General features: G+C 57.2%; 56 protein-coding genes and 3 tRNA genes (1 of these 59 only partly in view). 34 read left to right on the top strand and 25 right to left on the bottom strand.

Translation table 11 applies throughout. The features are described from left to right. The 6 genes in view from SA339_13480 to SA339_13455 are tightly spaced (at most 10 nt apart) and all read left to right on the top strand, a layout consistent with a single transcriptional unit that may run on beyond the window. Nucleotides 1–198: the final stretch of a proton-conducting transporter membrane subunit gene (locus SA339_13480; GenBank protein MDW5564220.1), read on the top strand. It extends 1,671 nt beyond the left edge of the window; only the last 198 of its 1,869 coding nucleotides appear in the window; the start codon falls outside the window, past its left edge; it ends in the stop codon at nucleotides 196–198. Further along, on the top strand, nucleotides 198–1,067 hold the full coding sequence (locus tag SA339_13475) for an NADH-quinone oxidoreductase subunit H (protein MDW5564219.1): 870 nt from the start codon (nucleotides 198–200) through the stop codon (nucleotides 1,065–1,067). The genes SA339_13480 and SA339_13475 overlap by 1 nt, the downstream gene beginning before the upstream one ends. Then, nucleotides 1,067–1,498, top strand: coding sequence for an NADH-quinone oxidoreductase subunit NuoB (nuoB, locus tag SA339_13470; GenBank protein MDW5564218.1), 432 nt, complete (start codon nucleotides 1,067–1,069; stop codon nucleotides 1,496–1,498). The genes SA339_13475 and nuoB overlap by 1 nt, the downstream gene beginning before the upstream one ends. Then, on the top strand, nucleotides 1,495–1,833 hold the full coding sequence (locus tag SA339_13465) for an NADH-quinone oxidoreductase subunit C (GenBank protein ID MDW5564217.1): 339 nt from the start codon (nucleotides 1,495–1,497) through the stop codon (nucleotides 1,831–1,833). The genes nuoB and SA339_13465 overlap by 4 nt, the downstream gene beginning before the upstream one ends. 1 nt (nucleotide 1,834) lies before the next feature. Beyond that, nucleotides 1,835–2,902 carry a nickel-dependent hydrogenase large subunit gene (locus tag SA339_13460; protein ID MDW5564216.1) on the top strand — a complete coding sequence of 356 codons (1,068 nt, stop codon included), beginning with the start codon at nucleotides 1,835–1,837 and terminating at the stop codon, nucleotides 2,900–2,902. A 10-nt stretch (nucleotides 2,903–2,912) separates the two neighbouring features. Beyond that, nucleotides 2,913–3,257 carry a 4Fe-4S binding protein gene (locus SA339_13455; protein ID MDW5564215.1) on the top strand — a complete coding sequence of 115 codons (345 nt, stop codon included), beginning with the start codon at nucleotides 2,913–2,915 and terminating at the stop codon, nucleotides 3,255–3,257. Between the two features lie 296 nt (nucleotides 3,258–3,553). Here the strand turns inward: SA339_13455 and SA339_13450 are convergent, their stop codons facing one another. After that, entirely contained in the window at nucleotides 3,554–3,907 is a 354-nt protein-coding gene (locus tag SA339_13450; GenBank protein MDW5564214.1) for a DUF3795 domain-containing protein, read from the bottom strand. Between the two features lie 375 nt (nucleotides 3,908–4,282). After that, nucleotides 4,283–6,910, bottom strand: coding sequence for a PAS domain S-box protein (locus SA339_13445; protein ID MDW5564213.1), 2,628 nt, complete (start codon nucleotides 6,908–6,910; stop codon nucleotides 4,283–4,285). 628 nt (nucleotides 6,911–7,538) lie between these two features. Here SA339_13445 and SA339_13440 point away from each other — a divergent pair. Then, nucleotides 7,539–9,494: a NosD domain-containing protein gene (locus tag SA339_13440; protein MDW5564212.1), complete on the top strand. Its 1,956-nt coding sequence runs from the start codon at nucleotides 7,539–7,541 to the stop codon at nucleotides 9,492–9,494. An 808-nt stretch (nucleotides 9,495–10,302) separates the two neighbouring features. Here the strand turns inward: SA339_13440 and SA339_13435 are convergent. Beyond that, nucleotides 10,303–11,097 carry an ABC transporter permease gene (locus SA339_13435; protein ID MDW5564211.1) on the bottom strand — a complete coding sequence of 265 codons (795 nt, stop codon included), beginning with the start codon at nucleotides 11,095–11,097 and terminating at the stop codon, nucleotides 10,303–10,305. Continuing rightward, nucleotides 11,097–12,068 (bottom strand): ABC transporter ATP-binding protein, encoded by a 972-nt coding sequence (locus tag SA339_13430; GenBank protein MDW5564210.1) that lies wholly within the window; start codon nucleotides 12,066–12,068, stop codon nucleotides 11,097–11,099. The genes SA339_13435 and SA339_13430 overlap by 1 nt, the downstream gene beginning before the upstream one ends. A 91-nt stretch (nucleotides 12,069–12,159) precedes the next feature. Between SA339_13430 and SA339_13425 the strand changes: the two genes are divergently transcribed. From SA339_13425 to SA339_13415, 3 genes are all read left to right on the top strand, one after another. Next, a complete protein-coding gene (locus SA339_13425) occupies nucleotides 12,160–12,870 on the top strand; it encodes a TetR/AcrR family transcriptional regulator C-terminal domain-containing protein (GenBank protein ID MDW5564209.1) in 711 nt (236 codons plus the stop codon). A 227-nt stretch (nucleotides 12,871–13,097) separates the two neighbouring features. Beyond that, nucleotides 13,098–13,499 (top strand): hypothetical protein, encoded by a 402-nt coding sequence (locus SA339_13420; protein ID MDW5564208.1) that lies wholly within the window; start codon nucleotides 13,098–13,100, stop codon nucleotides 13,497–13,499. Nucleotides 13,500–13,526: 27 nt separating this feature from the next. Next, a complete protein-coding gene (locus tag SA339_13415; GenBank protein MDW5564207.1) occupies nucleotides 13,527–14,336 on the top strand; it encodes a site-specific integrase in 810 nt (269 codons plus the stop codon). Here the strand turns inward: SA339_13415 and SA339_13410 are convergent. Next, nucleotides 14,318–14,390: transfer RNA gene (locus tag SA339_13410), tRNA-Ala, on the bottom strand. The genes SA339_13415 and SA339_13410 overlap by 19 nt on opposite strands. Before the next feature lie 528 nt (nucleotides 14,391–14,918). Here SA339_13410 and SA339_13405 point away from each other — a divergent pair. The 3 genes from SA339_13405 to SA339_13395 all read left to right on the top strand — a co-directional run bounded on the left by SA339_13405 (nucleotide 14,919) and on the right by SA339_13395 (nucleotide 17,013). Beyond that, entirely contained in the window at nucleotides 14,919–16,103 is a 1,185-nt protein-coding gene (locus SA339_13405) for a DUF362 domain-containing protein (GenBank protein ID MDW5564206.1), read from the top strand. Nucleotides 16,104–16,136: 33 nt separating this feature from the next. Then, on the top strand, nucleotides 16,137–16,454 hold the full coding sequence (locus SA339_13400) for a protease inhibitor I42 family protein (protein MDW5564205.1): 318 nt from the start codon (nucleotides 16,137–16,139) through the stop codon (nucleotides 16,452–16,454). Nucleotides 16,455–16,557: 103 nt separating this feature from the next. Then, nucleotides 16,558–17,013, top strand: coding sequence for a hypothetical protein (locus SA339_13395; GenBank protein ID MDW5564204.1), 456 nt, complete (start codon nucleotides 16,558–16,560; stop codon nucleotides 17,011–17,013). 31 nt (nucleotides 17,014–17,044) lie between these two features. On the opposite strand, the gene SA339_13390 is transcribed toward SA339_13395, so the two are convergent. After that, nucleotides 17,045–17,542 carry a flavodoxin domain-containing protein gene (locus SA339_13390; protein ID MDW5564203.1) on the bottom strand — a complete coding sequence of 166 codons (498 nt, stop codon included), beginning with the start codon at nucleotides 17,540–17,542 and terminating at the stop codon, nucleotides 17,045–17,047. A gap of 148 nt (nucleotides 17,543–17,690) precedes the next feature. Here SA339_13390 and SA339_13385 point away from each other — a divergent pair, with 148 nt between their 5' ends. Next, entirely contained in the window at nucleotides 17,691–18,533 is an 843-nt protein-coding gene (locus tag SA339_13385; protein ID MDW5564202.1) for an MBL fold metallo-hydrolase, read from the top strand. Nucleotide 18,534: 1 nt separating this feature from the next. Here the strand turns inward: SA339_13385 and purB are convergent, their stop codons facing one another. Further along, nucleotides 18,535–19,896, bottom strand: coding sequence for an adenylosuccinate lyase (purB, locus tag SA339_13380; GenBank protein MDW5564201.1), 1,362 nt, complete (start codon nucleotides 19,894–19,896; stop codon nucleotides 18,535–18,537). A 57-nt stretch (nucleotides 19,897–19,953) separates the two neighbouring features. Beyond that, nucleotides 19,954–20,934, bottom strand: a complete 981-nt coding sequence (locus SA339_13375; GenBank protein MDW5564200.1) for a winged helix-turn-helix transcriptional regulator — start codon at nucleotides 20,932–20,934, stop codon at nucleotides 19,954–19,956. A 425-nt stretch (nucleotides 20,935–21,359) separates the two neighbouring features. Between SA339_13375 and gvpD the strand changes: the two genes are divergently transcribed. The 5 genes from gvpD to SA339_13350 all read left to right on the top strand — a co-directional run bounded on the left by gvpD (nucleotide 21,360) and on the right by SA339_13350 (nucleotide 26,096). Next, nucleotides 21,360–22,973 (top strand): gas vesicle protein GvpD P-loop domain-containing protein, encoded by a 1,614-nt coding sequence (gene gvpD, locus SA339_13370; GenBank protein MDW5564199.1) that lies wholly within the window; start codon nucleotides 21,360–21,362, stop codon nucleotides 22,971–22,973. Between the two features lie 271 nt (nucleotides 22,974–23,244). Then, on the top strand, nucleotides 23,245–23,610 hold the full coding sequence (locus tag SA339_13365) for a winged helix-turn-helix domain-containing protein (GenBank protein MDW5564198.1): 366 nt from the start codon (nucleotides 23,245–23,247) through the stop codon (nucleotides 23,608–23,610). A gap of 148 nt (nucleotides 23,611–23,758) precedes the next feature. Beyond that, nucleotides 23,759–24,187 (top strand): winged helix-turn-helix domain-containing protein, encoded by a 429-nt coding sequence (locus SA339_13360; protein ID MDW5564197.1) that lies wholly within the window; start codon nucleotides 23,759–23,761, stop codon nucleotides 24,185–24,187. 113 nt (nucleotides 24,188–24,300) lie between these two features. Beyond that, nucleotides 24,301–25,170 carry a phosphoserine phosphatase gene (locus SA339_13355; protein MDW5564196.1) on the top strand — a complete coding sequence of 290 codons (870 nt, stop codon included), beginning with the start codon at nucleotides 24,301–24,303 and terminating at the stop codon, nucleotides 25,168–25,170. A 227-nt stretch (nucleotides 25,171–25,397) separates the two neighbouring features. Further along, nucleotides 25,398–26,096 (top strand): MBL fold metallo-hydrolase, encoded by a 699-nt coding sequence (locus tag SA339_13350; protein MDW5564195.1) that lies wholly within the window; start codon nucleotides 25,398–25,400, stop codon nucleotides 26,094–26,096. A gap of 46 nt (nucleotides 26,097–26,142) precedes the next feature. Here SA339_13350 and SA339_13345 read toward each other — a convergent pair whose 3' ends face one another. Further along, a complete protein-coding gene (locus SA339_13345) occupies nucleotides 26,143–26,583 on the bottom strand; it encodes a hypothetical protein (protein MDW5564194.1) in 441 nt (146 codons plus the stop codon). Next, on the bottom strand, nucleotides 26,570–26,767 hold the full coding sequence (locus tag SA339_13340; GenBank protein ID MDW5564193.1) for a helix-turn-helix transcriptional regulator: 198 nt from the start codon (nucleotides 26,765–26,767) through the stop codon (nucleotides 26,570–26,572). Before SA339_13340 ends, SA339_13345 begins: the two co-directional genes overlap by 14 nt. Nucleotides 26,768–26,978: 211 nt before the next feature. Between SA339_13340 and SA339_13335 the strand changes: the two genes are divergently transcribed. The 6 genes from SA339_13335 (at nucleotide 26,979) to yjjX (ending at nucleotide 30,862) form a co-directional block, all read left to right on the top strand. Continuing rightward, entirely contained in the window at nucleotides 26,979–28,319 is a 1,341-nt protein-coding gene (locus SA339_13335; GenBank protein MDW5564192.1) for a signal recognition particle protein Srp54, read from the top strand. Further along, a complete protein-coding gene (gene trmY, locus SA339_13330) occupies nucleotides 28,316–28,903 on the top strand; it encodes a tRNA (pseudouridine(54)-N(1))-methyltransferase TrmY (GenBank protein ID MDW5564191.1) in 588 nt (195 codons plus the stop codon). Before SA339_13335 ends, trmY begins: the two co-directional genes overlap by 4 nt. A 50-nt stretch (nucleotides 28,904–28,953) precedes the next feature. Beyond that, entirely contained in the window at nucleotides 28,954–29,112 is a 159-nt protein-coding gene (locus SA339_13325) for a hypothetical protein (protein ID MDW5564190.1), read from the top strand. A gap of 52 nt (nucleotides 29,113–29,164) precedes the next feature. Beyond that, the gene (locus SA339_13320; protein ID MDW5564189.1) at nucleotides 29,165–29,632 is read left to right on the top strand and encodes a pyridoxamine 5'-phosphate oxidase family protein; all 468 of its coding nucleotides are present in this window, start codon (nucleotides 29,165–29,167) and stop codon (nucleotides 29,630–29,632) included. Between the two features lie 68 nt (nucleotides 29,633–29,700). Continuing rightward, a complete protein-coding gene (locus tag SA339_13315; protein MDW5564188.1) occupies nucleotides 29,701–29,892 on the top strand; it encodes a DUF2116 family Zn-ribbon domain-containing protein in 192 nt (63 codons plus the stop codon). A 4-nt stretch (nucleotides 29,893–29,896) separates the two neighbouring features. Then, a complete protein-coding gene (gene yjjX, locus SA339_13310) occupies nucleotides 29,897–30,862 on the top strand; it encodes an inosine/xanthosine triphosphatase (GenBank protein ID MDW5564187.1) in 966 nt (321 codons plus the stop codon). Here the strand turns inward: yjjX and SA339_13305 are convergent, their stop codons facing one another. The 4 genes from SA339_13305 to SA339_13290 all read right to left on the bottom strand — a co-directional run bounded on the left by SA339_13305 (nucleotide 30,863) and on the right by SA339_13290 (nucleotide 34,718). Further along, nucleotides 30,863–31,087 carry a hypothetical protein gene (locus SA339_13305; protein MDW5564186.1) on the bottom strand — a complete coding sequence of 75 codons (225 nt, stop codon included), beginning with the start codon at nucleotides 31,085–31,087 and terminating at the stop codon, nucleotides 30,863–30,865. It lies immediately after the preceding gene. Next, nucleotides 31,088–31,273 carry a hypothetical protein gene (locus tag SA339_13300; GenBank protein ID MDW5564185.1) on the bottom strand — a complete coding sequence of 62 codons (186 nt, stop codon included), beginning with the start codon at nucleotides 31,271–31,273 and terminating at the stop codon, nucleotides 31,088–31,090. 101 nt (nucleotides 31,274–31,374) lie between these two features. Beyond that, entirely contained in the window at nucleotides 31,375–33,744 is a 2,370-nt protein-coding gene (locus SA339_13295) for an ATP-binding protein (protein ID MDW5564184.1), read from the bottom strand. A gap of 47 nt (nucleotides 33,745–33,791) precedes the next feature. After that, complete coding sequence (locus SA339_13290) at nucleotides 33,792–34,718, bottom strand: hypothetical protein (GenBank protein ID MDW5564183.1); 927 nt, start codon at nucleotides 34,716–34,718, stop codon at nucleotides 33,792–33,794. Between the two features lie 73 nt (nucleotides 34,719–34,791). On the opposite strand from SA339_13290, the gene SA339_13285 reads away from it, so the two are divergent. After that, nucleotides 34,792–35,715: a diacylglycerol kinase family protein gene (locus SA339_13285; protein ID MDW5564182.1), complete on the top strand. Its 924-nt coding sequence runs from the start codon at nucleotides 34,792–34,794 to the stop codon at nucleotides 35,713–35,715. A gap of 52 nt (nucleotides 35,716–35,767) precedes the next feature. On the opposite strand, the gene SA339_13280 is transcribed toward SA339_13285, so the two are convergent. The 4 genes from SA339_13280 to hmgA all read right to left on the bottom strand — a co-directional run bounded on the left by SA339_13280 (nucleotide 35,768) and on the right by hmgA (nucleotide 39,882). After that, nucleotides 35,768–35,854: transfer RNA gene (locus tag SA339_13280), tRNA-Ser, on the bottom strand. A 40-nt stretch (nucleotides 35,855–35,894) separates the two neighbouring features. Then, nucleotides 35,895–37,550, bottom strand: a complete 1,656-nt coding sequence (pheT, locus tag SA339_13275) for a phenylalanine--tRNA ligase subunit beta (protein ID MDW5564181.1) — start codon at nucleotides 37,548–37,550, stop codon at nucleotides 35,895–35,897. Nucleotides 37,551–37,585: 35 nt separating this feature from the next. Beyond that, complete coding sequence (gene amrS / locus SA339_13270; protein MDW5564180.1) at nucleotides 37,586–38,662, bottom strand: AmmeMemoRadiSam system radical SAM enzyme; 1,077 nt, start codon at nucleotides 38,660–38,662, stop codon at nucleotides 37,586–37,588. Between the two features lie 68 nt (nucleotides 38,663–38,730). Then, on the bottom strand, nucleotides 38,731–39,882 hold the full coding sequence (hmgA, locus tag SA339_13265; protein MDW5564179.1) for a hydroxymethylglutaryl-CoA reductase (NADPH): 1,152 nt from the start codon (nucleotides 39,880–39,882) through the stop codon (nucleotides 38,731–38,733). Between the two features lie 254 nt (nucleotides 39,883–40,136). On the opposite strand from hmgA, the gene SA339_13260 reads away from it, so the two are divergent. Then, nucleotides 40,137–40,526, top strand: a complete 390-nt coding sequence (locus SA339_13260) for an S-adenosylmethionine decarboxylase (GenBank protein MDW5564178.1) — start codon at nucleotides 40,137–40,139, stop codon at nucleotides 40,524–40,526. Nucleotides 40,527–40,613: 87 nt separating this feature from the next. On the opposite strand, the gene SA339_13255 is transcribed toward SA339_13260, so the two are convergent. After that, on the bottom strand, nucleotides 40,614–41,027 hold the full coding sequence (locus SA339_13255) for an SRPBCC domain-containing protein (GenBank protein MDW5564177.1): 414 nt from the start codon (nucleotides 41,025–41,027) through the stop codon (nucleotides 40,614–40,616). A gap of 37 nt (nucleotides 41,028–41,064) precedes the next feature. Continuing rightward, nucleotides 41,065–42,294, bottom strand: a complete 1,230-nt coding sequence (locus SA339_13250) for an SDR family oxidoreductase (protein MDW5564176.1) — start codon at nucleotides 42,292–42,294, stop codon at nucleotides 41,065–41,067. Nucleotides 42,295–42,435: 141 nt separating this feature from the next. Between SA339_13250 and SA339_13245 the strand changes: the two genes are divergently transcribed. Further along, a tRNA-Ile gene (locus tag SA339_13245) sits at nucleotides 42,436–42,513 on the top strand. 418 nt (nucleotides 42,514–42,931) lie between these two features. Here the strand turns inward: SA339_13245 and SA339_13240 are convergent. The 3 genes from SA339_13240 to SA339_13230 form a co-directional block, all read right to left on the bottom strand. Beyond that, nucleotides 42,932–43,708, bottom strand: coding sequence for an HAD family phosphatase (locus tag SA339_13240; GenBank protein MDW5564175.1), 777 nt, complete (start codon nucleotides 43,706–43,708; stop codon nucleotides 42,932–42,934). Nucleotides 43,709–43,992: 284 nt separating this feature from the next. Continuing rightward, nucleotides 43,993–44,646, bottom strand: a complete 654-nt coding sequence (locus tag SA339_13235) for a hypothetical protein (GenBank protein MDW5564174.1) — start codon at nucleotides 44,644–44,646, stop codon at nucleotides 43,993–43,995. An 869-nt stretch (nucleotides 44,647–45,515) separates the two neighbouring features. After that, nucleotides 45,516–47,063: a PAS domain S-box protein gene (locus SA339_13230; protein MDW5564173.1), complete on the bottom strand. Its 1,548-nt coding sequence runs from the start codon at nucleotides 47,061–47,063 to the stop codon at nucleotides 45,516–45,518. Nucleotides 47,064–47,404: 341 nt separating this feature from the next. On the opposite strand from SA339_13230, the gene SA339_13225 reads away from it, so the two are divergent. The 6 genes from SA339_13225 to SA339_13200 all read left to right on the top strand — a co-directional run bounded on the left by SA339_13225 (nucleotide 47,405) and on the right by SA339_13200 (nucleotide 55,451). After that, complete coding sequence (locus SA339_13225; GenBank protein ID MDW5564172.1) at nucleotides 47,405–49,615, top strand: PAS domain S-box protein; 2,211 nt, start codon at nucleotides 47,405–47,407, stop codon at nucleotides 49,613–49,615. Between the two features lie 299 nt (nucleotides 49,616–49,914). Further along, nucleotides 49,915–51,600, top strand: a complete 1,686-nt coding sequence (gene kaiC / locus SA339_13220) for a circadian clock protein KaiC (protein MDW5564171.1) — start codon at nucleotides 49,915–49,917, stop codon at nucleotides 51,598–51,600. A gap of 52 nt (nucleotides 51,601–51,652) precedes the next feature. Further along, a complete protein-coding gene (locus SA339_13215; GenBank protein MDW5564170.1) occupies nucleotides 51,653–51,910 on the top strand; it encodes a circadian clock KaiB family protein in 258 nt (85 codons plus the stop codon). An 11-nt stretch (nucleotides 51,911–51,921) separates the two neighbouring features. Continuing rightward, on the top strand, nucleotides 51,922–52,257 hold the full coding sequence (locus tag SA339_13210) for a circadian clock KaiB family protein (protein MDW5564169.1): 336 nt from the start codon (nucleotides 51,922–51,924) through the stop codon (nucleotides 52,255–52,257). Nucleotides 52,258–52,313: 56 nt separating this feature from the next. Then, entirely contained in the window at nucleotides 52,314–53,915 is a 1,602-nt protein-coding gene (locus tag SA339_13205; GenBank protein MDW5564168.1) for a PAS domain S-box protein, read from the top strand. A gap of 348 nt (nucleotides 53,916–54,263) precedes the next feature. Beyond that, complete coding sequence (locus SA339_13200) at nucleotides 54,264–55,451, top strand: PAS domain S-box protein (GenBank protein MDW5564167.1); 1,188 nt, start codon at nucleotides 54,264–54,266, stop codon at nucleotides 55,449–55,451. Between the two features lie 432 nt (nucleotides 55,452–55,883). Here the strand turns inward: SA339_13200 and SA339_13195 are convergent, their stop codons facing one another. Together SA339_13195 and SA339_13190 are read right to left on the bottom strand one after the other, a co-directional pair. Next, a complete protein-coding gene (locus SA339_13195) occupies nucleotides 55,884–56,390 on the bottom strand; it encodes an archaellin/type IV pilin N-terminal domain-containing protein (protein ID MDW5564166.1) in 507 nt (168 codons plus the stop codon). A gap of 286 nt (nucleotides 56,391–56,676) precedes the next feature. Then, on the bottom strand, nucleotides 56,677–57,081 hold the full coding sequence (locus tag SA339_13190) for a hypothetical protein (protein ID MDW5564165.1): 405 nt from the start codon (nucleotides 57,079–57,081) through the stop codon (nucleotides 56,677–56,679). Between the last annotated feature and the right edge of the window lie 417 nt (nucleotides 57,082–57,498).

Here is a 57,498-nt window from a genome sequence, read left to right as displayed (position 1 = left end):
CTCCTCATGCTCCTGCCTCGCAAGGCCGGGAAGGGCGCCGAGGTCTACACCTGCGGCGAGGGCAGCGAGGTCCGCACCGGCACCTACTACTTCTGGCCTGAGAGCAGGGTCGTCGCGCTGACCCATAGGGCAAACCTCGCAGCCGTGGTGCTGCTCCTTGCCCTGATCATGATGCCCGTCCTCGGGGAGGTGATCTGATGCTAGATATCTTGGCAGCGATCATAATCTTCGCCCTGTGGGCTCTTGTGCCCATCCTCATCGGCCTGCTCCTCGGAGCGGACCGCATCCTCACCGCCCGGCTCCAAGGCCGAAGGGGGCCGACGGTCCTGCAGCCACTGAAAGATATGGCCAAACTGCTGGGGAAGAGGGCAAAGCAGGTCAACCTCTCCCAGGTGGCGTTCGCCTACCTAGCCCTTGCTCTTCAGGCTGTCGCGGTGCTGCTCCTCATCGCCGGCGGGGACGTGCTAGCTTCGCTACTGATCTCCGGGGCCGGGGCCTTCGTGATGGTCCTGGGAGCGTTCTCCGTCCGCTCCCCCTACTCGAGCTTGGGAGCGCAGCGGGAGCTGGTGCAGATCCTTGCTACCGAGCCAGTGCTCTTGCTGGTGGTCCTCTCGCTGGGGTACGCCAACGGCACCTTCCTGGCCTCGGGCAACGGAACGCTGCTCATCGCCTCCCTGCCCCTGGCCCCGGTGGCCATGATCCCGGCGTTCCTCATGCGGCTCGAGAAGTCTCCCTACGACACGGCCACGGCCCACTCTGAGCTGGTGGCGGGGCCGTACACCGAATACTCCGGGCGGGCTCTGGGGATAATCAAGATGGCTCACTGGTTCGAGCTGGCGGTGCTGTTCGGCATACTGCTGCTGTTCTTCGACCTGCCCGACCCGGTGATGGGGGTGATCCTCAAGGCCGCAGCGGTCGCCACGGTCGTGGTCTTGACGGCACTCATCGACAACTGCACGGCAAGGACCACGCGGTGGACCCTTCTGAGGTCCGCACTGCCTCTGGGGTTAGTGCTGGTCGGAGCGAACCTGACGACCCTTTATCTGATCAACAACGGGGTGATATGATGGCTGCAAGGAGAGAAGCAACCTCGCCGTGGTTGCTGCACTTCGATACGGGCTCGTGCAACGGTTGCGATATAGAGGTGTGGGCGCTGCTGACGCCCAGGTACGACATCGAGAGGTTCGGCATGCTCAACAAGGGCAACCCCAAGCACGCCGACGTGCTGCTGGTGACCGGTGCTGTCACCAGGAAGAGCGCCGAGCGCCTGAAGCGGCTGTACGACCAGATGCCCGAGCCCAAGCTGGTCATAGCCTGCGGGGACTGCGCCTCCACCGGGGCGCCGTACGTGGGCTGCTACAATGTGCTGGGAGGGGTGGACCAGGTCATCCCCGTGGATGTGTACATACCCGGATGCGCGGCGAGGCCGGAGGTCCTTATCGACGGAGTGATGGTCGCGCTGGAGAAGTGGAAGGTCAAGAAGGAGGTGAAAGCATGAGCGAGCGGTCTAACTCGGGAGCGGTGTCGAAGATAAGGGAATTGAGCCAGGAAGGCGCAGTGAGGCTGGTGACCATCATCGCCAGCGAGGACGGGGCGGGAGGGCTGGAGCTCATCTACGTGCTCGACCGTAGCGGGGAGCTTCTATCGATACGCTCCCGTTGTCCCCTGGATGAGGAACTGGAGACGCTCTCTTCCGTCTTCGCCGGTGCCGAGAACCTGGAGCGGGAGATAATCGATCTATATGGTGCCCGCTTCGAGGGCCTGAAGGGTGGCCTGCTGCTCAGGCCGGGAGACCTGGTGGCTCCAATGCGGCGGACCCCCGCGGAGGGATGACATGTCCCGTTCATCGATCATACCGTTCGGACCACAGCACCCAGTGTTCCTGGAACCGCTCAACCTCCAGCTGGAGCTTAATGAGGAGCGGGTGATCGGAGCGGCCATCAACTTCGGCTATACCCACCGGGGCATGGAGAAGGCTATGGCCGCCGACTTCCGGCGGACCATCTACCTCAGCGAGCGTATCTGCGGCATCTGCTCGTTCTTCCACACCTCCGCCTACTGCCAGGGGATGGAGGACATCTACAAGGTGGCAGCGCCGGAGCGCGCCCGGTACATCCGTGTGGTGATGATGGAGTGCCAGCGGCTGACCTCGCATCTCCTCGCTCTCGGCCACACCGCCGAAGCCATCGGCTATGAGAGCTTGTTCATGCAATGCTTCCGGGAGAGGGAACACATCATGAGGTTGGTGAACCAGATCTCCGGGAACCGCGTCCATTACAGCATGAACACCATTGGGGGGGTGCGCCGGGACATCGTGCCGGAGCAGCAGAAGCAAATCCTGGTAACATTAGACGGACTGGAGGAGCGCTTCGCCGAGCTGTCCAGGGTCTTCGAGAAAGACAGCACCGTCCGGCGCCGGATGGTGGGCAAGGGGGTGCTCAGCACGGAGAGGGCCAGGAGCTACGGCGTGGTCGGTCCGGTGGCCCGGGCGAGCGGACTTCGCCAGGATCTGCGAGAGAACTACTACGACGGCCTCGGGTTCAAACCGGTGGTGAGGGAGGAGGGCGACTCCTTCGCCCGCACCATGGTCCGGGTCGAGGAGGTCTGGCAATCCATCGACCTGATACGCGAGGCGCTGCGGAGGATGTCGGACGGTCCGTTGGTTGCCATTGCCAAAGGAAACCCTTCAGGCGAGTCGTTCACCCGCCTGGAAGCGCCCCGGGGGGAGATGCTTTACTACATCAGGGCTGCGGGAAGGGTGGAGCTGGAGAGGATCAAGGTAAAGACCCCCACCTTCATGAACGCGGCAGCCCTGGCGGCTATGGTGCCGGGGAGCGAGTTCTCGGACGTGCCGATCATAACGGTCTCGGTCGACCCGTGCATCTGTTGCACGGAGAGGTGATCCCGTGACCATGCTATCCACGGTCATCAGGAACCTGCTGGCCGGACCGGACACCACCCCCTATCCGAACGCTCCGGCAGACATTCCGCCAACGAACCGCGGGAGGGTGGACTGGGACATGACCAAGTGCTCCCTGTGCGGCCTATGCGGGAAGCGCTGCCCCACTCTTGCGGTGACGGTCGACCGTACGGCTGGAACGATCGAACTGCAGGTGTTCCGCTGCATTGTGTGCGGAGTATGCGCCGACGTCTGCCCGAAGAGTGCTATCTCGGTGCTCCCAGAGTACTCGCGGCCAGGGTACGTGAAGGAGGTGAGGCAGTACCAGAAGGAGGCCGACCGCCCGACGGAGCCCTAGCAATGGGGTTGCCGGAACCGTCCTTCACTTTGTCTTGAGCGATCTGTTGGTTCGCTATCTCCAGGGGCAGAGGGGACGATGACTGACAGGAAGGCATCGATCCTCGCCAATCTCGTGCCTCCAGCATCAGCGGTCTGGCAACATCATCTCGATGGTTTCTCCACCCTTGATAAATGGGGATACGACTATCAAGTTCCCGAATCTGGGTCGATGCCTCGAGCTTCATGAGCTCGCAAGGATGGGTTGGGATTGCTCCACCGGCCTACCGACTTTGGCAGGGGAATGATCCGTCATTCTCACGACTTACCCGTCTTCAGACCTTTGCTTATCTTCTCTAAGTTCTTCGCTGCAACAGGATCTGTTGATAGGTACTCCTTCAGTTTGCCGCATGGATACTCTTCGCATTCGGCACAGGTGCCGACCCCTTTCTCCATGGCACAGGGCCGTATCAAGCAGAGTATTCGGCAGAAGCCAGAGATCAAAGTGGACTTGCATCCATTGCACTCGATATCTTCCGGCGAATGCTCAGCCCTCCCGTCGGCCCAATTCTTGACCAGCCGTTCCTTCCATTCTCGGTCACCCGCTCTTGTCGCTTTATATGCCTCGCACTCTCGGCAATTCAGGCCGCAATATGCCGTCGAGTCGAACATTTTCTCACACCGCCATCTATCGTCCGAGATAGAAGATGGCGTGAGGAAGATTAATCTAACGACATATGATGGCTGGAGTGGCGTGGGTGGAATTCATAGTGAGTCTACCCCGGCTTCAAGGTTAATAATAGGGACGAAGCTGGCCAAGATCTTGAGAATGCGACCAACCTTGCGGATGAAGGGAGACGCTTACGAATAATAACCCCGCATTCATTATGCCAATATCGGTCGAGAACACGGCATGGCGAGCATGTCCTCGACGTAGCTAACAGATGCTTCTGAGTCTAATGTGTGGGAGCCAATTCTCCTCCAAGCCTGTGATGATCTCCAGATCTGGTCAAGAGATCGATACTCCCTTTTTAAGAGGAGCCCATACTAGCATACATGCTGTTTGAAGGTTGAAGAAATCTCACCCCATTTCCCCGATTCGCCGTCGGTATGCCGCCAGCCTCCTCGGGGCACTAGAATCTCGAACCTCGCTCCCTTCCCCTGCGTTCCGTTCTCCGTTATCATTATGCCAGTGATAGATAGAATCTCCCGCGAGAGGAAGAGCCCCAGGCCCGTATGTTTCCCGAACCCTTTCGTGAACATCTTCTTTTGATCATCGGGACAGATTCCCTCGCCATCGTCCTCGTAGATGATGCTGAGATCCCCCTCCTTGTTTTCAATGAATATGCGGATGGCGGCCATCTTCTTACCGCCGTATCTGAGGGAATTGTCAATGAGGTTCGTGAAAACCTTTCCAACCAGTGGGTCGGCGAATATCTCTACATCGGGGCAGCGCACATCCAGGATGACGTCATTCATCGGTAGGGAATCCGCAGCATTCATGGCTAGCCTGGCCACGTTTTGCCAAATGGGGGATCTCACCCCAAGCTCCTCATAGTCCTTCGTGAAGTCAATCTGGCGAGAGATCGAGTCGGAGATCTTCATCTCCTTGGCGATTATTTCCTTCAGTCTTTCAACGTCCCTGAGCTTGCTCATACTGATCTGTATGTATCCGTCCAAAGCCGTTAGTTGGTTTTTAATGTCATGCCTTGTGATTCCGGAGAGAAGGTTCAATTTCTGGTTAGCTATCCTCGAGGCAGCTTCTGCGCGTCGAAGCTCGGTGACGTCAAAGAAGACGCCGATGATCCCCTCGACCTCCCCCTGGTCGTCGAAGTACGGCGCCTTTCTGAAGATCACTTCGTGAAGTGTACCGTCCGCATACCTCACTTTCGACTCGTACTCCTGGTTCTTCTTTTCGCGGAATACTTGCTCATCGGCCTCGAAGTAAATGTCAGCCTGCTCCCTGGCGAACACCTCATGTACGGTATGGCCAATGATCTTCCCTTTCGGGATGCCCAGGAACGCTTCGAAAGCCGCGTTGCACTCCTTGTACTGTCTAGAACGATCCTTGAAGAACATGGGCGCGTTGGCGAGATCCAACATTGAGTGGTAGAACTTAAGATTCCTTTCTATAAGGTTCCTGGCTTTCTTCTCCTCGGTGATGTCCGTGAGGAGGATCATTACTGCAGGGCGCCCCTCCCATTCGATGGGCACCTGGTTGTTATTCAACCAGTGCGTCCCTCCCTTATTGTCCAGCATACGGATGCCGAAAGGTTCGCTAAAAGCCTCACCCCGCATCCGCCTCTGAATGCGCTCTGAGGCAATTCGGCGGTCGTCCGGGTGTACATGCAGCAGTACGGATTTGGAGAGCAGTTCGTTCTCATCCTTCGCCCCTATGATCTCCACAAGCTTCGGATTCGCCATCTTGAAGACTCCGTCCTGCATTACCATGATCATCTCGCTGGCACTATCCACGAGCTGGCGATACTTGATTTCGCTGCTCCTTCGCGCCTCCTCAGCATTCTTGCGTTCGGTGATGTCCATCATGGAGGAGAGTACGGCATCCTCTCCATTTATGGAGATTAAATCGGCATAGTAAAGTGTACTGATTATCTGGCCATCCAACCTACGGAACCTCACCTCTCGATCTCTGACTGATCCCTTATCGATCACCTCCCGTAGGATTTTCTTCCTATCCTCCAGATCATACCAGGCATTGAGTTCGAAGGTCGTGAGGCCGAGTGCGTTATCACGACGGTTAGCAAACATAGCCAACGTCGCGTCGTTCACATCGGTTATTAAACCATCCCTGAGCCGAGTGATGACCATCGGCGCTGCTGAGCCATGGAAGACCTTGGAGAACTTCTCCTCGCTGATCCTCTGCGTCTCCTCGGCCGCCATCCGCTTTGTGACATCCTGAATGACGCCGAACATTGTCTGAGCCCCGTGTCCGGATTCTCGGTCAAGAACGGAGAAGACATCGACATGACGTACCTGTCCATCAAGTCTGGTGATACGGAAATGGTTCTCAAGCGTTTTTATTTCCGGATTGCTCTGGGCCATGTCCAGGTGCGTTTGAAGCTTATGTCGGTCATCTGGATGAACAAAAGTGCTGAGAAATCGCTCGAAAGTGATGTTATGGCCATTCTCCCTTTGGGCATCGGTCCCTATAATCGCCCAGGCTGCATCGTCAACTGTCAATACACGTAGGCCAGTATCGAGTGACCAAGTAGCAATCCGTGTAAGGTCCATGGCCGCCTGGAGGTGGTTGTTCAACCTGATGATTGCCTCCTCACCCCTGCGGCGATTGACAGCCTCCTTGACCTTCTGCTCAAGTTCCCTGAACTGAACCTGGGGGTCTCCTCCCTTCTGGATGTAGAAATCAGCGCCTTCGTTAAGCGCTTCGATAACAACTTCCTCACGTCCCTTCCCAGTAAACAGGATGAACGGGATTCGGATCCCTTGAGCTCGCAACCGTTTCAAGAACTCGATGCCGTTGGTCTCAGGCATCTGGTAGTCAGATATTATAATGTCGTATTTGGCCGATGATAGGCGTTCCTCAGCCATTCCAACAGAGATGGCGATATCGACCTGCAGTTCCTCGGACAACTCGAGAAAAGACTTGCTTTGATCCAAGAGATTTTTCTCATCGTCGATGTGGAGAACCCGAATCATGGAGCTTCAATACGCGCTGCACAACACATTCTTTTAAAATATATTTCCAGTACGATATCCATCTTGATAAACAAGCGGCCTATTATCCCTGACAACCAGCCGGTAATAAGAACGGGCGATGCGATGGATTTAGCATTTATGCCAACCCTCTCATTCAAGCCAGCTCATTAAATAGACTCTAGACCCAACTAAACAAAGAATTATTTTTGACGATATAATATATTTAACATCGACGATGAAATAGCTATTGGCTGGGGGCAGATCAAAACCCTGATGGCTCTCCCTAACGATATTTTCGCCTTACTTGATTAAATGTGCAGGATGAATATGCGAACAAGTCGATAGCATGTTCCCAGACCTTAAAACTCGTCCGGGCCGATCGCCACCGATCACTACCGACAATGGAACTCATTATCGTGTAAAAAAATCAATGCAGACCGAACGATCGATAACGAATAGCATTCATCACTATCAATATTGGTATCTTTCCAATTATCTATTTAGGTAACCATTATTTATTTTCCCATTATAATTATTGGAGGATGCCTAGCTGAACACCATTGCTAAGAGACCATTATTTTTAGTTTTAATAACTTCATTATTCATCGCGAACATAGCCTCATCCGGTATGATCACGAACGTGCAGGGCGACCCGACATACACGTCGCATGCGATCATCCGCGTTGATGACGACCTCCAACTGGCGTCAGTAGCGACCTCAGGTGAGGGCTCGGAATCGAACCCCTTCATCATTCAAGGATACGACATCGACGCTGCCGGAGCGGGCAACGCCATCTACATCGGGAACACGACCGCCCACCTCATTATCCGCAACTGCTTCGTGCACGGGGCATGGTATAACGGCGACGATTACTGGATTGGGGCAGGGATCACATTATTCAATGTCGGCAACTGCACCGTTGTCGGCAACACCTGCAGCTCGAACCAGAACGGCATTTTCCTAGGTTCCTCGAGCCACAATGCCATTAAGAACAACACATGCAACAATCCATCCAAAAACATACGCATGGACTCCTCGAGCCACAATGTCTTCGAGAACAACACCTGCATCAATTCCGAATCTGGCTTTTTCATGGTTCACTCAAGCAACAACTCAGTTAAGAACAACACCTGTGACAACGCCATCTATGGCGTCTACATGTACGCCTCGAACAACAATACATTCTTGAACAACAATTGCAGCGGCAATATCTATGGTATTTACTTGGATTCCTCGAGCGACAACGTCATCGAGAACAACACCTGCTCTTCGAACGCTAACATAGGCATACGTCTGATCTCCTCAGACCACATTGTCATCGAGAACAACAACTGTAGCAACAATGGCAATATCGGTATCAACCTGCAGACATCGAGCAACTGTTCGGTCAAGAACAATACCTGTGGCAGCAACAGCTGGGGCATATTCGTCTATTCTTCGAACGACAATCTCGTCGAGGGCAACGCCATTAGATCGAACTCACAGAATGGCATTTACATGGCGTCCAGCTCTGACAACCGCATTTATGGTAACATATTAGTAGCAAACAACGGTGCATCCACGACGTACAATTGGGGGCAGGTGCAGGCGTACGATGATGGCAACAACATCTGGAACGGCATCGGCCGAGGCAATTATTGGAGCGACCTGCAGGCGCCGGACGCGAACCATGACGGCATCGCGGAAACTCCATACGCTGTGGCCGGCGGTTCGAGCGAAGATAACTATCCGATGATATTCCCCAGCCTGAGCTTGATCATCACCTCGCCGGCGGACGGCACTACCGTGCATACCTCGACCGTTCTGGTCACTGGCACGACGGGCACGATGAACATGCTGGAGGTTAACGGATACCTCGTCAACCAGAAGGGCGACGGCTCGTTCGCGGTGACGGTTTCGCTGCTCGAAGGCAGCAACGTCATTACCGCGACCGCCTGGTCGGTGCTGGGACGCATCAGCGTTTCCGTGGAGGTCGTTTATGTCAACGACGCATCCACGCAGATCGACGAGCTCAATGAAAAGCTCAATGAGACGAGGGACCAGATTCTCGCCATCATTCAAAGCACCGACTCGAACGTCACGATGACGAACGATCAGCTCACTGCTGTGATCGAATACCTGCTGCAGGTCAAGGATCAGGCGGACGACACGGCCGATGAGCTGGCGATCACTCAGCAACTGCTCTCGCTGACGAGGGAATGGATAGGAAACGTCAATGAGCAGCTGTCCGACTGCTACGCGGCGCAGAACCTCACCACCGACAACGTCACCGTTCTACTGGAGCAGATGACCTCGATGCAGAACGCGCTAACGAGCCTGAGCGATTCACTCAACTCCACCGACTCGGCCGCTGGCTTGACGAACGATCAGGTGACGCAGCTCAGGAGCGAGCTAAACGCTACGATGGCGGACCTGGCGACGGCTAAGACCAACCTCACGAACGTCCAGAGTAGCCTGGGGGCGACCAGGGACGATGTCAGCACGCTCAAGGACGACTCGATGCCGCTCATCGTAGGCGTTCTCGGCATGCTGCTGGCGATGGTGGCGATCGTCCTGGTGGTCGTTAGAACAAGGAAAAAGTGAGCGACCAAACTCCTTCCATCCTATCTTTTTCGATCGAACGAGCTTCGCCGGATTTCTCTTGGATGTTTTCGTACCGTTGCCGCTTATGTGCTTGTAATAATGATCGCCATTCTCATCGATCGTCAAGCCAGTAGAAAGAAAATGAACGAACCAGGATTTCTGTTCACGAAACTAGCTGGTTCGACACCGTTATGAACCAAGTTCGGTTCACCTCTCCCGATCGAGAGCTCTTGAAGAAATCCTCGGGGATTTGGAAATGTTATGTTCCAGATGCTCTGCATCTAATTCGAACGAAGCTGCATGCTGCTACTTCTGCAGGTGCTTCGTTGAAACGCTAGCAGATTGGTCTCACATCGATGACACACAGATCGATCCGCCTCTACAACTTAAAAAGCAATAATCTCCCTGATGCCGAGCGACGAAGGGGAAGCCCCGGGGAATCATACCTGAGCTCACTCGTGATTCTAAGGGATTACACAAACCTCGGCGAAGATGTGGGAGGTGGGCTTCCCCTTGAGATGAATCACTCGATGGAGGAATATATCAATTTCGCTGTGAATTCACCATATCCAGATTGACCAATTCGCAATGTAATTATGAAGAGTAACTTCCGACGCGCAGGCTGCTTTAATGATGAAAGGCGGGAGCAAGGGGGCGAAAGAGGGGAATCATGTGCCTTCCGCAGTGAACTATCAAGTTCGATACGGGTCATCCGACTAGTCCGAAACAATAGATCGGCGATCAACACAAGTCTCCCAGGAGCATGGCCCAATAAAAAGTGGCGGGGTAATGACCCCAATTTTACATTTTAGCGATTGCGCTCACTCCGTGCGAAGAGTTGCGTCCCGATGATGAAGAGCGCAATGGAGACAACCACCGAGATCACTAGATCGACCAAGGGATCATACAGTACTACCAGGCTATACGTCGGTGTGCCCCAGTAGTATGCGCCTCTCATGAGGTCCACGACATACGTGGCAGGCATCAGGTGGACCAGCACTTCGAGGGCTCCCGTCGAGCTTCCTATGGGAATGAATGCCCCCGACAAGAAGAGCTGTGGGAACATGGCCATCATGACCGCCATGCCTGCGGTCTTGGGGCTGGTGCTGAAGATGCCGCTCACCAGGACGCCGAAGGCACTGCCCATCAGGAATACCACGGGAATGACGAGCAGGATAAGCCCCAGCCCTCCCAGGCTGATCTGAACTCCCATGGCGAGACCGATGAGGATCGTGGCTGCGACCGCCACGAGGCAGTTCACGCTGCTACCGATCATCTTCCCGATGATTATCGAATATCGCGACACCGGAGACACGAATATCTCCTGGGTAAACCCAGTCTCCCGTTCTTCCACAAGCGATGTCACGAAGTTCGCGGTGAACAGGATGGCCATGCCTGCGATCATGCCCAGAAGGGCGAACTGAAGGTAATCGTACGGAAGCTCAGCGCCCAAGTTCTGTCCGATGACGCTTCCGAATAGGCCGAAGAACACCAGGGGGAAGAAGATGCTCGAACCGACATTCATCTTCCAGTCCCGGAAGAAGCGCACAATGTCCCGTCCGCAGATGGATGTTATAGTGTTGAACTCTCTGCTCATGGACATCAGCACACCTCCCCCTTGTCGTTTCCATTATTGACAAGATCAACATAAGCTTCCTCCAATGATGGAATATGGAGGTGCATGACTGTAAGCGGGACCTTGATCTTGGACAATATCGCCTGGGGGGTGTTTTCCGTGAACATGATCCTCAGGCAGCCGTCATCGGTGTTCTCTGTGACAAAAGAAGCGAGATCGGCCTTGAGAGCGGTCCGGTCCTCAGCGTCGACGAGGATGTACTTGTCCATCATCAGATCCTTCATCTCATCAGGGGTCCCGTTGAACAGGATCTTTCCGTGGTTGACGATGCAAACCCGATCCGCACCTTCCGCTTCCTCGATGTAGTGGGTCGTCAGGAAGATAGTCATGCCCTCATCCTTGTGGACCTTCCTCAGGTAGGTCCACAGTGACCGCCGGCTGACAGCATCCAGGCCCTGGGTCGGCTCGTCAAGGAATAGCACCTTGGGCTTGTGCATGAGGCTGCGGATGATCTCCAGCTTCCGCTTCATTCCGCCGGAGAAGGTCTTCACCTGGAGGAACATCTCCTGATCCATCCCAAGGACCTTTGCCAGCTCAGTGATCTTGTCCTTGTACTCCTGGGGCATCATGGTGAAGGTCGGCCTGTAACCGTAGACTCCGTAGAGGCTCACGTGGAGGCGGATGTTCTCTTCGGCTGTCAGGTTGGCGTCCAGGCTCGGGTTCTGAAAGACGATGCCGATGCTCTGACGGATCTCCTTCTGCTGTTTGTCCATGTCGTAGCCGCCGATTCTCACCACACCGCTTGTCTTCGCCAGCGTGGTCGTTAGGATCGATATAGTTGTCGTCTTTCCTGCGCCGTTCGGCCCCAGGAAAGCGAAGAACTCGCCGGGATATACATCAAAGCTGATCTCGTCCACCGCTTTCTTTTCAGAATCGCGGTACCGTTTCACCAACTTCTCTACGTGGACAACTGGTTGATGCCCTTTTTGAGTAATCATTGTTTCACCTAACATAGTTAGACAAATCTAACGATGTTAGAGAACTCTAACAATGTTCTATTTTATATAGCTTTCCACTTATTCACTTTCGATGAGGGAGAGACAAAAAACAAAGGGGCCCCGCATTAGTCCAGAGGCAGCGATCAGGGCAGCACTAGAGGTCTTGGACGAGGAGGGACTGGACAACGTGACCCTTCGAAAGATAGCTTCCAAGATTGGCATTCAGGCTCCAACATTATATTGGCACTTCAAGAACAAGTCCGATCTGATCGATGATATGGCCGAGGCCATCCTGAAGGACGGAGGAATGTACGATTTGCAGCCGCCTAAAGATAAGAATGCCTGGACAGAGTGGTTGACTCAGACTGCACACACTCTAAGGCGAGCTATGCTCTCCCACCGCGACGGGGGGCGCATCGTCGCCGGCGCGTCGTTCCGTTCGAAGGCCATGCAGAAGCTCAAGTTGACCAGCCTGCAAGTCCTCCACGGCGCTGGCTTTGATCATTTGCAGTCCAGCCTGGGGTCCGAGACCATCACCGATTATGTGTGGGGTTACGTCATCGAAGAACAAGCAAACCCTACTGTAACTTCGGGTCAGTCACCGGAACTATCGATGATGAGGGACACAACAGATAGTTCAGAGATGATGCTGATGGACCAGACCATGGACGAGTGGAGCAAGCATGCTCCGGAAGAGTTGTTCAATTGGGGGCTGCAAACAATCATATCGGGATTGAAGATGCGGCTGGAAAATGAGCGGATCAGGGATAGTTTAAATGAACGCCATTTAGTATCTCGCTGATGCCGGCAATACTGGTTTAGCCGCTACTTCAGAAATAGGATATTTTTGTCTGGTTTGTCGTAACAATGGACGTTGGATTTTCATTGCCTGGCATTACGAATGCGCATGAGAACTGGAGATTACATTGCCGGTCGGGCGTTACAGTACACTTAAGGCTGCTTCTTAGCAATAATATCCATGGCAACTTGCCTTAGCAATAGGCAAGATGCTATGCCGGAGAGAAAGAAATGTCTTCGATTGCAAGTAAATGGGCACCCTTCGGGAGATCGAAAAAGATGCTGGCCGTTCTTTTGGTACTGGGTTTCATCATGGGGTTCTTGTTGACTCCCTTGGGATTCGAGACCCGTATGAATGAGATGCGGACTCCAGCGTTCATTATATTCTTCATTATTGTGGGATTGGTTATGCCCATTGTTAGCCTGGTCTTGCTGTTCATTAGGCCGAGATTTGCCGCCGTTCTGACAGTGACCAATGCTGTACTGCTTTTCCTCACGGTACCAGCCGATCAGGCGTTATTCTTCTTTACTAGCTCTCCTCCGTTGGCTGTTTCGGTCGGAGAGTATATCCTCATCTTCGTGGGAATTGGATATATGCTGTTGGGGCCGAGAGTGTATGCCGCGACCCTTTAGGTCAAGACAAAATGGGCCAGGGAAGAGGTGGACTATATCCGCAACGAGGTCTACGCCCGACAGAAGAACGGAGTCAAGAGGCGACACCTGGCCGTGCTGAACACCTACTTGAAGTGGCATGGCAACACGGTGATCAGAGACATGAAGATCAAGTGGCCTCAGGACGAGAAGCTGCCGCCCGAGCATCTGTCGCCGTCACAAGCGCTGAGCATCTTGGACGCGGCTCAGGGCCTGGAGCGCCTGGTCATCCACCTGGAGCTGAACCTCGGTCTCCGCCGAGTGGAGGTCCTGCGCCTCAAGCCGGGAAGCTTCAAGGTCGCCTACCTGTCGGTCCAGGGCAAGGGCCGGGGCGGGGGGAAGTGGCGGATGGTCCCCTACCGCCCCGACACCTTGGCGGAGCTGAAGGCCTACCAGCAGCTCCGAGAGGAGGAGATCGCCCGAGCGCGGGAGAAGAACCCCGCGGTCAAGGTGCCCGACGCTCTGCTCATCTACGAACGGGGCGGGAGGCTGCACGCATACCAGAAGACCGCCCTGGACAAGCTGGTGAAGGGGGTAGCTGCGCGGACGGGCATACCATTCAGCAACCACACCCTGCGCCGGACCTACGGCCGCACGCTGTGGGAGGCCAACAAGCGCTTCCCCGGTATGTGCCCGATCGAGACCATCGCCGAGCTCATGGGGCACCGCGACGTCCGGACCACCGTCCTGTACCTGGGAATCAACCTCGCAGACATGGCCGACGCCATGGGCACCCTGGCGCGGTATCAAGAGCTAGTAAGAAATCAAAACCTCTTCTCGCAAAACATTATGATAGAAAGTGGACAGAGCGGGATTTGAACCCGCGGCCTCGACATTGCGAATGTCGCGATCTTCCAGCTGATCTATCTGCCCCTGTAGACCGAGGTAATGGAAGCTTGCATATAATCCTTTCCGAAGCATTCAGCTCTGGAGAAGGATTGAGAGAGCAATCAGAACGCCTTATAAAATTCCTCGACTCGGGCGGGAAGGTGATAACGTCTCTTCCGGTTATGAAGAGACAATCCCGTTACTTCCACTGATCATGTAGGCATTCTCCACGGCCGGTTCCCTTCCAGAATGCCGATGGTTCCGGACCATCTCAAGAAGAATCGACCTGAGGCGATTCAGTGGACATGATGATGAAGGGGATGGATCTAGCGATCATTGCCATGCTGATGGGGCACGAGGACCGGAACCAGCCATCTAAGACTACATCGGTGTAAGCCGAAGGAGGCCCAGGACGGCCTCGGACCACAGGTTTGGAAACATCCTTGAGCTCTGAACGAATTTCCTCGAACTTCCTTCAGGAGAGCGGTCTGAGGCGTGGCCGCATCACGACCGCTATAAAATAAGAATATTCCATCGGACAGCCCTAAATACGGCGTTCATTTAATGTGGAGCGTGCCATCGCCCAAGGTCTCCCTGGTCCGCTGCCAGAGCTATGCTCAAGAGAACGTCGATACGGCGGTGCGAAAATGCCTCGATAACCTAGGGGGGATCGAGCGCTTCATCAAGCCGAGCGATCGCGTTCTTCTCAAGCCCAACCTGCTCATCGACGCCGCCCCGGAGGAGTGCGTCACCACCCGCCCCGCGGTCATGCTGGCCGTGGGACGGATGGTCCGGGACCGAGGCTGCCAGGTAACCATTGCCGATTCGCCCGGTTCCTTCCTTCCCTACACCCAGGAAACGCTGGAACGCGTTTACCGCAAGACCGGTATGCTGGCAGTGGCTGAGGAGCTGGGGGTAGACCTCAACTACGGTACCGGCCATCGCGACGCCGAGGTCAACGGCGGAAGAGCCCTCCGCAATGTCAAGCTCATCGACCCGGTGGCCGAGGCCGACGCGATCATCGTCCTCTCCAAGCTCAAGACCCACCTGGCCACCGGCCTCACCGGCGGAGCGAAGAACATCTACGGCGTGGTGCCGGGCCTGGAGAAGAAGGCCCTCCATGCCCGCTTCCGCACCCCGGCCCGGTTCGCCGAGGTGCTGGTGGACATCAACGAGCTCGTCAAGCCCAAGCTTCAGATCATGGATGCGGTGATGGCCATGGAGGGCGACGGCCCGACCTCCGGCCGGCCGAAGGCGATGAACGCCATCCTTGCCGCCGACAGCCCGTACGCCATCGACGCCGTGGCCGCCCGCCTCATGCGCCTGGACCCCATGCGAGTGACGACCGTTCACGCCGCATCCGACCGTGCGCTGATCGACGTCAACGAGGTCGAGGTCGTCGGCGAGCCGATCGATTCGATCGCTTCGAGCGATTTTGCCCTGCCCTGCACTTTCGCTTCTGCTGAGTCCAGCTCGTTCATCAAAAGGACGGCGTCCTCGGCCGTCTCCCGCCTGGGCCTCGACCGCGCCCGTCCGGTGATCGCCCCCGACGTATGCAGAGGCTGCGGAGCGTGCGCCAAAAGCTGCCCGGCGGAGGCCATCCAGATCATCGAACGGAAAGCGCGCATAGACCGCCGGAAGTGCATCGAGTGCTATTGCTGCCACGAGATGTGCAAGGCCAAGGCCATCCGGCTGGAGAAGGGGTCGTTGGGGCGCGTCCTGGACCGCGCGGTGACCAGGGGCACTGGCGGAGGATGAGCGACCGAGCCGGATCGGCGACCGTATGCCAATATATCGCCGGAAGGCGTTCGGTCTCCAGGTGAGCACACGAGAGAACGAATAGAGGCCGCGGCGGGGAAGGAACTTGCCATCTCCCTTAACGCCAACCCGTCGACCGGCTATTCCTGGGAAGCGTCCTTCGACGATCGCTTCATCTCTCTGGTCCGCCAGGACTATCGCCGTGCTTCCCGCCTGATCGGAGGAGGGGGCACATCCACATTCACCTTCCTCGCCCTGGTGCAAGGAAGGACGGTCATCACCATGCGGTACCGCAGGCCGTGGGAGCCGGAGGCCGTCAAGGTGGCGGAGTACGAGATCGAGATCGCGTGATCTCGCTTTACGGCCGAGGTCGATGCAAGCCGTTCCCGCGATCCCGAGCCACTTCGGTCGCGGGGGCCAGGTTATTTATGAGGGCGGCTCAGACCACATCATCATGTTCTTCATGGATGGTAACGAGGACCGGGGCGATGGCGAGGAGGTCCCGCGCTCCAAGTCGTCGCACGTCGAGGTGGTCCATCGTGCCCTCTTCTTTCGAGAGGAGGCTCTCATGAAGGACCATCCGGGAGCGAGAGCGCATCACGAGTTCCAGGACGACGAGCCGCGGGCCATCCTGTGGCTGGTGGGCGCCGACGGCGCGGTGCTGAGCAAGGAGTTCCTCGAGACGGCCTTCTCCGCCGACAGGGAGGGGAGGGACGACGAGTACATCGAGGCCGCCAGGCGCTACGGCAGCATCGCCATCCACTATCCCGGAGCGTACGTGCCAAAGGAGCACGTCATCCGGCGCATGTCCGACCTCTGGGTCAAGATCAGGGACCGGGAGGTGCAGGAGAGGGCATCCATCACCGGCTTCCTGTACGGGAGCGACGGACGGCCGGTAATGACGATATGAGCGCCGACCGGCGGATCGTTGCACTGATACCTTAATCGGACCGGCCCGAGCCAACGGTCGCCAGGAACTCGCGTACGAACTCCCGCGCCCGGTCCAGGCTTCCCGGGGCCAGCGGCCCCTTCAGGCCGGTGACCTCGATGCGCAGGACCGTGGGGTAGGTCGTCAGCCCCCTCTCCTCGGCCAGGGCCTTGAGCCGAGGGGCAGCGCCGTTCTCCGTCCACTTGATCATGCGGGCCCGATGCCTCTCGTTCTCCGGCAGATGCAGGACGGTGTCGAAGAGCACAACCGGCCTTGACGCCCAATGCGCTTTGCTCAATCGCTTCACATACCGCTTGGATCGCCCGGTCATGCGTCCGTTCCTGGTCGGCGATCCTACGAAGGCGAAGTCCGCCTCGGCCCTGCGGGGGACCCACCGGCCCAGATCGACCACCTCGACCTCGTGCCCCTCCTTGGTCAGCTCCTCGGCGATGACCTCGCCGATCCTCATGGTGTTCCCGAACACGCTGTCGACCGCGACGATTCCCTTCATCGTATCCCTCGTGCGCGCCCCATAGGGGGAGCGGAGCTTCGAACAACGACCTGCGCTAAGTACCTGACGATGCTTTTCTTCCCCGCTTTCCGCTCCCCCCGCCCCGCCGGTAAAAAGATAAACCGCACTTCGCATTTGTCGGTCCGTTATGCCATCCATAAGATCCATCAAGCTGCCGTTCAAAGTGCCGGTGTCGCCGACCGTGGCGCTGGACCGGTTCGTCAACGTCTTCATCATCGAGGGCGAGGAACTCGCTCTGGTCGACGCCGGGGTCAAGGGCTCGGAGAAAGCCATCTTCCAGCAGGTCAGGGCCATGGGCCGGCGGCCCAACGAGATCGCTCAGCTGATCCTCACCCACTCGCACCCGGACCACATCGGAGCGGCCGCCGAGGTCGTTGCCGCCACCGGGTGCCAGGTCGTCGCCCACCGCGCTGAGCGGACCTGGATCGAGGACCCCGCGGTGCAGAAGGCCGAGCGGCCGGTCCCGGGGTTCGACGCCCTGGTCTCCGGCCCGGTCCGCGTCGATCGCACGGTCGCCGACGGCGACGACGTCGGCATCGCCGGGTTCGCGATGAAGGCCGTCCACACTCCGGGACATTCGCCCGGCTCCATCACCCTGTGGTCGCCGGCGGAACGGGTGGCGGTGACCGGAGACGCGGTGCCGGTGCCCGGGGATGTGCCGATCTACGACGATGCGTTCGAAACCCTAGGCTCGCTGCGCCGCCTTCGCTCGCTGGGCATGGAGGTCATGCTGTCGGCGTGGGCCGATCCCCTCGAGGGCTACGAGGTCAACAAGCGGCTGGACGACGCCGCCCAGCTGGTGCAGACCGTCCACCGCTCGGTGGTGCGCAACTCCGCGACCATGGAGATGACACCTGCCCTGATGGAGGCGGTCGTCCGGGACATCGGGCTGCCCAGGGAGCAGATCAACCCGATGCTCGCCCGGACGGTGATGTCGCACCTCCGGTACAAGTTCAACGTGTCCCGCTGATCTAGATGATCTTGCGGCCCAGCTCGGCCTCGGCGCGGGCGACGGTGCGGTCGACCATCTCCGGGGCCTTGCCCACGTAGTTGTCAGGATTCATGACCGCGTCCAGCTCCTTGGGCGACAGGTGCTTGGTCACCGTCTTGTTGGCCCTCAGAGCCTCCTTCAGTCCTTTGCCGTCCTCCTCGGCCTTCAGGCTGACCTTCCTGACCAGCTCATGCGCCTCCTGCCTCCCCAGACCCTTGGCGGCTAGAGCGAGAAGCACGGCCTCGGCCATGATGAAGCCGTTGGCCGCCTCGATGTTGCGGCGCATGTTTTTCTCGTTGACCGAGAGGTGGCCGAACACATCGTTCATCTTCCCCAGGATGTCGTCGGTGAGCACCGCCACGTGGGGCAGGATGAACCTCTCGGCAGAGGAGTTGGACAGGTCGCGCTCATGCCAAAGCACCATGCACTCCATCTGCGGGTTCACGTACGAGCGGACCACGCGGGCGAGGCCGGAGATGTTCTCCGAGAGCATGGGGTTCTTCTTCTGGGCCATGGTCGAGGAGCCGACCTGCTTCTTGGCGTCGAAGGCCTCGGCAACCTCCCCGATCTCCGAGCGCTGGAGGTTGCGCACCTCCGTGGCATACCTCTCGCAGGAGGTGGCGATGAGGCTGAGCACGAAGACCAGCTCGGCGTAGCGGTCCCGGTTCACCAGCTGGGTGGCCGCCTCCTCCGCCCCCAGGCCCAGGTCCTTCATGACCAGTTCCTGGATCTTAAAGAACCCGTCCCCGAACCCGGCGCCGGTGCCGATGGCTCCGGACATCTTGCCCACGCACACCCGGGGCCGCATCTCCCGCACCCGCTCGCGATGGCGCAGCAGCTCGGAGATGTATCCCGCGACCTTGAACCCGAAGGTCGTGGGTATGGCGAACTGCCCGTGGGTGCGGCCCATCATGACCGTCCGGCGGTGCTTGAAGGCGAGGGCGGAAATTGTGATGATCAGAGTATCCAGGTCCCTCTCGATTATGGCCAGGGTGTCCTTGAACTCCAGCGCCGCGGCGGTGTCCACGATGTCGTTGGAGGTCGCCCCCAGATGCACGTACCGGCCGGCGTCCCCGCACTGCTCGGAGATGGCGTTGACCATGGACATGACGTCGTGCTTGGTCTCCGCCTCGATGGCCTTGACCCTCTCCAGCTTGACATACTCAGGGGTGCATTTGGCCGAGATGATCTCGGCCGCGTCCTGGGGTATGTCGCCCATCTGGGCGTGGGCGCGGGCCAGGGCCGCCTCCACCAGTAACTGGGTTCGGAGACGGTTCTCCTCGGAGAACACCGCCTTCATTTCCTTCCGGCCATATCGGTAATCGAGGGGACAGATGAGCATGATAGCCCCATGGATAAAAGCCGGGCGATTTAAAAGTATTCCGTGAGCGCTCTGGCGCTACAGGTCGCGAGGACCGCTCCCTGGGTGGCGCGCGGCCTCTCGGTCAGGGAGCGCTCCCTCTCCGCGGCTTATGACGTCCACCCATGTATCGAACGCTCGGAAGGCGGTGATGACGTCCGGGCGGACCTGCACGATTTCGTCCTGGCGCAGCAAGGATGCGGTCAGGCCGGTGAGCGCGGACAGGGTCGGGGCCGAGCCTTCGATGAGCACTAGCTCAGGGACGTCCTGGAAGAGGAAGGCCTCGCCGAGAACGGTGCTCCCGTCGCCGGCCAGCCTCCGCAGGCAGTCGTCCCGGCAGGTGCAGGTGCCGAACTCCACCAGGAGGCTGAAGGGTATGTCGCCCTCCCTGGCCAGGCGGAGATCGGTCTCGAACTCCAGGATTCCCCGCTCGGTCATCTCCTCCAGCCGCCGCTTCACCGCCTTCGCGGAGATGCCCGTCTCCTTCGATATGGCCGCGATGCTCTTCCGGCCGTCGGAGTAAAGGGACCTTATGATGCGCAGGTCCATGCCCCTCAGCTCAATGGGGGCGCCATCATGCGGCAGGTCCTCCTCGAACCCGCTTCGTAGGCTCACCTCCCGGCGGACGATGAGGCTGCGAGCGTCCGTGAGCCCGACGCGTTCCCTTAAGAAGGTCATCAGCCCATTGACCTCCTCCGGCCGGCGCACGTAGGCCAGACAGCATATTCGGCCGTACATGCCGAGGCTGAGGGACCGGATCGAGCCGTGGTCCCCCAGGCCGTCGATGATCTCCGGGGTCAGCTTCCCCTGTGCCGGACCGTGGATCATCACTGTGGTGCAGCCCAGCGCCCGCAGGCTTAACCTGCCCCTTATCCGGCCCAGCCGCCCGGAGGTCATCAGCCCCTCGGCCCGCCTCTGCACGGTCGCCACCGACGTGCCCAGCCCGTCCGCTAGAGAACGATAGGTGCTGCGGGGCCTCCTCTCGATGAGATCTAGCAGCCTGCGGTCAAGCGCGTCCATACTTCCCTCCTGGAGTTATCATTCTTGCCCTATAGAATGTTTACTAGCGAAGGCCATCGGGCGGGCCCCTGCTATGGATCCGATGGAGCGTCAGAACGATCAAGATCGAGCGGGGGTGCTGTTGGAAGAGAACATGGCTCACGCAAGAGACCGTTCTAGAGTCGTCGAGAGCGGCTCTGGATCCCGCTCATCCGATGGGTTTCAGAAAAGGGCCGACATTTGCCATTCTTGCCTTCAATAAGGGAGGTGAGCGCCCGCCGTTGCTCACGCCGCCCGCTCCTGCCGTGGCTGCCCTCCCAGGACATCCGTTTCTCCTGGTGGAAAATATGATATAAGGCAGACGCTAGAAACGCGTAGTTGGAGCGGAAATCCTTTATACTGATATGGTTAATATTGACGCCAGCGTATAATGGAAGACTGAGAAGATGCCATTCTCCCTAAGCGCAGAGAAACAGCGGGGAAAGGTCCCCCAGGTATTGCTAGACTTCATGCGAGCACCGGGAGGGCATTCACTCATGCTCAAGGGCGACGCCGGCACGGGCAAGACCACTCTCGCCCTGCAGGTCATCGAGGAGCTTTCCGATGAGCAGCCTGATTATTACCTATCCACCCGCGTCTCCGACGAGGCGCTCTTTCGCCAGTTCCCCTGGGCCCGCGACCGGGCCAAGAGGGACAACATCCTGAAGGCCGGCAAGGCCTTCCTCAGGAGGAACAAGGAGACCGCCCCGGAGTCCTCCGCCGCCGAGCACCTGACCCTGTTGGCGGCCAAAGATCTTCTCAAGGTCCTCAACAAGCAGGAGGCGTCCCCTTCGGTCGTCCGCTCCGAGCTGCAGAGGCTCGAAGGCCAGGTAGAGGCCGGCGAGGTGGGAGGCGAGGGCGAGGAGGGCTTCACCGGCGAGATCACCCAGGATGAGATCACCCTCGACCTGGGGGTCATCCTGCCGGAGATGGAGGTCGCCTACGACCTGGCCGAGTCCAACCTGCCCCGGAAGACCCTGGTGGTCGTCGATTCCATTAACGCCCTTTCCGAGCGCTACGGCATCAGCGCGGAGAGGATCATTAACACTCTTCAGAAGGACCTGGTGGAGAACTCCGGGACCAATATCATCTATACTTTGGAGGAGTCGGGCAAGACCGGTCTCGACTACCTTGGCGACGGCGTTATCCAGATGCTCTCCGCCGACCACGACGGTCGGCGGGTGAGGCAGATGGTCATCGAGAAGCTGAGGGGTGTGGCGGTCGACCAGTGGAAGTACTACCTCACGCTCACCGGCGGCCGCATGTCCGTCTTCGAACCGACCTGGGTCAAGATACCGGAGCACATGCAGAAGCATGTGGCGGTCAAGGATCCCACCGCCCGTACGGTATCGTCTGGCAATTTCTACCTCGACCAGTACTTCGGCGGGTTCCCCCGCGGCTCCCTGATCCTGTGGGAGTTCGACCTGGACGTGCACCTCGACGTGGTCCGTTGCCTGGAGATGGGGATCATGAGCGACTTCCTGGAGAAGGGGAGGGGAGTGGTCTGGCTGCCGACCTACGCGACGGACTACTCCATCATCGACGAGCAGATGCGCATGCTGGTCGGTCCGGAACCCATGGCCAAGAGCTTCCGCATCCTGGACACCGAGGCCGCGCAGGAGCAGAGCTACCCGTTCATCACCGCCATCGAGGGCGAGGACGCCGGGCAGGACCTCCGCATGTCCCAGATCAAGTACATGCTGGGCGACTCCGCCGCACCCTACCTGAGCGTGCTGGGCTTCGACGCCATGGAGGGCGTCTACGGCACCAACGTGTTCAAGCAGACCCTGGCCCATATTGACGCCATGAGGCGGGCCGGGCACGTGGTGGTCGCCATTGCCTCGACGATGTCTCAATCCCTGCCCACCCTCCGCGAGCAGGCCAAGATGCACCTGAAGTTCGAGAACATGGCGGGGTGCGTGATGGCGGCAGGCATGAAGCCTCATTCCCCATACTACTACCTCGATTTCGCCGGGAGCGTGGACGCTCTTCCGGCCCCTCGGCTTATTCCCATGATCTGAGCCTCGTGCTCCGACCATTGGCCGAGGTTCGATAATTATAAGGTAACTTTTAAAATATATTATAATAATAATATCTATTAAGATATCAAAAATGGAACGCCCCGGATACAGAAAACCGGAAACGGAAGGACCGAAAATGATGTAAAAACGGCCGACATATGTCCGACAAATATATTTGCTGGCTATATATCGGTACATGAGCTAGAATAAAATATCAGCATTGATATTTTTATGGGAATATCTTTAATAACCCCCTCAAATTCTCGTTCCGATGGAAGGAAACGAGTTCCGCGATGAGGAACTATCGCGGCTCATATCCGACGAGTATGCCGGTAAGATCCTCAGTGCCACATACAAGCACCCAATGTCGGTACAGCAGGTCAGTCGAGAGTGCGTCATCCCCATAGCCGTGGCCTACAGGAGAATGGCCAAGATGGAGGAGTTCGGCTTGGTGAAGTGTGTCGGCTTCGAAGAGGTATACCGCGGAAAGAAGGTCTCCTACTACGAGTGCGCGGTCAACATGGCCAAGGTCACTTTCAACGCGGGGAAGTTCGACCTGGAGATCAATTTCCTGCCGGAGTCCGAGCTGTCTCATGTCGGCAATGCCCCGGTCATCGACGGGACCGAAGACGCCTGATGAACGCGATTATCGAAATAAACCGTTCCCCGGGCGTACTTCATAATCATTACGGATAAACAAGGATATAGCCCCTTGCAGGATCGACAATCGTTCTCTGGGCAAACCAACCCAACGACAATTTAATATAAAGTCGATATCCCCCTTGATGGGAGATGACGAGGGGATTGGCATAGATGTCCTCCGAGTTTCACAGTTGCTGACCGACGAGTATTCTATCAAGATCCTCGTGGCCACAGTGCGCCAGCCCAAATCGGCCCAGGATATCGCCGCCAAGTACGGCATACCTATCGCCGCGACCTACCGGCGCATCAAGGACCTCGAGGCTGCTGGCCTGCTCGTCTGCCAGGAAAGGCGGCTGTCCCAGCAAGGCAAGAGGGTATCCTATTACATCTCCATGCTCAAGAACGCCTACGTCTTCTTTGAGGACGGCAGCCTCAGGGTCAAGTTCCAGCTAAAGACCGGTGGTGCCGACCGCTTCGGCGATGACTGGCACGAAGTCCAGCTCGAGCCGGGAAAGCCCGACGGCAAGGGCGATCAGAGATTGTTCGACGGAAAGCCCGTGGAAAAAAAGTAACATCAGCCTGGCCTGGCATGTTAAAATCTCAGAAATAGCAAATATTATAAACAAGGGTCGGTATGCCCATTATTGCCAAGCAATTTTATTCGCTTGCTATTGAGTGTGAACGTATGACTGAACTCTTGGAGGAGCTCGAACAGAAGCGCCAACTCCATAACGTCGAGGCCGAGAGGCACAGGAAGGCCCGCGACGAATTGAATGAGAAGACCAGAGAGTGGGTTGAGAAGAGGGACACCCTGAACGGAAAGGTCAGGGAGCTTGTTGACCAGGCCGCCAAGCACCGCGAGGCCCGTGACCAACTGAACGTCAAGGTCCGGGAATCGAAGGAGCAGAGGGACAAATGGAACAAACTCGTCAACGAGCTGAACGAGAAGGTTACAAAGATCAAGAAGGACAACCTTCCGAAGAACGGTCCTCCGGTCTCCAAGCTGAAGAAGGAGCTCAAGACCCTTGAGTTCAAGCAGATGACCTCTGTCCTCTCCAAGGAGAAGGAGCAGGAGATCATCGAACAGATGGGGCAGCTGCAGGCCCAGATCAAGGAGCGCGAGAAGGCTTACGACCAGAACGAAGAGGTCAAGAACGCCATCAAGGAGCTCCGCGATGCCAAGGACCAGGCCGAATCCCACCACCGCTCCGTTTCCGAGTCCGCCGAGAAGGCCCAGGCCGAGCATGACGCGATGATCGGCCTTTACGAGCAGGCCGACGCCCTGAGGAAGGAAGCTGACTCCGCCCAGGAGTCCTTCATCGCCAACAAGGTCAACGCCGACGAAGAGCACAAGAAGCACATCGAGAACATCCGCCAGGTGCATGACTATGACAAGATCATCGCCGGCATGAGGCAGAAGGCCAGGAAGGCCAAGAAGAAGGACGACGAAGCCTCAGCCAAGGAAGAGGCGGAAAAGATCTTCGACAAGTTCAAGGCCGGCGAGAAGCTCAGCACTGAGGACCTGATGGCCCTGCAGAAGTCCGGCTATCTCTAAACCCCTTTTTATAAACCCCTTATATAACCATATTTTTGATTCCCTATATTATTCGAAACTGTTGACATAAGCTATATATAGCCTGGAGATAATATTAGGAACGGGAAGCGTTGGGCTAGTTTACAGAGTGCATCCCATCCCTTCTGACAGAGCTAGCCCTTCCCACTTCCTTTTTTTGCCTTCTCTTGGAACGGAGCATTATTGCTCTGGACGGCCATATCTGGCCCATGGTCATCGAGCTCCGTTGGTTCCCGCAGTCCTTTGTCCAGGTCACGGCGAATGGCAGGACAGTATACTTCGACCCGGCCCTCTCCAACACCCTCTGGGACATGGTCCGGCTGGCCTTTCCGCCCCATGGTCGGAACCTTATGCTTCCTAGCGGTGTAGGCAGAGGGGACCTCGTTCTCGTATCCCACGCCCACATGGATCATCTGGCCACGGGGCTGGTGGAGCGCCTGGCGGGACCGGAGGCCAGGATCATCGCCCCGGAGAGCTGCCGGAAGAAGCTGGGCCATCGTATGACCTCGGTTAAGCCGGGCGACTCCCTCGACCTGGACGGCCTCGTGGTCAAGGTCGTCCACGCCTACAACCCCGAGGGGAGCAGGAGGACGACATATCATCCCAAGGGCCAGGGTGTGGGGTATGTGCTGGAGATCGGCGGCAAGCGCATCTACCACGCCGGGGACACCGGCCTCATCGAAGAGATGAGGGCCTTGGGACCGCTGGACGTCGCCCTCCTGCCCATCGGCGGCAGGTTCACCATGGACGTGGCCGAGGCCGCCGAGGCGGTGAAGCTGATGCGACCGTCGGTGGTGGTCCCCATGCACCGCCTCAAGGCCGACCCTCAGGGGCTTGTTGATAGGATGAAAGAAGAGAAGGGGATAAGGATCGAGGCCCTTACCCCGGGAGGCACCCTGCGGCTCTAGGACGAGCCGTGACGGCCACTGCGAATAAACTCAGGCCGTTGAACCCTCAGGTCGTCCGGGCATAGTGGTCGTGATAGGCGACCAGCAGGATGAACCGGACCGCCAACAGCACGATCAGCATCAGGATGACAGCAAGATCCGCTCCGAGCAAGCTCGCCCCGATGATCAGGATGCATAGAAGATATGTCGTGATGCGGTTGACGGAGCTGCCTGCCCTATCGCGGATGCCGATGTTGCGCTCATCCTCGACTTCGATCTTCTTCCTGCGCTCGACCTCCTCGATATCCTCCTCGGATTGGAAGGACATCATGAGAATTCGGCCGATGCCCAACGCCGTGGCCGCTGCCCCGAGACCGAAGCAGGAGCCGGCAATGGCTTCGTGGCCATCGGACGACGCGATAACGCCTGCGATCAACAACAAGATGCCCGCGGCCGCCAGCGCCGCAGACGAGGCCCTACTTGATCCTATCTCCTTAATCATCTTCATAGATGAACATCTCCTCGACGGGGACCCCAAAGTACCTGGCGATCCTTATCGCCAGGACGATGGACGGATTATACCGTCCGTTCTCCAGGGAACCGATGGTTTGTCGTGACACCTCCAGATCGGCGGCCAGGTCCTCCTGCCTGATCCCCCGCAGTTTCCTGAACTCTTCCAATCTGTTCTTCACGGCTCCCGCATCACCTTACAAATGGAAAGTATACTTTCCATGACGATAAAGATATCGCTGATCGGCGTCGAATATCGATGTCGGAAGAATGGGATTCCAGAGTCGACCTCATGGGATGCGGCCACCGACATGGTGAAGGTGGGCCGCATGGCGGGGACGATGACAATAACATTTAAAACGCTCATCCGCTCTCAGCTACCCAGGTACTCAGATGGTGCTGGAAAACCTTGGCCAATCGCTCCGCAACGTCCTGAAGAAGATCACCGGGGCATCGCACATCGACGAAGCCCTGGTAAAGGAGATCACCCGGGACATCCAGAGAGCCCTCCTGCAGGCCGATGTGAACGTCAAGCTGGTTCTGGAGATGACCAAGGAGGTCGAGCGCAGGGCGCTCAACGAGCAGCCGCCGGCCGGAACAAGTCCCAAGGAGCATGTCGTCCGCATCATCTACGACGAGCTGACCAAGATCCTGGGGACGCCCAGGCCGCTCCCCATCGCCAAGCAGACCATCATGATGGTTGGGTTGTATGGGCAAGGGAAGACGACCACCACCGGCAAGCTGGCCAGGTACTTCCACAAGAAGGGGCTCAAGGTCGGGGTCATCGCCGCCGACGTCCACCGTCCCGCCGCTTATGACCAATTGCAGCAGATCTCCGAGAAGGTCGGCGTGCAGCTGTACGGCCGGCCGGGGGAGAAGGATGCTTCCAAGATCGCCCGGGAGGGGATGGAGCACTTCTCGCACATGGATGTCGTCCTGGTCGACACCTCCGGCCGCCACGCCCTCGAGGACGACCTCATCAGCGAGCTGAAGCGCGTGGCCGAGGTGGTCAAGCCGACGGAGCGCATCCTGGTCCTCGACGCGGCGGTCGGCCAGCAGGCCGGCCCGCAGGCCAAGGCGTTCCACGATGCGGTGGGGGTCACCAGCGTCATCATCACCAAGATGGACGGGACGGCCAAGGGGGGCGGGGCGCTCAGCGCGGTCGCCCAGACCCAAGCCTCCATCGTGTTCATCGGCACGGGCGAGCACCTCATCGACCTGGAGCCCTTTGAACCCACCCGGTTCATCTCCCGCCTGCTGGGGATGGGAGACATCCAGAGCCTGCTGGAAGCGGCCAAGGACAATATATCGGAGGCGGAGGCCGAGGAAACGGTCAAGAAGATGATGGCCGGTCGCTTCACCCTAAAGGAGATGTACGAGCAGATGGAGATGCTCACCAACATGGGGCCGCTTAAGAAACTGGTATCTATGCTTCCAGGCATGCCGGGCATGAGCGACAAGATCAACATGGAGGAGAGCCAGGACAAGCTCCGCAAGTTCAAGTACATCATGGACTCCATGACCGAGGAGGAGATGGAGGACCCCCGGCTGATCAAATCCACCCGCATCAACCGCATCGCCCGAGGCGCCGGCGTCGAGGGCAAGGACGTCCGCGAGCTCCTCAAGCAGTACAACATGTCCAAGAAGGCGGTGAAGGGCTTCATGGGCAACCGCAAGTTCCGTAAGCAGCTGATGAAGCAGTTCCAATCTGGCGAGATGGGGCCGTCGCAATGAAGCGCTTCATCGTGGTCGGCCACAAGGCGGTCACCGCCGGGGACTTCAAGCTGGACGACATGGCCGGAGGAGCGGGGAGATTGGACATCCTACTGCGGTGCATCAATTCCGCGCTCTTCCTGTCGCACGGCATACGTCGGGATACCGAGATCTACCTCATCCTGCAGGGGGAGCCGGACCCCCCGCGCACGATCCGCATCAACGGGGCGGAGGTACGCTACCTGAACCCCGACGAGCGATCTACCGGAGCCCTGGTCCGCAACGCTCTGGTCAAGAAGCTGGACGGGGAGGAGATGAGATCGTCGCCGGGCATATACATCTCCCGGCGATCGTTCAAACAGGTCCTCGACGACCTCGCCCCGGTCTCCCGCCTGATCTACCTCAAGGAGGACGGACAGGACGTCCGGGAGCAGGAGATGGGCGGCGACCTGACATTCATCGTATCCGACCATCAGGACCTCCGCGAGGACGAGGAGGCCGAGCTGCTGAGATACGAACCCCAGACCATCACCCTCGGCCCTTTGTCCTATCACGCCGACCACTCCATCACCATCATGCTCAATGAGCTGGACAGGCGCGGTTAAAGGCTAATCTTCTTATCCCATACCGGCAATAGTGACGTGGGGCTTGGAAGATGAAGGCGATCTGTCCACGCGATGGGTGCGAGTACATCGCCTACGGCGATGACGAACGGGAGCTGAGGAAGGACCTTCGTTACCACATCATGAACATACACAACAGCAACGAGATGCCCGAGAAGCTCGACATCCTTGAGGAGATCCATTCTAGCTAGCTCCCCCACGATACCTTTTTATTTCCGGTGGCCAGATTCTAACTGGATAACGATGAGGCTAAGGGAAAAGGAGATCACCGACCGCTACGAGATCGAGGAGCTGTTGACCAAGGTGAACGTATGCCGGATGGGACTGTGCGACGGCAGCATGCCGTACGTGGTCCCCACGACCTTCGGTTACAGGAACGGAGTCATATACCTGCATTCGTCCAAGCACGGGCGCAAGATCGACGTGCTCCGGGAGAACAACAGGGTATGCATCGCCGTTGACACCGGCCATGAGCTGGTGCAGGGCCCGCTGGACACCTCCTGCAAGTCCACCATCCGGTTCAAGAGCGTCATCGCCACCGGACGGGCCAAGTTCGTGGAGGATGAGGCGGAGAAGAAGAAGGCCATGGACGTGATCATGGCTCAGGCGTTCGGAGATCAGAAGTTCGAGTACGCGCCCGAGGGCCTCCGGGACATGGCCATCATCAAGATCGAGCTGGAGACCATCACCGGCAAGAAATCGGGTTACTGAGCGCTCCGTTTAGAGGAAGCATCGGCAGATTAGGAAACCTTTTAACAGGCGGTGCCAATGGGGCGGGCATGAGCGAGAAGATCCCCCAGCACCGCCACTGCGCGAAGTGCGGCAAGGCGCATCTAGGGGAGGGTCGTTTCTGTTCCGACGAGTGCCAGGCGGCGTCCAGTGACAACCTCCGGTCGAAGAAGCGCCAGCTCCTGATATTGTACGGAGTGGCCATGGTCGTGCTCATCGCCGCCCTGCTGCTGATGAGATGATGCCATGAAGGTCGCTGTGGGGGGAACCTTCAACGTCCTGCATCGCGGCCACCGGGCCCTGCTGGACCGGGCCTTCGACCTCGGCGACGAGGTCCTGGTGGGCATCACCTCCGAGACCATGGCCTCCCGCAGCAAATCGGCCGTCCGGCCGCTGTGGGAGAGGAAGGCCGATCTGGAGAGGTACCTGAGGACCAAGGGCACCAACTGGACGCTGGCGGTGATCGACCGTCCGGACGAGCACGTGGACGTCCGGTGGGACATCGACACCCTCATCGTGTCGCCGGAGACCAGGAGGACGGGCGAGGCCATCAACGTCAAGAGGTACGACCTGGGGCTGCCCCCTCTCAAGCTGGTGGAGGTGCCCCACGTCCTGGCCGATGACTTCACGCCCATCGCCGCCCGGCGCATCCTGGCCGGGGAGATCGATGCCGAGGGCCGTCTGCTCCGGCCGCTGGTGGTCAATGTCGGCTCCATCAACCCGGTTAAGAGCGCCGCGACGCGCAGCGTGCTATCCCTCTTCTACCGACAGTTGGAGGTGCGCAGCGTGGACGTCCCCTCGGGGGTGCCGGACCAGCCCTGGGGCAAGGACACAAGACAGGGGGCCATCAACCGGGCCTCCCTGGCCATGGGCGAGGCGGACCTCAGCGTGGGCCTGGAAGCCGGGGTGTTCGATACCGCTGACGGCCTCTACGACGTGCAGTACTGCGCCATCCTCGATCGCCGGGGACGGTACAGCATCGGCCACGGCATGGGGTTCCGCTACCCCGCCGAGGTCGCCGACCTCGTGCGCCAGGGCAAGATGGTCGGCACGGCGGTCAAGGAGCTCTACGGCAGCGGGATCGACGGGCGCAAGGAAGGAGCCATCGGCTACCTGACCCGCGGGGCCATGGACCGCACCAAGCTGGCAGAACAGGCAGTAATGGCCGCGATGGTGCCCCGGCTGCGTAAGGAGCTGTATCCGGATCTGTGATCAGGCCTTGGCTTTCTCCGGCCTTACCCGAGCCTGGACTTCCGCCCGCCCGGTGCAGTTGGATAGGCCAACGCAACCGAACCGCCGGTACTTGGAGCAGTAGAACCCCTGGACGTAGTGCTCGCAGGGCGGGTCTTTTTCCGCCCGGCATTTCTCGCCGATGCAGGCGAACCCCTTGTACCGTCCCTCGCACCGGCCGTCCATCTGGAGGTAGTAGCATCTCATCTAATCCCTCCTGCCGGCCAGGGGCGACCCCAGGTCGATGAGGTGAAGATCGACGGCAGCCATGCGCAGGGTGTGGTCGTCCCGCGTCATCGCCCTCCGCCCCGGGGCCGGGGCGCGGCTGTGGTAAGAGGGCGCGATGCGCTCGATGCAGTTTTTTTCTCCGGAGCAGACGCCGGCGTCTACCATCCGGTGAGCGCAGCGGTTGGACCCATAGCTATAACGGCACAAATTCCCATCCCGCCTGCATTATGTATATCAATGAATATAAATTTTGGCAGGTGGACTGGCTAAGGGTGGAACTCTTTCACCGCCTGCGCCATCTCGTATAACCGCCGCTGGGCCAGGGCGTTGATGGTTCCCGCTGGATAGGTGCCGTCCTCATTGCGCCGGCCGGCGGGGACTCCGGTGAGGACCTCGATGCCCTCGTCTATGGTGCTGACCGGCCAGATGTGGAACTTGCCTTCCTTGATCGCCTGCACCACCTCCTCCTTGAGCATGAGGTTGTGGACGTTGGAGCGGGGGATCATGCATCCCTGCTCCCCGGTCAGGCCGACGAGCTTGCAGGTCTCGAAGAACCCCTCGATCTTGTAGTTCACCCCGCCGATGGCCTGCACCTCGCCCTTCTGGTTGACCGACCCGGTCACCGCGATGTTCTGCCTAATGGGCACCCCCGAGAGCTCGGAAAGGAGGGCGTACAGCTCGGTGCTGGAGGCGCTGTCCCCGTCCACGCCGGAGTACGATTGCTCGAAGACCACCCTGGCCGAGAGGGACAGGGGAGCGTCGATAGCATAGCGGTCGTGCAGAAGGCCGCTGATGATCAGCACGCCCTTGGTGTGCGTGGCCCCGCCCATAGAGGCCAGCCGCTCGATGTCGATGATGCCCTCGCGGCCGACCCCGACCGAGGCGGTGATGCGTGACGGTCGTCCGAAGGCGAAGTCGCCGACCCCCAGCACCGCCAGGCCGTTGAGCTGGCCGGACCGCTTGCCATCCACGTCGATGAGGATGGTCCCCTCGGCGATCATCTCCTGGATCTTTCCCTGGATCATGTTGGAGCGGTAGTCCTTCTCCTCCACCTGCTTGCGTATGTGATCCCGGGTGATGTGGTCGACGCCCTCCTCCTGAGCGTAGAAGGAAGCTTCTCGGATCATGTCGGCGATCATCGCGAACTCGGTGGACAGCTTCCGCTGGTCGTCGGCGAGGCGCGATGACTGCTCGACGACCGCGGCGAGGGCGGTGGGGTCGAGGTGCAGGAGCCCTTCCCGCTGCACCAGCCCGCACACGAACTTGGTGTACCGTTCGACGTTCTCCGGCGTCCGATCCATGGTGGTGTCGAATTCCGCCTTGACCTTGAACAGCTTCTTGAAGTCGGGGTCCAGGGCAAAAAGGATGCCGTAGGTCTGGGGGTTACCGATAAGCACGACCTTGGCGGTGAACGGTATCGGCTCCGGCCGCAGAGTCTTCGTGATGATATAGCCCAAGCGAGCCACGGGGTCCTCCAGCTCCAGCTTGGCGTTGGCGATGGTTTGCTTCAGGCCTTCCCACACCAGTGGGTCTTGGAACATCCGCTCCACAGGGATGACCAGGAAGCCGCCATTAGCCCGGTGTGCGCTGCCCCCCCGGATCATGGTATAGTCGGTGACCAGGGTGCCGAACCTCGCTTCCCGCTCGGAGTAGCCGAACAGCCGCTGGTAGTTGGGGTTCTGCTCGATCTCCACCGGGGCGCCGACCGTCTTGGAGTTGTCCACCACGAGGTTGACCCGATAGTTATGGGTCGGGTCTATCACTGGAGTGTTCGGTCCGCCCGGCTGGGGGTTGAGGAACAGAGGGACATTATCTACGATATCCTTCTCTACTTCCTTGAGATATTCGATGACCTCGGCGTTGTCTTTAAACTGGTCCCTCATTCCATTGATATACGGCCCCACGGCGAAATGCGCCACCTGGCGGTTGAGGTCCATCATCTCCTTGTCCACCTTCCGCACGATGTCCTGCAACGGCCGGAAGGTCTCCCCGATGCGCTGGTTCAGCTTCTCCCTCTCTTCCTGTATCTCCCGCTGCAATGCCGGGGGCAATTGGGCGAACTCCTGATCGGTGAGCGGGTGGCCTTCCTTGGTGACCGGGGTCAGCGACAGACCGATGGGCGAAGGCTGCACCAGGAAGCCGGCCTGCTGGGCCATCTCGTTGATCTTGGCCACGATCTCGTTCCGCTCCTGGTTGATGCTGGCCATGGTGGCTTCCCGGCGCTTGGCGTAGTCGGCGCTCTCGAACGCCTCCCTCAGCGCCGGAGCGATCTGGTTTACCAGGCGGTCCATGGCCTCCTTGAACTCGTTGCCCTTGTGTGCCGGCAGGGATATGGCACGAGGCTTGGAGGAGTCGGCGAAATTATTGACATAGCACCAGTCGGGGGGCACCGGCATCGTCGCCGCCTGGACCTTGACGAAGTCGTGGATGGCAGTCTTCCGTCCAGTGCCGGGAATGCCGGAAACGAAAATGTTGAATCCCCTGTTATCGATCCGCAGGCCGAACTTCAGGGCTCTGACCGCCCGGTCCTGGCCCACGATGGTCTCCAGCGGACTAAGCTGAGAGGTGCTGTCACAGTCGAAATCCAACTCGTTGCAGACCCGCCGGGCCTCCTGGTAACTTAACTCCTGGACCATGGTCTATCGTATGTAAGAATATCGCCCGGGATTAATAAATGGGACCCTTACCCTGTGGCTTGGGGCTGGGGCCTCTTATCCCGCGAGAACATGAAGCGGCTGACGTAGATCAACCAGGCGATGTCCACGGTCATGCATACCGTCGCCGGCACCGCCGCCGCGGGGCCCAGCAGGGCTATGGCCAATGCTGCGGCCATGCCCGTGTTCTTGTGCGTGGCGAAGAGGATGTCGGGCACGCGCTGCTCCCAGCGGGCAGTTTTCCTCCGCTCATAGATGTCCAGAACCACCCCGATGCCGAAGGTCTTGATGACCGCCACAGCGATGAGGGCGGCGAGGAGGCCGGGGTCGCCGAAGAACACCCCCCGGTTGGCGCCGGCCACGGCGATGACCAGGACGGCGAAGGCGATGTTGATGGCGATGCTTCGGCTGTAGGGATCGATCCGGACCCGGCGCAGCCCGCGGGAGGCTGCTATGGGCACGACGATGAGCATCCCCACGTACCACAGGAGAGTAGTGACGCTCACCGCCTGGCCGATGAACACCAGGGTCAGCAGGGGAGTGAGGAACAGGGCGATGACGTACAATGCCGCCGAGGACACCAGGGTGCCCTCCAGGTCGCCGCCCAGGATCAGGGTGAACGGTATAACCGACACCGCCGAGGGCACGGCCGCGGCGAGGACCCACCCGTTGCGCAGATCGCCCGTGAACAGGAAGGCCAGGGCGATAGTTATTCCTGTTGAGACAACGAACGAGAGGACGAAGGCATTGCGCACCGGACGGCGGTGGGAAGCGAGCTTCAACCCCCTCAGCTGCATGCTGCACAGGGAGAAGGACATCATGACCATCAACGACGCCATGGCCACGTCCTTGTTCATCTTGGGGTACGCTTCCGGGAAGCCGCCGAACAGCATGGCGATCACCAGGGCTACGATCATCATCATCGCATTGTTGCCCAGGAAGTCCCTTGGCCGCACATCGCGGTGATTCCCTTCATGGATTAGTACCTTTCCGGCAAGGCGATATACCGACGGGTTCAATTTCACAGTGGTGTCCGTCCTCGACCGTGACCGGCGAGTCTTCGTGGTGCTCAACCCCCGCTCGGGAGTGGGCTCGGCCCTCTATCTCAAGGAGGATGTCCTGGCCGGACTGAGGGGACTGGACGTTCGGTACAGCTTCCTGGGCCGAGGGGACCGGCTGCGCGTCATGGTCGACGCGGCCCTGGAGGCGGGGGCGAACGAGGTCGTGGCGGTGGGAGGCGACGGGACCGTCTCCGGGGTGGCGGAGGCGGTGGCCGGCACCGACGCGGCCATGGGCATCGTGCCCACCGGCACGGCGAACATGGTGGCCCGGGAGCTGGGGATCCCCCTTTCCATTGCCTCGGCCACCGGGGTCATCAGACGCAGGGAGCGGATCGTCGGCATGGACTGCATGACCTCGGGGGACCGCAGCTTCGTTTACCAGGTGGCGGTGGGCATGGGGGCGGACCTCAACCGCCTGGTGACCAGGAACGAGAAGGAGGTGCTGGGCCGTTCCGCCTACATGGTGGCGATGTTCAGGGCGCTGGGGGAGCTGCGGCCGCTGTACGCCCACTGCCGCATCGACGGGCGTCAGGTAGAGATGTGGGTGAACCAGCTCGTCATCGCCAACGCCGGGATCCTGGGGACGGAACCGCTGCGGCTGGGGCCTGGGATCCGCCCCGACGACGGCAAGGTCGAGGTGGTGGCCATGCGGGGGCGGGGCCGCTTGGATTACCTGAGCTCGGGGATGAGCATGGTCCTGGGCAACTTCCAGGACCCCGGCCTCCGGTACTACGAGGTGCGGCACGAGGTCGTGCTGGAGACCCGACCGAGAACGGCCATCAAGGCCGACGGGGAGTACATCGGGGAGACGCCGCTGACCCTCAGGGTACGGCCGGGGGCGGTCAAGGTCATCACTCCGACCCGCCCGCGAACGAGCTGGCCGCCGGCCTGAGGTCGTCGAGCGCGAGCGGGCGCGGCGAGGAGAGATACGGTGAAGAGTTAAGCGCCGAGGGGGAGATTCGAACTCCCGAAGTGCAGAGCACCACCAGCTCTCAAGGCTGGCGCCGTGATCCGGGCTTGGCTACCTCGGCCTGGAGCGTCCAGGTCCCTGGATGGACTTATTGTTTTCGGTCAGGCGAGCCTCTCCAGCTTGCCCGCGGTGACCGTCTCGAGGTCGATCTCGAATGCGGCGATAGGATACCCGAGATCGAAGCCGGCGATGACCTCGGGGTGCACCTCGCCGAAGGTTCCGATGACCCGGTCATCGACGACGATCTCCGCCCCCCGGCCCTCCAGGTAGGTGCCCGCGGACGACGCCCGGATGGTGCACCGGACCGACAGGTCGCGCATGATGCTCTCCACCAGGGACTTGGCCTCGGTGAACGAGGCCCGGGCGGAAATGCTTACCGCAGCGAGGTGCTTGCGGCGCTTGATGCCTTCCATGACGTCCCCGACCTCGAACAGTCTCTGCGGCAGATCGCGGTGCTTGTTCCTCCGCAGCACTGCCATGAGGCTCGGGAGCAGGGAGACGCGAAGGCAGGTGTGATCCTCGCTGATGGGGTTGAGGATCTCCACGACCTCGCCGCGCGGTAGGCGCAGCCGGTCGAACTGGTCCTCCTCCGAGCTCAGGGTCAGGGTGGTCGCTTCCAGGTAGCCGTAGCCGACCATCAGCTGGCGGGCGACGTCCGACCCCTTGCTGGTCAGGAGCTCGGCGCCGAAGGTCTGCTGGGATGGCAGCTCCCGCCCGAAGTTCTCGTAGCCGTGGCCCTTGGCCACGTCCTCCATGATGTCGACCGGGTGGATGAGGTCCAGCCTCCAGGCTGGGGCCAGGACCTGTAGATTGTCCCCGTCCGCGGTGGCCTGGTAGCCCATCCGACCCAGCGCTGCGGCCATTCCTTCGCCGTCTAGGCGGGTGCCCAGCAGGGAGTTCGCGGCCTCGATGCTGATCGTCCACTTCCTCGGGCTGAGGTCAGGGGTGACCTCGTTCTGGACCCCCTGGATTCGGACGGTCCTGATCTTGCCGCCCCGCTCGGCCATGGCCGTGGCCACGATGTTCAAGGCGCCCTTGATGGCATTAAGGTCCGTGCCCGTCACGTCTAGGAACACGTTCCTCGTCGCGGTGGTGACCGTGGTCAAAGTGCCGTTGATGATGGGGGGGAAGGATAACACCTCTCCCCGGCTGTCGACCAGCAGGGGATAGCGCTCCTTGCCCTCGAGGATGAAGGCGTAGTCCACACCCTTCTCATGCCGCTCGAGGATCTCCCGCAGGTTCATGCTCTCGGTCTTAGCGAGGGGGACGAAGGACACCGACTCCGGATCGACCGCCTTGTAGGTGAACGGCGGGGTCACCTTGTCCAGGTCATGAATGCCAATGGACACCTTCGACCTCTTGCGGCCCATGGTAAGGTGCAGCTTTTCCTGCAGCTCCATCAACGAACGGATGAGCTCGTCGGTGACGGTGATGTCCTCGATGATGCCAGCGACCATGTACGGGCGAACGTCGGTGATGCTCTCGTCGAGCGTCAGGACGACGTCCGAGGCCTGGGCCTCGTAGCTGGTGAGCCCGCTCTGGAAGCCGAGGAAGGTACGCAATGCACGGGCCGCGCCCTCCACGCTGTAGAGGTCCGGCCGGTCCGGGAAGAACTCGATGGCCATTTCCCGGCTGCTCTCATCGTAGGAGTGCACGTCCGCGCCCACCTGGGGCACCCGGTCCAGGAGGGTGTCCACGCTTACTTCGCGTCCCAGCAGGGAGATGAGGTCATCATAGGCGAAGGTTACTACTGGCATCCTCGAAGCGATGGAAGAGTGACTATTTTTAGTTTTCAGGTCCGTCCGTTCAGATCGATGGGCAGGGCCGTCCCGCACCGCGGGCATCGCGCCTCCTCGATGTTGAGCTTGACCTCGAAGGTGGGGCAGAACCTGCTGACCCCCGGGCCCTTGAGGCACAGCCCCTCGGAAGGCTTGAGGCTCGTTCGCTCGACGGCCAGGAAACCACAGGAGGGGCAGAGCGTGTCCTGACCGCCCTCCCCGGTGACCCCGCCGAGGTAGACATGCCTCAGACCCAGCCGGCGGGCGGTAGCTACGGAGCGCTCCATGACCTCCATGCTCTGCACCGGCAGCTCGGAGAGCTCGTGGGCCGGATGGAAGCGGTAGAAGAACAGCGGAGTGTTCGTGCCCATATTGTCCACGACCCACCGGCTGAGGTCGGCTACCTCCTCGGCCGAGTCGTTCAATCCGGGGATAAGGAGGCACGTCAGCTCCACATGCACCCCTTTTTCCTTGGCCATGAGGCAGGTATCCAACACCTCCTGGAGGCTGCCGCCGCAGTGGCGCCGGTAGAACCGGTCGGTGAAGCCCTTGATGTCGATATTGGCGACGTCCACGCTCGCCATCAGCTCTTCGGCTGCCGGGGCAAGGATGTAACCGTTGGTGTTGATCATGGTGAAGAGACCGCGGGGCCGGGCGAGCTCGGCGGTGTCGATGATGAACTCGCTCCACACCGTGGGCTCGTTGAAGGTCCAGGCGATCCCCTGCACTTTCTCCGTCACGGCGAGGTTCACGACCTCCTCTGGCGCCATGTCAAGGTGAGGCAGATCGCCCCCCGACGAACGGGCCAGGGCGGCGTTCTGGCAGCAGGCGCAGGTGAGATTGCAGCCGAAGGTGCCCAACGAGAGGAGCTTAGATCCCGGCCGATAGTGGAAGATGGGCTTCTTCTCGATCACGTCTACGGCCCGAGCACATACCGTTCCGTAGGTCCTCGTGATCAGGGTTCCCCGGACGTTCTGCCTGGCACCGCACCGCCCGGTCCCTCCGTCCTCGATGGCGCACCGGTGGGGGCATAGGTCGCATCGCAACCATTCGCCCTCGTCGTGCCACCATCTGGCCACTTGGCGCTCCATGCTCGGGCAGAGGTCAGCGGGGCGCATAAGCATGTCGCTCAAAGCCCCTTGACCATACGAAAGGACGCTCAGCGCCCCAGCTTGCTGTGCGCTTGCCCCAGGTGACCAGCGGCCTGTGCGCTCAGCGTCGACAGCTCGCCGGCGAGGACCACGGCCCCCACGATCTCGGCCAGCCGTTCCGCTTTACCCTCGCCGAGGCAGCCGATCATATTCAGCGCCTCCGATTGGCAGGGAAGCCTAGTTCCGCCACCCACGGTGCCCACCTCCACGCACGGCAGGCGCACCGACGCGTACAGGTCCCCGTCCACGACCTCGCAGGTGGTGGTAGTCATGGAACCCTCCACGACCTGAGCGGGGTCTTGGCCGGTGGCGATGTACAGCGCGGCGAGCATGTTGGCAGCGTGGGCGTTGGAGCCCAGCGATACTGCCAGCGAGGACCCTATGCTGCACTTGCGGAAGCAGGTCTCGGCCACCGCTTCGGGGGTGGCGTGCATCTTCTCCTCGAGGACCTTTCTAGGGATGGTCACGTCGGCCAGCACGATCTTGCCCCGACCCAGGATCGCGTTCACGGCCGCCGGCTTCTTGTCCACGCACAGGTTGCCGGACACCGAGATCAGGACCGCCCCGGTCTCCTTCTCCAGCAGCCTCGACACCGCCTCGGAAGCTATAGTCGCCATGTTCATCCCCATGGCGTCCCCGGTGCTGTACGACAGCCGGAGATAGAAGGAGCGGCCGACCGCGAAGGGCTGGGCGCTGAGCAGCCTCCCGTGGGAGGTGGTCGCCTCCGCTGCCGCCTTGAGACGGTCGAAGTTCTCCTCGGTCCACTTCCCCACCTCCACCGCGTGCCGGGCGTCCCGGACCCTGAACACCGGCGCCCGGGTCATGGCATCCTTGACCACGATCGAGGTTGCTCCGCCGGAGGCGGAGATGACCGAGCAGCCCCGGTTCACCGACGCCAACAGCGCGCCCTCGGTGGTGGCGAGCGGTACCAGGAACTCGCCCGCCGCATGCTGGCCGTTGATGATGAGCGGTCCGACGAAGCCTACCGGCACCTGTACCGTCCCGATCATGTTCTCGATGTTCTTGGCCGCCGCCATCGGGTCGAAGGACAGCGAGCCGATGTTGGCCAGGGTCGCCCCTGTGCTCACTTCCACCGCCCTTCGGCGCTCATCGACGTCCGCACGGGTCTTGCCACGGTTCTTGAGGCCCTCTCCGGTCATAGCGGCCTCAGTATGGTCTTCGCGTAATAATGATACTGATGTCACGGAGCGTTCTACCGGACGACTATTAACAGTGATAAATGCTAACACGCTGGCCCCCGGACCCAGAAATGTCGCAATATAGTGAATTCTCGGTGGAAGCGAAGCCTTAGTTTCAAATATCAGGATTGTTTCACACCACCTCAATCCCAAAAGGATTCTCGGTAAGGTGATAATAGGACATGTACAGCATGAGTCCGCGGACGGGCAGGTGTTTGAGCGACGAGGAATGCGTAGACAAGTTCAAGAGTGGTAACGAGTGGGGCCTCCTGACCTCAATCGATCTCCATGACTGCGACCCGCAGAAGATCGCTAGCAAGGAAGTGATCACGCAGTTCTCGATTGATCTATGCGAATACATAGACATGAAAAGATTTGGCGAGCCTATCGTCGTAAGATTCGGCGCCGACCCGAGGGTGCAGGGCTACTCCCTGGCACAGCTCATTGAGACATCGCTGATCTCCGGCCACTTTGCCGAGGATACCGACCGGGCGTTCATCGATGTTTTCTCTTGCAAGGAGTACCCGCCCAAGAAAACCGCGGATTTCTGCAAGGAATACTTCGGGGCCAAGGCCATGGAGTACTCCGTGGTCTTCAGGACCTGAGCGGGACCAAACACCTTTGCCCTTTCTCAACGAGGGCGGGAAATCCCTTCCGTTCTTTCTCTACGACCATCGATCCTGAGCGGCCGCTCAGTATAATGCCCTACTGCGCAGGAGCTCGAACATGGGGTTCCAGTATGCATCGTACCATAGCTGATTGATACCATCTCTCAGGGCGAGCGGCACCCCGGTATGCGATAATCTGAGATCGGTCCCCTGACCAATGGCCCTGAGCCCGATCTCCACCTTCGAAGGCAGCACGCCACCGGGCCAGTCGGAGGTCGTCCACTCCTGGGATATCCATCTTCCCCTTTCCAGCTCCAGGAAGCGGAATATTATGCGGCCGTCCCCGACGATCATCCTTCCACCTGCCTCGGCCTTGCCCTCGACAGCGAGACCGGTCATCTCGGACAGGCGGACGGGGTCGGTGAGCATATCGTATATGACCTCTGGTGGGGCGGGCAGCATGACCTTCTGATATATCTTCGAGGTCTCGGGGCTCATCGGGCCCCCATGACCGATGACGGATAAATGATATTCCTCAGGCCGCCCCTCTTAATGATGCGAAGATCGCGCTCAATTTTTCGAGGTCCTCGATCCACTGCCGTATGGCCTTCCTGCCCACGTCCAGTTTGGCAGGATCCTTCTCATAATCTTCCAGCATTTTCAGCATATGTGAGTACTGCGCGATCAGTAGGTCGAAACGGGGAGCGACGGACAATATCTTGTCCGCATCACGAGCGGAGATGGCCGCGTTGAGGGAACGAAGGGTCTCCAGCCACTGCTCGACAGGCATTCCCGCGCCCTTCTTGAAGTCCCGCAGGATCCACTGCCGTTTGAACACCACCATCTCCACCCATCCCTTGTATTGGGCCTCGAGGTCCGCGAGGACTCTGCCAATGAGGGACGAAGCTTTGGACCACTGCTCGTCGTCCAGCGCTCCTCCGGCCGCCTCAGATGGTTTTCCAACAGTCAGGCCGATGGCGCTGAGCGCCGCAAAGGAGCTGATCTCCTGTCCTCGGAACCTTTCCGCCAAGGCTACGGCTGCGGCAAACCCCGCTCCAGCCTCCTCGGCCGTCAGCATCGCCTCCTCACTCATGGCATAGAACTCTTCCACGCTCTTGTTATACATTGGGGCCAGGACCGCGATGCCTTCAGTTGACCCAGGGGTCCGCACCAGGCCCGGGCCGATGGTCAGCACATGAACCTTCCGCCCTTCCATTTCCGCGTCAAGCACCCGGGCCAGCTCTACCTGGGCGGTCTTGAAGACCTCATATGCCCCCATGTACGGGGCCGCTCCGGACGAGGACACGCATATGAAAGCCCCGTGATCGCGGGACACCATGGCTGGAACGAAGGCCCGCGCCAGCAGCACCGGCCCGCGGATGTTCACGCCATAGGCAAGGTCCCAGCCCTCGATGCCGACGTCGGCCACCGCGCCCATCCTGAAGGCGGTGGCGTTGTTGATGACCACATCCACCGGCCCGAGCTTTTTCTCAACCTCGACCTTCATCGCCTGAACGCTATCCTCCCTGGAGACGTCGGTCTTGATGAATAGCGCGGCGTGTGGTCCGAACTCATGACGGAGCGCCGTTTCCGCCGCGTTGCCAGTTGTCTCGTCTATCTCCGCGATCACCACCTTGGACCCTAGCCAGGCGAGAGATCTCGCGGCCTCCAGGCCGATGCCACGTCCCGACCCGGTGACCACGCATACCTCTCCCTTGAGGCAGCCTCGGACCAGTGTTCCCCTCTCGATGATCAGGATATTCAACTCCCGTGATGGGAATGAGGTGACGGCTCATAAGATACGTACAGGAATTCCTTGTTCATGGAAAAAAGGCGGCCGAAGACGTCCTGAACCGGCCAAGAATGGAAAGCTTTAAAATGGAAGGCAGTATTCCCAGAAGCACAAGGGCCCGTAGCTTAGCCTGGCTGGAGCGCCCGGCTGATAACCGGGAGGTCAAGAGTCCAAATCTCTTCGGGCCCACCATCATTGTCCAGTCAAAACCCGATGTTCCGATTCTGAGAACATACGGGTCAGACCCTACTTTCCGAGATATTTTCTGATGCCCGGCGATATACCGGTCGGATTGAGAAGTCCTACGATGCTCTTGAACGCGGAGAGCTTATCGCCATTACTGACAGACCTCAGCTCCGGGGGATCAGGAAGGTATTAGGTCGGACCATTGGAGCGGCGTCGTCTTTCTTACTCTCTTCAAGAAGCATAGCAATATCGTTTAATCGTTCATCGACTCAACTTTTCATCTCGCTGGATCTGAGCCTACGGTATTTTCCAAATGTCGTGGGAGCATCGTTCCATCGTTAGGCCTCGAAGGCTTCCGCACATTCATCAATGGATTGTATTAGATTTGGGGTTTATGATACAAGAGCTTTGTTTGTGGGCGATTTCAGAGGTCGTTCCAATCCACTATTGTGTCCAAGCATATTCTCAGATCATCGCCCTCATGAATGACCTCGCCCATCGTTGAGGCGTACTCGTCGGTAGGATTGAACGCTATGGAGTGCCCGGATTCCAGAAACATGCCGACATCGTTACAGCTATCCCCAACGGCCACGGTCTCTTCCTTAGATATTTTGTTTTCCTCCATCCAAGAACGAAGGCCTTTCTCCTTCTCCAGGTAGCTCACTTTCCGAATGTAGTTAGGCACAAGCCGTCCATTCGAGCCTATTTCAAACCAGTTGGCCTTCCAATCATGGAACTTGGCTGTTACCCCTATCCACCGGGCCAGTGGTTCCGCCCCTGCGGAGATGATGACGCACTTGACTCCCAGCGACGTGAGCGTCGATATGCATTCCTGGACTCCCACTCTGAGGTGAGTATTTTGGATAATTGCATCCTCGATCTCTCGGGCGGTCAGATCGGGGTGAGCTAAAATGATCTCTCTAAGATTTGATGCTGCCCACTCATCCTGATCGATATGCCCCTCCATGTACAAGCGATAGAGTGGTTTAGGGTCATGACCATAGATACGAAACAATGTATCCCAAGAGCTGGCCTCCTGAGTAAGCGTTCCGTCCATGTCGAATGCTACAAGCCTGATCATGATCTGCTCGCTAACGGATGGTAACGGTCTAAGAAATAGATATTGGGATTGGCCTTCAGCCAGCGGCTCGTACTTCAAGAGATACACCGGCCGTGCGAGCGAGATGAAGATCGTCGCCAAGACGATTGGCCACCGTTTCGAACGAATATATCGGATATGGGACATCAGCCCGCATATAATCGCAGAACTCAGCCCCTGTTAACATCCGGACGACGACATCGCTTCAATCAGAGCGGCAAGTCCCAATGATCTCCCGCTCCCGCATGGGCAACTTAGCTCCAAGGACGGCATGATTTCATCACGTAAACAATGGGGGCGCATCATCGGGAATGAGTTCAGGCATGAAATCAAGAACGTCGATGGTCGATCGCTGAAATAAAAAGGGTTGGGAAGGTGTTTGATCCCTACAGCTGAGCAACGATCAGGTCGTCCTGGTTCTGGACCACACTGTTGAAGTGCGCCTGATCGAACGTATACGATGCAGATGTATATCCGATCCTATCCCAGCATACTACGTTGTTCTGCCTGTACAAGATTCCGTAGTGCGCGTCAAGTGTCGGAGTCGCATCATGGCTTGTCGTCTGATACGTCACATCGCCTATGCTGGGCGAGGTCAGGCTGGTGATCGTATAGGAGGAGCCATACGACGCGATGGTCGAGTTCAGGAACGAGGAGGCATCTGCGATCGAGCTGAAGACGAAGACATATGTGCTCTGCTCTGCGATGGTCTCAGTGGTCGAGTTGTAGTAGATGAGAGTGTTCGTGCTGCTGATCGCGTTCGAATACATGTATGAGGGGACCATCGTCGTGCCTGGTGTCCATCCAGCACCCATATTGGATGGCGTTATGGTATAGTTACCCGCCGATGCAGTCGACACCAAATTGCTCTTATCCTGTGTTGGGGTTGTTCCGTTGTTGCTCGTATCTGAGTTCGCTCCATTGTTGCTCGGATCTGAGTTCACTCCGTTGTTATTCGAATCTAAGTTCACTCCGTTGTCGTTCGATGCCGAGCTTGCACCGTTGAAAGCACCCATCGAAGCAGCGATCAGGATCGCCACAACACAGACCACTATAGCCGACCCAGCTACGGTGGCGACATTCTTTTTTGACCTCAGGGGTCCGCCTAACGACGGTTCGTTGGAACTTGGCCCATCTTGGGAAAGCCCCGCCGGGGCTACAGGGCCCTGGTTAGTGGTCTGATTCTTTACAGTCGAGCTTTTATTGGTCGTCGCCGAGCCATCAACTAATGAATTAATAGTGGATGAGGGAGCATTATTTGCAGATATATGGGATTCGGAAGATGTCACCGCACTAAGAGTTTGTCTCGCTGTGGCAGTACTAGAATCCCCCGTATAGGCGCTAATCTCCTGTGTACTGTCCAAGCGGTTTGTAAAATTCGACGCAATAGTCGATTTGTTACTAATGTTGGGGGAATTGACCCCACTGGCTTTCTCCATCCGTTCACGAGTACCGGGCGGCGCGTTCGCCCAGTAGATTTCGTAAGCATCTAGGTCCAATCCGCATTGAGGGCATTTTTTTACCTCTTGCGGCAAACTTATATTACAGCTGGGGCAATGTCTGCCCTGGTCTGGCTTGGTGGATCCCTGCATCATATTAGCATGGACATAATTTTATCACCTCCTATAAAAATAACCTATCTGAATATCAGCTCGGTATAGAGCTACTGTACGCAACTGGGTAGGCCAATCAGGACCGGGTCTAAAGAGCGACCGAAATAAAAGGATGCTTTGTGCTCCGGTGCAATATTGATGCCGCTCATGGTGACGTGATAATGACGCCACACGTTTCGATGCTGAGTGTGATGCCTCGGATGTTGCTCGGTCGGAAAGATCCATACTCTCTCATAATATTGCGTTTCATTGTCAAGCAAACAATCGATACATTGCCCCAGGCATGCGATATTTGGCTACATGCCCACTTTCTTATCAGACTGTATCGGTGCATGCTCATCATTCTTCCATTCGGTGATATCCATATAGGTGCCGAGAACACCAACCACCTCTCCTTTCTTATCCCTCAGGGGTATCTTATTAGTTAGGAGGGTGATGATCCTGCCATCGGGAGTTCTTTGGGACTCCCTTATCAATAATTTGGGTGCCCCACTTTCGATGACCTGCCGATCGTCTTTTTGATAGATCTCGGCTTGATCAGCCCATATCATTTGAAAATCATTTTTCCCGATCACGTCCTCAGGATCCGGATATCCAGCATCCTGCGCGAATGCCATATTGCAGCCGAGGAAGGTTAGGTTCTCATCCTTCCAGAACACTCGGACAGGTATGTTATCCACAATTCCTCTAAAGAGCTGGGCTGATTGGTTTAGAGCCTCTTCCGCCTGCTTACGCTCGGTAATATCCGTCGACGAGCCCAACATCATCTCGACCCCTCCCAATGTCAGTAATTGTGCAGACATGAGCATTACGCCCATTCTACCGTCCTTCCGAACGATCTCGCTCTCCCAATCCCGCACCGAACCGTAATTTCTAAGGCAACGGATAAATTCATCCCACTCCTCGGGATGTTTCCATATCCCTAGCTCAATCGTTGAGTGTCCGACGAAATCTTCTCTTGGGTAGCCTGTATTTTCCAACCAGGTTTCGTTAACATCGACGATGTGTCCATCACTAACTCGAGCAAGGATAATATTGGCTGCACTATTCTGGAATACTTTGGCGTATTTTTCCTCAGATCTGCGCAGGGTTTCTTCGGCCTGTCTTTGCACGGTGATGTCTTGCAATAGACCTAATATTTTGATCACTGTTCCCGATTCATCCCTTTCGAGCTCGGCGATAGAATGAATGGTTCGGGGAGCACCGCCATTGGCCGGGTGTATCTCATAAACCAAATCATACTTCTTTCCAATGCTGGCAGCATCCACCAGTGCTTGGTGCGCAACCTCTCGATTGATGATGCAGGCTTCGATATCCTCGACAGGCACCTCACCACTATGGCGATTCATGCCGAAAATGGCAAATCCTTCCTCGGAGCCCCATATCATGCGCGGCGAGTCTGGGCTGTATTCCCAACACCCCGTTTGGCCAAGAGCGTGGGCTTTCTTGAGACGCTCTTGGTTTTCATGCAACGCTCTTTCAGCCCGGCTCCGACGGACCGCTTCCTTGATCTTGTGCTCCAGCTCAACATACTGCGCTGTAGGGTTCCCACCCTTCTGCAGGTAGAAGTCCGCCCCGGAGTTCAACGCCTCGATAACGACCTCTTCACGCCCTTTGCCTGTAAAGAGGATAAATGGTATCTTATTTCCTCGAGCCCTCAGGTTCTTAAGAAAATTTATGCCATTGCTAACTGGCATCTGGTAATCGGATACAATGGCGTCGTATTTTGTATGAAGCATCGCATTTTCTGCATCGGCAACGCTAATGAACGTGTCCACATGCAGATCCCCCGACGATTCTAAAAAAGATTTTCCGAGTTCCAACATTGGAGCTTCATCATCCACATACAGTACACGCATATCCTTCGCTCTGAAGGAAAATTATTGCTCCGAGGATAGAAATATTGCTGTTCTGCAAACCAAAATTGATATCGTGTTAATAATGAATAATCCACTGTAGAGTTTTGTATGAATCGTTTACTCCACCATAGAATATTGACGGCGTCGTCGTGGTCAATCTGAAACCCTTCTTGCTACTTCCTTTCACCAGTGATCGTAAGATTGTCACAACATTGTCGACCGCCGACCTAAGTCATATATTAACGTCCCAAGCATATCTAACAACGTCAGCGGGATGGCCAAACATTTCAGAGAGGATGCGGGGCAGCATTCAGGCGGCCATCAATATGAGCTCGGAAAGGGGAAGGAACGGCGAGACGACTCATGAGCTGATTGATGGGGGTGGTTTCAGCGAGAGCGAGGTCCGCTTCCGCTCCTTCTTCGATAACTACGCCGATGCCATGTTCATCGGCAAACCGGATGGGACCATCCTCGCGGCGAACCCCGCTGCGCAGAAGATGTTCGGCATGACCGAGGCCGAGCTCAGAGCTGCTGGCAGGAGCGGGATAACGGTCAACGACGAGAGGATGGATAGAGCAATACGAGAGCGGTCGGAGAAGGGCACGACGACATCCGAGCTTATTTTCCGACGTAAGGACGGCAGTACCTTCCCCGGTGAGGCCACTTCTACCCTGTTCAAGGATGCCAAAGGTTCTACCGGTGCTACGATCGCCATACGGGATATAACTGAGCGGAAGCGGTGGGAGGAATCCGTTGCTAGAACGAAGGGGGAGATGTCCACGATCCTTGAGCATATCGATCAAGGCTTCTTCTCACTGAACAAGGACTGGCAGTTCAAATACGTCAACAGGGTGGCAGCAGAGAATGTCGGTCGGAAACCTGAAGATCTCGTGGGCAAGGACCTCAGGAGGGAGTTCCCACTGTACACAACAACGAAGGCAGCGGCGCTCTATCAAAAAGTAATGGAGGAACGGGTCGTGGCCACTATAGAAGAGCGGGGGATTATGACCGGCCGGGATTACGAGCAGATCATATATCCAATTCCAGAAGGCATCGCCGTCTTCTGGAATGATGTCACCGATCGCAAGAAAGTGGAGGAAGCTTTACTAAATGCTAAACTTGAGTGGGAGCAGACCTTCGATCACATTCCCGATCTGATCGCCATCCTGGACGCCGATCAGAACATTGTGCGCGCGAACAAAGCGATGCTCGAGCACATGGGCTCGCCAGACCCCGAGCAATATGTGGGGCAGAAGTGTTTTCATTGTGTGCACGGCACCAATTGCCCTCCAGAATTCTGCCCTCACGTTCTAACGCTAGCCGATGGCAAGGAGCATGTGGCGGAGGTTCACGAGGAGAGACTTGGTGGAGACTTCCTGGTGAGCACGACGCCCATAATCGATAAACTCGGCAGGATCAAGGGGACCGTGCATGTCGCCAGAAACATCACTGAATTGAAAAAGACCGAAGACGCGCTGAGAGAAAGCGAGACCAAGTACAAGGGACTGTTCGAGAATATCAAAGAGGGAGTTAGCTTACGCCGCCTGGTTTACAACAGTTGGGGTGAGGTCATAGATGCGGTACTCGTCGAAGCCAATCCCGCCGCCCTAGAGGTCTATGGAGCTAGCTCGATCGAGGAGCTGAGAGGTAAGTCATACTACGATACGGCCAGCCCTAACATGGCCGTTGCTGCGCTTGATATCGTACGAGAGATGAAAGCCTCGGGAGAGCCGGTCACCGCTGAGGAACACTCCGACATCAATAATCGCGACTATCAAATCACCACAACGCCGCTCGGAAAGGATCTGGTGATTACCACCAGCGTCGATATAACGGAACGCAAGCGAAGCGAGGAACTGATCAAGCGTTCGAACGAGGAGCTGCGACAGTTCGCTTACGTCGCCTCGCACGATCTCCAGGAACCATTGAGAATGGTCACCTCCTACCTTGGCCTTCTAGAAAAGAAGTTCGGCAATGAGCTCAGTCCTCAGGCCAAGGAGTTCATGGGGTTCGCTGTCGACGGATCGTTGAGAATGAAACTGCTGATCGATGACCTTTTGGAATATTCACGTATCGATTCGAGGCCGGTCAATCTGGAAGATGTTGACATGAACATCGAAGCAGAGACCGTTCTCCATGATCTTCGGTCTGCCATCGAAGAGAAAGAGGCCGAGGTGATCGTTAACCCCTTGCCAACCATCCGTGCCGACGATACGCAGATGAAGCAACTCCTAACAAACTTGATCTCCAACGCCATCAAGTTCCATGGCCACAAGCCGTCGAGGGTAGAGGTCTCGGCGATAACCTATGGCAATGAGTTCGTCTTCTGTGTGAAGGATAACGGGATAGGCATTGATCCCCGATACGCAGACAGGTTGTTCAAGATGTTCTCCCGCCTGCACACCAAGGAAGAGTATCCTGGGACGGGAATAGGTTTGGCGATCTGCAAGAAGATCGTGGAGCGTCACGGCGGCAGAATATGGTTCGAGAGCGAATCGGGCAAGGGGACGACGTTCTACTTCGCTATCCCGGCGTAAGGCGAACAATAAGGGAGCTTTCGATCCAGTTGTATATCGTTGCTCAGATGCTGAAATAAAAATTCGCGGAACGTATAGATCCGACCGCATGAGTGCAATCTGAACTGCCCGAAATGTTCCGATCGCCGATTTCCATCTAATATTTAATTATTAACACAATATAATAAGATGATATAAGTAGAGTCTGTTCAGATATAAGCTCATTCGGCGTGGCTGGTAGCACCATGCATCATTCTGCATGATGGCAGCTTGACTCCCCCGAAGGTGATATCACCATGGCTAGAAGATCGCAGTCATCGATGAGTAAGGATTTGCCGAAGGCACAAACGGGAATCGAAGGTTTCGATGAGATCACTCAGGGCGGCCTCCCCCGCGGACGACCGACATTGATAGTCGGTGGACCTGGCAGCGGCAAGACGCTGCTCTCCATGGAGTTCCTGGTCAACGGCGCCATGAAGTACGGCGAACCCGGGGTATTCTTTTCATTCGAGGAAACGGAAGATGAGCTAGCGCAGAACGTCGCCTCCCTCGGCTTCAATATCAAGGCGCTCAAGGAGGGTAACATGCTGGCGATCGATCACGTCAAGATCGAGGCGGCAGAGATCGTGGAGACCGGCGATTATGACTTGGAGGGGTTATTCGTCCGCCTTGGTTACGCGATCGATTCTGTGAAGGCCAAGCGTGTTGTCCTGGATACGATAGAGTCCATCTTCTCGACCTTCGGCAATACGGTCATCCTACGGTCCGAACTGCGCCGCCTGTTCCGTTTCCTGAAGGAGAAGGGCGTTACCGCCGTCATCACTGGCGAAAAGGGAGAGAACACGTTAACTAGGGACGGTCTGGAGGAATACGTCTCCGACGCCGTGATCGTTCTAGATAACCGCGTCATCGGCAATATTGCCACCAGGCGGATGCGCATCATCAAGTACCGTGGTTCTTCGCACGGCTCGAACGAATATCCGTTCTTGATAGATGAGAACGGCTTCTCCATGCTGCCGGTGACCTCCCTGGGCCTCGATGCAAAGGTCACCGATGAACGCATCTCCACTGGAATATTGGATTTGGATGCCATGCTTGGCGGGAAAGGGTACTTCAGGAGTAGCACCGTCCTCATCACCGGGCAGGCGGGAACAGGGAAGACCAGCTTCGGCATGGAGTTCGTTCGGGCGGCTTGCGAGAGTGGCAAGAGATCACTCTTTATCACCTTCGAGGAATCGCCAGATCAGGTGGTCCGCAACATGCGGGCTATCGGCATCGAGCTTCAGCCTTTCGTCAAGAGGGGACTATTGCGGATACGCGCCGACCGGCCGACCTCATACGGCCTGGAGATGCACCTGGCAACCATACATAAGTTGGTCCGGGACTTTAGGCCGGATGTGGTTGTCATCGACCCCATTAGCAGCCTAATGTCCATCGGCGAGGAGGCGGAGATCCGCTCGACCCTCGTCCGCTTGGCCGATTACCTGAAGATGAGCGGCATCACCTCACTCTTCACCGACCTCAAGCACGCCGAGCAGCCGAGAGAGAGTTCGATGATCTCCTCGCTGGTGGATACCTGGATTTTTCTGGAAAGCATCGAGTCCAATGGTGAAAGCGACCGCATCCTGCATCTGGTTAAGTCCAGAGGCATGGCGCACTCCAACCAGATTCGCGAGTTCCATATAACCAGCAAAGGCATCGAACTCATCCCACCCTACGTTGGCCCGGCCGGAGTGTTTACCGGGTCCGCTCGCTATGCCCAGGAGGCCAAGGAGAGGGCCGAAGAGGTCATCCGGGCCGAGGAGTTCGATAGACTCAAGGCCGCTCTTGAGCAGCAGCGCGAGGTGTTGGAAAGTCAAATCGAGGCACAGCGCGCCGAGTTCGCTAACAAAGAGGCGGACTTGCAGAGGCGCATCGAAGCAGAGAACAGGCGCAAGGAAGCGATCGAATCCAGCAGAAGACATATGAGGATAATGAGGACTAATAGCAGTAAAAGGGGCGATTGATCTGGTCGAACACGCAAAAAGTAAGCGGGAGGCATTCGACCTTGTTCTCTACGTGGCTGGTCAGACCCCAAAGTCCTTAGCAGCCATTGCCAACTTGAAGAGGATGAGCGAGGACCTTACAGATTATGAAGTTCATATCGAAATCATAGATCTGCAGAAAGATCCTCAACTTGCCAAAGTTGACCAGATCGTTGCTGTCCCGACGCTGGTAAGAAGGCTTCCTCCCCCGATGAGAAAGATCATTGGCGACCTATCCAACGAGGAAAAGGTGCTCATCGGCTTGAACATACGAGATCGTGGTACGAGGTAAGTGGATGCGCCATGTCTGAAGCAAGTAAAACGGATCCCAGTGCCGACGTGAGGTACATACTGCGGCTCTATGTCACAGGAATGACTCCCAGGGCCCAGGATGCAATAAGGAACATTCGAAAGATATGCGAGGAAGAGCTCAAAGGTCGATACGAATTGCAGATCATTGATATCTATCAGCAGCCGGAGCTCGCAAAGAAGGAACAGATATTGGCTGCCCCTACTCTCATCAGGGAGCTCCCCCTTCCGCTAAGGAAGTTGGTGGGGGACATGTCGAACAAGGAAAAGGTCGTTCTTGGCTTAGAGATATTACCAGGAAAAACCGATAAGGTGGAAGGAATGAAGTGAAAGCAGAAGACGCAGATGTTCCCGACCAAGACCGTTTATCATCCGAGAATAGAAGCTTGAGGGCCAAAGTTGGGAAGCTCGAAGAGCGGTTATCAGAGAGCGAGGGGACGCTGAAGGCCATATTGAGCGGGGAGGTTGATGCCATCCTGGTATCGACCCCGGAGGGAGAGCGCATCTTCACTCTCAAAGGGGCGGAGGAGCCGTATCGCGTCCTATTCGAGCAGATGAGCGAGGGCGCGGTCACCGTCTCACATGATGGCATCATATTATTTTGCAACCAGAGCTTCGCCGATATGATGAAGGCCCCCCTCGAGAACATCATTGGAATAAATCTGGAGACCTTCCTATGCCCCTCAGAAGTTTACTCTTATCGAGAACTCATCGAGCAAAGCATCGATCGGCCAGCACGGGGGGACCTGAGTTTCAAGGCTGCCGATGGGACGATGGTCCCGGAGCACTTGTCGGTAAGCTACCTGCCGACTGCGGGCGAGCCCATGCATTGCATCGTACTAGCAGACCTGTCCGAGCATATCCGGGCGGAGGAAGCCCTCAGAAAGGCATATGGCGAACTTGACGAGAAAGTCCAGGAACGCACCAGGGAGCTGAGCGAGAGCGAGCAGCGATTTAGAGTGCTCATCCAGTCTTCTTCACAGGCCGTATGGGAGACGGACGCCTCGGGCAAGGTAATCGCCGACTCGCCCTCGTGGAGAACTTACACTGGCCAAACGCTCGAGGAGTGGATGGGTTATGGGTGGGTGGACGCAGCCCACCCCGACGACCGTGGATACGCCGAGAGGCACTGGAGAGAAGCTTTGTCTGCGGGAAGCGATATGAATGCGGAATTCCGCCTCCGGGGTCCCGATGGCGGATGGAGATGGACGAACGTGCGGGCTGCGCCGATCCGTGACGAGGAGGGGCGAATCGTCAAGTGGGTTGGGATGAACCTCGACATCACGGCACGAAAGCGAGGGGAAGAAGAGCTTCGACGCTCCAATGAAGAGCTGCAGCAATTCGCTTACGTCGCCTCGCACGATCTACAAGAACCATTGCGAATGGTCACCATGTACTTGGCACTGCTTAGTAAAAGATACAGCCGTGAGTTGAGTCCTCAAGCCCAAGAGTACATGGGGTCGGCCGTTGAAGGGTCGCTGCGGATGAAGGAACTCATCGGCGATCTGTTGCAGTACTCCCGTCTCGATGCGCAGCCGATGGAATTGAAAGAGGTCGACATGAACGATCTGACGGCTCAGGTCTTGGAAACTCTAAGGGCCACTATCGAAGAGGCTGGTGCCGAGGTGATGGTCGGCCCCTTGCCGGTCGTCAGGGCCGATGAGCAGCAGATCGCCCAGATCCTCCAAAACCTCGTTTCCAACGCCATAAAGTTCCTCTCCGATAGGGAACCGAGGGTTGAGGTATCCTCAATCACCTTCGACAACGAGTACGTCTTCTCTGTGAAGGACAACGGCATCGGCATCGATCCCAAGTACCAGGACAAGCTGTTCAAGATGTTCTCCCGGCTGCACACCAGAGAGGAGTATCCTGGGACGGGCATCGGCCTGGCGATCAGCAAGAAGATCGTCGAACGACACGGCGGCAGAATATGGTTCGAGAGCGAACCAGGCAAGGGGACGACGTTCTTCTTCACAATACCGACATGAGTGCGAATGATAATGGGGCTTGAGACCCGTACATAATATTGATGAGCATCAACTATCTAAGGTGGCCTGGAGATGCTGGTTCATACTCATAGCAATGTAGGCCGCCTCTTGGCCAGACAAACCGGCTTATAGTCGCGACTCAGAACCAGATATGCCGACCAGGTGCCTCTAGTCCTTTGCATCAACGCTTCGCCTTAACGGCAACTACCTCCTGCTCCTGGCCGGCAACAAGGCTAGGGGCAACTGACGAAATGAATAACACGCATCGGACCTGTTACCGATTGTCTATTACCATAATGGATATCTACGGCAAATATCTAAAAACACAATTAATCTGCTCGAGATGCAATGATTCACATTCTCTATATTGATGATGAACCTGCATTATTGGAGATAGGGAAGGTTTTTTTAGAATCATGTGGTAAAATATCGGTCGATACGGCCCTAAGCGTAAAAGATGCGGAAAGTTTGGTACAGCACAACAGATATGATTGCATCATATCTGACTACCAAATGCCAGTCATCAACGGCATAGAGTATTTAAAAATCCTACGTTCTCGAGGTAACTCCATACCATTCATACTATTTACCGGCAAAGGACGAGAGGAAGTGGTCATCGAAGCGTTGAATGCCGGTGCAGATTTCTATATTCAAAAGGGAGGACAACCCGAAGTTCGTTTCAGAGAACTGCAACACCAGATCGATGTAACTGTACAAAAAAGAAAAGCAGAGGAAAACGTGATCGCATCTAACGCCAAGCTTAGGGCGGCCATCGATCTTGCCAATATCGGTTATTGGTCATTCGATGTTCATGCGATGACCTTTTCCGCAGATAGTAGTCATTTGCGGCACATCTATGGTTCCGATGTCAACCGAGGTAATGGTCTCGAGATCACATTTGACCGCTACATCAGGGAGATAGTTCATCCTGAAGATGTAGATATGATGGTCAAGATTCGGGACAGTATCCTATCCTTAGAAAGCAACAACGGGCAGGGCACCTATCGCATAATTCGACCAGATGGGACTATTCGCTTGATCCTTTTTACTTACACAGTCGTCCGTGATGTCAATGGTAAACCATTAACGGTATTCGGAGCAGCCCAGGACATTACTGAGTACAAAGAAAAAGAGGCAATACTGAAAGAAAATGAGCAAGACTTCAAGGCATTCGTGGATCAATGTACCGACGGCATCTTACTGCTAGATGATGCTGGGACCATCATTCAGTGGAATCGATCATTGGAAAAAATTACTGGGTTAGATGCCGATGAAGTGATGGGGCAATCATTTTGGGATGTGGCCCAGAGGATTCTGCCGGATGAAGAAAGGAATTCGAGTATTTTTGAATCGAGGAAAGCTGCATTTATTGACTTAATGAAAAAAGGCCAAGCAGATACGGTAGATAATAGAGTCATTCGATACATAAAGAGGCCGGATGACCAAATTAAAAGATTGGAGAGAACCTTTTTTAAGATCACTGTCGGCTCTCATCACAGATATGGTTCAATCGTTAGAGATGTGACTGAGGCGTGATGGTACAAATGAGCTTGGGGCCCGATTGGTCGTCGATTGCCCAGATACGAAGAAATGTGACCATACCTTTAAACGTAAAATTTGCCATCTGGATGTCTGGTCGGGGAAGTTGCCAGTCCATACTATGTAGGCAGCAAAGCGTTTCCTCCCATTTCTCCCCGACCACCTCTCACTTCCCCGATTGTGATTGACCGCTGACCTGGCTGGCCTATTGTCCGGAATAGCATTGATAAGCTCATAGACTGCCCTCGAACCAGTATTCTCTTCACCAAATTTATATGTGATAATTTTCTCGGGCAGGCTGGAAGCGTTTGTAAGTTGACTTTGCTCAAGATCGATGACCGATGTCTCTTCTCGACATATGTCACATCCGTCTCTTCACAGGTCAACTCTCTTTGTCATATGCTGTCACCCTGACGCCTGAAGACAATCTCACCTCAACTGTATGATGCCATCCATGAGCACGTCGGGAAGGGTCAGATCGATGACGTTCGAGTATCCCACAGAGGGAATTATCATGATCGAAATCTGGCTATCTGGGCCGGCAGAGAGATCACTGAAAGTCATTTTTATCCTATCATCATAGACTACGGTGTTAGTGGAGTCACTGGGCACATCCATGCTCGTCGAAAAGGCCCCGTCGGATATTGTCACGGAGGCTACAACATGATCGAGATTGACAGCAGAGCTGCCAGGCCCAAGCTTTAGAAAGACCTGAAGCTCGGTCAACTTGCCATGGGAGACGACACCATAGACCGAATCAGTCACAAAACCTATAGACACCGAAGAAGTGGCATCGTTTCCTGTCTGAGTTGCTTGCTCCCGAACAACATTGGCAGTGGAGATGAGCACAGATGCAGCGACCGCCGCCACAAGAACTGCAGCGATGAATATGATCATAGTGCCTACGCCCATTTCTCCACGAGTATCATGTTTCATCTTACTCAGGGTTGCATAATATTGCACTAATATTATTCTTACTATAAGATATATTGATATCTAGAATGATTGCCTTCCCTGTCAACCTTGCCCGAGCATTTTTCTTGTCCATATTTTCTGATCTCGGCTTCATGTGACTGTGCTTCTTTTTCCACTAAAATACTGCACCCATATATGATGTGGAGTAGATGAGAAACGCCTCTGCCTCATTTTATCGACCATGAATACGCAGGGACTTGTTTTTTTATCCAATGGCTTTGATGACACCAAGTCAAGAGAGTTTAGATCAAATGAACGCTGGAACGCTGATGCATCCGAGGAGACTGCTAAGGATGATGACATCAATTGCCGGCATCGTTGTCCTCATCGAATCTCTAAATTTTTTGGGCCAGGTCACGACAGCGAGCTTTGCAGGTCTCGGCGTTCTATCAACTGACATGGTATCGATGATCTTGCTCCAGGTTGCTATCCTTTCTCTGATGATCTCGATCCCTTCCTTGTTGGGCCTTATGAACGGACACGAGGCCATAAGAAAAACCCAGAAATGGACATCATGGATGTCGTTGGCTGCGGGAATGGTGCTGAGTGTCGAGGGGATTGCGACCGTAGGCCTTAGGAACTCGAGCTTATTCGGAGCGACCGCCGCGACGATGACGGTGATCGGTTTGCAGATGTACGCTCTAGGGGTCATGTCAGTGACCACTCATACTTGGGACAGGTGGAACCTATCTCTAGCCAGAGCGATCCCCAGCATTGGCGTGCTCTTGCTTTTCATATTGCTACTCCCTCCAGCCTTACTCGTTAGGTTATAAGTTAGGCTACTCAGAATCAAGCTCTGTAAGTCGAATAGACACATCGATTTGACATCATTATGATTAATAATTATCTGGCCATTCTTATTATCGCGATTAATATTAATAAACATGTCTTTTTATTATGAATATGAAGATTTTATGATGGGTCTAGAGGGGCGCTGCCCCAGATGACATGAGATGGGTAACATGAATTTCAAGAGAAGCAAGCTAACCGGATCAAGCCTTCTGATGTTGATCGGATGTATCTGCATGGCCACCATATTCGTCAGCGCGGCCGTGCTCATACTGTCGAT

The organism is Methanomassiliicoccus sp. (genome assembly GCA_033485155.1).
Classification (GTDB): domain Archaea; phylum Thermoplasmatota; class Thermoplasmata; order Methanomassiliicoccales; family Methanomassiliicoccaceae; genus UBA6.
The sequence above is the reverse complement of the archived record's forward strand: the minus strand, read 5'-3'. Positions and strand labels throughout refer to the sequence as shown.

Bases quoted from the DNA above. Each gene is read 5' to 3' on its own strand.
- SA339_13305 (MDW5564186.1), bottom strand. From the start codon at position 31,087: ATGAGATGCTACTACCTCCAGATGGACGGCCGGTGCGAGGGACGGTAC.
- SA339_13385 (MDW5564202.1), top strand. From the start codon at position 17,691: ATGCCATCCATAAGATCCATCAAGCTGCCGTTCAAAGTGCCGGTGTCG.
- SA339_13350 (MDW5564195.1), top strand. From the start codon at position 25,398: ATGGTCATCGAGCTCCGTTGGTTCCCGCAGTCCTTTGTCCAGGTCACG.
- SA339_13445 (MDW5564213.1), bottom strand. From the start codon at position 6,910: ATGATTCGGGTTCTCCACATCGACGATGAGAAAAATCTCTTGGATCAA.
- hmgA (MDW5564179.1), bottom strand. From the start codon at position 39,882: ATGACCGGAGAGGGCCTCAAGAACCGTGGCAAGACCCGTGCGGACGTC.
- purB (MDW5564201.1), bottom strand. From the start codon at position 19,896: ATGCTCATCTGTCCCCTCGATTACCGATATGGCCGGAAGGAAATGAAG.
- nuoB (MDW5564218.1), top strand. From the start codon at position 1,067: ATGGCTGCAAGGAGAGAAGCAACCTCGCCGTGGTTGCTGCACTTCGAT.
- SA339_13345 (MDW5564194.1), bottom strand. From the start codon at position 26,583: ATGAAGATGATTAAGGAGATAGGATCAAGTAGGGCCTCGTCTGCGGCG.
- SA339_13315 (MDW5564188.1), top strand. From the start codon at position 29,701: ATGAGCGAGAAGATCCCCCAGCACCGCCACTGCGCGAAGTGCGGCAAG.
- SA339_13390 (MDW5564203.1), bottom strand. From the start codon at position 17,542: ATGAAGGGAATCGTCGCGGTCGACAGCGTGTTCGGGAACACCATGAGG.
- SA339_13195 (MDW5564166.1), bottom strand. From the start codon at position 56,390: ATGAAACATGATACTCGTGGAGAAATGGGCGTAGGCACTATGATCATA.
- SA339_13325 (MDW5564190.1), top strand. From the start codon at position 28,954: ATGAAGGCGATCTGTCCACGCGATGGGTGCGAGTACATCGCCTACGGC.
- pheT (MDW5564181.1), bottom strand. From the start codon at position 37,550: ATGCCAGTAGTAACCTTCGCCTATGATGACCTCATCTCCCTGCTGGGA.
- SA339_13320 (MDW5564189.1), top strand. From the start codon at position 29,165: ATGAGGCTAAGGGAAAAGGAGATCACCGACCGCTACGAGATCGAGGAG.
- trmY (MDW5564191.1), top strand. From the start codon at position 28,316: ATGAAGCGCTTCATCGTGGTCGGCCACAAGGCGGTCACCGCCGGGGAC.
- SA339_13425 (MDW5564209.1), top strand. From the start codon at position 12,160: ATGAGGGAGAGACAAAAAACAAAGGGGCCCCGCATTAGTCCAGAGGCA.
- SA339_13295 (MDW5564184.1), bottom strand. From the start codon at position 33,744: ATGGTCCAGGAGTTAAGTTACCAGGAGGCCCGGCGGGTCTGCAACGAG.
- SA339_13200 (MDW5564167.1), top strand. From the start codon at position 54,264: ATGATTCACATTCTCTATATTGATGATGAACCTGCATTATTGGAGATA.
- SA339_13360 (MDW5564197.1), top strand. From the start codon at position 23,759: ATGGGAGATGACGAGGGGATTGGCATAGATGTCCTCCGAGTTTCACAG.
- SA339_13420 (MDW5564208.1), top strand. From the start codon at position 13,098: ATGTCTTCGATTGCAAGTAAATGGGCACCCTTCGGGAGATCGAAAAAG.
- SA339_13190 (MDW5564165.1), bottom strand. From the start codon at position 57,081: ATGACCCCTAGAGCGTACATCTGCAAACCGATCACCGTCATCGTCGCG.
- SA339_13450 (MDW5564214.1), bottom strand. From the start codon at position 3,907: ATGTTCGACTCGACGGCATATTGCGGCCTGAATTGCCGAGAGTGCGAG.
- SA339_13440 (MDW5564212.1), top strand. From the start codon at position 7,539: ATGATCACGAACGTGCAGGGCGACCCGACATACACGTCGCATGCGATC.
- SA339_13435 (MDW5564211.1), bottom strand. From the start codon at position 11,097: ATGTCCATGAGCAGAGAGTTCAACACTATAACATCCATCTGCGGACGG.
- SA339_13255 (MDW5564177.1), bottom strand. From the start codon at position 41,027: ATGAGCCCCGAGACCTCGAAGATATATCAGAAGGTCATGCTGCCCGCC.
- SA339_13375 (MDW5564200.1), bottom strand. From the start codon at position 20,934: ATGGACGCGCTTGACCGCAGGCTGCTAGATCTCATCGAGAGGAGGCCC.
- yjjX (MDW5564187.1), top strand. From the start codon at position 29,897: ATGAAGGTCGCTGTGGGGGGAACCTTCAACGTCCTGCATCGCGGCCAC.
- SA339_13355 (MDW5564196.1), top strand. From the start codon at position 24,301: ATGACTGAACTCTTGGAGGAGCTCGAACAGAAGCGCCAACTCCATAAC.
- SA339_13430 (MDW5564210.1), bottom strand. From the start codon at position 12,068: ATGATTACTCAAAAAGGGCATCAACCAGTTGTCCACGTAGAGAAGTTG.
- SA339_13210 (MDW5564169.1), top strand. From the start codon at position 51,922: ATGTCTGAAGCAAGTAAAACGGATCCCAGTGCCGACGTGAGGTACATA.
- SA339_13365 (MDW5564198.1), top strand. From the start codon at position 23,245: ATGGAAGGAAACGAGTTCCGCGATGAGGAACTATCGCGGCTCATATCC.
- SA339_13475 (MDW5564219.1), top strand. From the start codon at position 198: ATGCTAGATATCTTGGCAGCGATCATAATCTTCGCCCTGTGGGCTCTT.
- SA339_13395 (MDW5564204.1), top strand. From the start codon at position 16,558: ATGTTCTTCATGGATGGTAACGAGGACCGGGGCGATGGCGAGGAGGTC.
- SA339_13465 (MDW5564217.1), top strand. From the start codon at position 1,495: ATGAGCGAGCGGTCTAACTCGGGAGCGGTGTCGAAGATAAGGGAATTG.
- SA339_13225 (MDW5564172.1), top strand. From the start codon at position 47,405: ATGAGCTCGGAAAGGGGAAGGAACGGCGAGACGACTCATGAGCTGATT.
- gvpD (MDW5564199.1), top strand. From the start codon at position 21,360: ATGCCATTCTCCCTAAGCGCAGAGAAACAGCGGGGAAAGGTCCCCCAG.
- SA339_13335 (MDW5564192.1), top strand. From the start codon at position 26,979: ATGGTGCTGGAAAACCTTGGCCAATCGCTCCGCAACGTCCTGAAGAAG.
- SA339_13455 (MDW5564215.1), top strand. From the start codon at position 2,913: ATGCTATCCACGGTCATCAGGAACCTGCTGGCCGGACCGGACACCACC.
- SA339_13300 (MDW5564185.1), bottom strand. From the start codon at position 31,273: ATGGTAGACGCCGGCGTCTGCTCCGGAGAAAAAAACTGCATCGAGCGC.
- kaiC (MDW5564171.1), top strand. From the start codon at position 49,915: ATGAGTAAGGATTTGCCGAAGGCACAAACGGGAATCGAAGGTTTCGAT.
- SA339_13460 (MDW5564216.1), top strand. From the start codon at position 1,835: ATGTCCCGTTCATCGATCATACCGTTCGGACCACAGCACCCAGTGTTC.
- amrS (MDW5564180.1), bottom strand. From the start codon at position 38,662: ATGGAGCGCCAAGTGGCCAGATGGTGGCACGACGAGGGCGAATGGTTG.